The organism is Spirosoma fluviale (assembly GCF_900230225.1).
Taxonomy (GTDB): Bacteria; Bacteroidota; Bacteroidia; order Cytophagales; family Spirosomataceae; genus Spirosoma; species Spirosoma fluviale.
Map to the genome: position 1 here is coordinate 403,699 of NZ_OCNH01000003.1, position 57,671 is coordinate 461,369.

Genomic DNA, 57,671 nt, shown 5'->3' on the forward strand with positions numbered 1-57,671 from the left:
AAAGTACATTCTATCAGGATAGAACAAAAACAATACAGTCAAATATATTTTGGGGCCAATTTACCTCAAAAATAACCGGGGATGTAGAGCTTCTTCTACACTTTTTTGGCTAATAGCTTGGTTATAAAGGATGTGTATCCTATCTTTGTTTTCAAGGAATTGCACTTTTTTGGGGCGGTTGGTATGTGAGAGTTGCACAAACATACCCCCCGCCTATTTTTTTCACGTAACTAGGAGCTGTATGAGTTTGATCATGTCCATTATGTTGTTCTTTAGCAACATAAACCCGGCGGAGGCTCTTCCGAGCCTCATACAGAAAGGCAAAGCGTCTTTTTATTCCAAGAAGTTCAATGGTCGCAGGACCGCCTACGGGGAGCGCGTGAGCGCAGAATCACTCGAAGGTGCCCACCGTAACTTACCCTTAAACACGTTGGTTGAAGTCACAAATCTGGATAACCAACGCTCTGTAATTGTACGAATCAATGATCGGGGCCCGTTTGCAAAAGGTCGTGTCATTGATTTAACCCTGGCAGCTGCTCATGCTCTTGGCATGGTTTCGAAGGGAATTGCTAATGTATCGCTTCGGGTTGTTGGTAAAGGATATGCCGTAGCGATGACGCCCTCACCCTTTACAACCCCAATTGAGTTTCAGCCCCTGCTGGAGCCTGTAATGTAAGCAGGTAACAACTGTTTTTGCGAACCGTTCGATATTTCCCCTTGCAATTCCTGCTGGAGATGTCGAACGGTTCGCTTTTTGCATTAAATTCAAAGAGCGAAAGAATAGATTTTTTTTGCGCCAGCTCTTCACTCTTTCGCTCTTTAGAGTTCATGAAACAACCCCTTAATCTTAGTCAGGTACGTTCGTTTGGAAACGTCGAATTTCTGGCCCGTCAACTGGTCGAAGGATTTATTACAGGGCTGCATAAATCGCCCTTCCATGGGTTCTCGGTCGAGTTTGCAGAACACCGGCTATACAATACCGGCGAAACAACCCGACACATCGACTGGAAGGTGTTTGGCAAGACAGAAAAATTATTTGTCAAACGCTATGAAGAAGAAACAAACCTCCGTTGCCACCTGCTGATCGATACCTCGTCGTCGATGTATTACCCGGAAGCGAACTATGGCAAGATGACCTTTAGCGTTATGGCCGCTGCCTGTCTGGCGTATATGCTGCAACGCCAGAAAGACGCCGTTAGCCTGACAACCTTTGCCGATCAGATCGACCTGCAAACGCCTACAAAATCGACACCGTCGCACGTTCATAAGTTGTTTACTCAACTGGACCTGCTCATGCAACAGCCTAAACCACTACGAAAAACATCGGCGGCTGATGTTATTCATCTGGTGGCGGAAAAGATCAATAAACGGTCGCTGGTGGTGATTTTTAGCGATATGTTCGATAACAGCGAAAAGGCCGATGCGCTGTTTTCAGCCTTGCAGCACCTACGCCATAATTTACACGAAGTTTTGCTGTTTCACGTAACGGACAAAAAGACGGAAGAGGATTTTGCGTTCGATGAGCGCCCCTATGAATTTATCGATCTGGAAACCGGCGAGAAGGTGAAACTTCAACCTGGTCAGGTACGAGAGACCTATCAGCAGGCAGTAAAAACGTATTTTCAGGAATTGAAGATGCGTTGCGGTCAATACAAAATCGACTTCATTGAAGCTGACATTGCCCAAGGCTTTGACCAGATTCTACAGGCTTACCTGGTGAAACGGACGAAGATGAGATAGGCTTTTTTAGTAATAGGAGCGAGGAGTTGCTGACGCGAGAATACTGCTTGCGTCAGCAACTCCTCACTCCTCGCTCCTCACTCCTAATACTTACTTCTTCACACTTGCTTTCGCGGGAGCGGGATTGGGTTTATTGGCTACCTGCGTAGCCTGTTGCCGTTTGTTGAACAGGATAAAATCTTCGATTTGCTCGGTAGGGAGTTTGCGGCCAATGATTTTCTTGTTCTTGTCAAGTATGTAGACGGTAGGTGTCGTCCAGACATCGTACTGCCGCCGGAAGTCGGTGCGGTACGTGTAGTCGTATCCGTTTATAGCATTGCCGAGCTTGAATTCCTTAACAAACTTCTTCCATTCTTCGGGGCTTTGGTCGATGGCGATGGCTACAACTTCAATGCCTTTCCCTTTGTAGTCGTCCACCAGTTTTTTCAATTTCGGCGCACTCTCCCGGCAGTGACCGCAGGTTGGCGAATAGAAAAAGACAACTGTGTAATCTGATTTCAGATTCTGGAAGGCAATGGGCCGACGCAAGGTATCACTAATAACGGGAGCGATGAATGGTTTGCCCACCAGATTAGGCTTCATGGTAGCCACCCTTTCGCCAATGCTTTTCAGGGTCGATGAATCGGAGACCGTCATAACGCCCGTTTTGTAATACTTTTCGAACATGTGTACAAACAGCCCGTCCGTCCCCATCACTTTAGGCTGCTCATACTGGCTCGTGATGTAGTAAATTGTGTAGTATTTAACCTCGGTGCTTTTGCCCGCGATTGCCTTATTAACGACCAGATCGGCTTCTTTAATAAGGGAATCCGGCACCTGAACGGTTAGTTCTTTGATATACCGTTCCACTTTCTGCTGCAACAGGGGAGACCGCACAAAACGCTCGTCGGAGAAGTCGAAATCATCCCAGAAGTGCGCCTTGAAGTAATTGAAAACCCAAACAGAATCCGGACGTCCATTGGCGGCTTTGGGCGCGGGGGGGACGTCGGGCTCGGCCGATGCTTTGAACAGCTTGGCGGCAAACGAAGCTGAGTTTTCTTTCAGGAACTGGCTGCGGTAGTCGGTGGCCTGTTTTTGCAAATCGCTCAGTTGCTTGTTCACCATGGCTGCTGAAACGGCATCGTTACGCATCTTTTTCTGGATGCTCAGCGCCTGCGCTTCGTCCGACAATTTGCTAAGCTGTTGCTGGTAGGCGTAGAACAGCTCGTTTTCTTTGGAGCCCGATATCTTCATGTTGGCGATGATATTGGTGGTATCGGTCTCGAACGAAAACTGCTGATCGTCCGTAACCAGCAGTTGCAGATACCCTTTTCGGGGCATAACGACAATAAACAAGCCTTCGGGAAGTTTCTTCGTACCTTCAAAAACCATGTTTCCGGCACCGTCTACACGGGCGGTATCTTTGGGTATATATTGCGTAGAACCAAAGAAATGAGCCAGTACGCAGGTTGTATCTTTTAGCCCTTTAACATGACCTATAATTTTGAAACCAGTGTCAAGTGGTTTAGTCGTTGACTGAGCCCAGATGACGGGGAGTAAGCACAAGCTAAACAGCGTAGTTAAAAGGAGTTTTTTCATACAGGGTGGTATGTATCTTCGCAGCAGAATAGGATCAAATTTACGGTATTTTACTGGTACGTTCGTTCTATCAAAACGCTTGCCACGTCATAAATAGTCTATGTTTTATTTCTTTTCCAAAACCGCTACCTACCTGCTAACGCCCGCCGGGTGGCTCGTGACAGCGTTAATTTTCGCCTTTTTCGTCAAACGGGCGCGATTGCGTCGTCAGTTCATCGGGCTTGCGTTGGGCATTTTCTGGCTGTTCGGAAATTCATTTCTTGTCAATGAACTCGCCTTGTGGTGGGAGTATCCGATCAAGTCCGACATAGCAGCGCCTAAAGACTCCGTAAAACGGGTAGCCATTGTCCTGACGGGAGGTATCATAAACGGAGATCGTGAAGCGCCGGGCACGCCATTGAATCGAACGCATCTGGCCCGGTTTCTCTTAGGACGTGAAGCCGACCGGATAGGGCAGGCGTTGTATTTGTATAAGACGGGGGCCGTTCAGAAGGTGTTAATTAGTGGCGGACTGGGTAGCTGGCCCTTTCAACCGATTAGCCTGAACGACGAAGGGCATTTGGCCGGGGAGTTGCTGATAATTGCCGGCGTACGACCGGAGGATATTGTACTGGAAGGTAAATCTCGAAATACGCATGAAAACGCACAGTTTTCGGCACCTATTCTTCGGAAGCGGTTTGACAAGACTCATTACGAGTACGTCCTGATCACATCGGCCTGGCATATGAAACGGGCCATCGCCTGCTTTCAGAAAGAAGGGATTCAAACAACTCCGTTTCCGAGTAACTTTTTGGGAAACCGGCGGTTATTTGGCCCCTCCGAATGGCTTCTTCCTGACGAAGAAGCTTTTTTTGAATCGTATTACCTGATTCGTGAATTTGTTGGCTACGTTACTTACAAACTTGTTGGTTATGCGTAGTTTTTTGAGAAGATTACAGGATTAACAGGTGTTTCCTAAATGCCTGAATTTTCTCAATCCTGTAATCTTTTCAAAAAAACTATACGGATAAAATCTTTACCATTCGTAGCAAGTCTTCGCTGATGGGCTTAGGCAGGCGGATGGTGTCGCGGAACGGGGTGTAGACCAACTCATTATTTATAATTCCCGCCATTACGTTCTGCTCGCCATTCATTAAGCCTTCCAGGGCACCCAGGCCCAGGCGGCTGGCCAGAATCCGGTCGTAAGCCGTTGGGACACCCCCACGCTGAATGTGCCCCAGCGTTGTTACCCGCATATCGATGTTGGATTGCACCTGAAGACGAATTTTTTCGGCGATCTCAGCCGCATTTCCCGCTTCTTCACCTTCGGCAATAACAACGATGGAGGATGATTTCTGACGGCTCCAGCCCGATTTCAGGGTTTCGACAACTTCCGAAATTGGCGTGAGTACCTCGGGTACCATGACCATTTCGGCACCCCCGGCAATACCCGACTGAATAGCGATGTACCCGGAGTCGCGGCCCATTACTTCAATGAAGAAAATACGGTCGTGGGAGTCGGCCGTATCGCGAATTTTATCAATGGCTTCCAGAGCCGTGTTCACGGCCGTATCGAAGCCAATCGTGTGGTCAGTTCCGTATAGGTCGTTATCGATCGTGCCGGGTGCGCCAACGGTTGGAATACCGTACTCATCGAAGAAAAGCGTAGCACCGGTAAATGTACCGTTACCGCCAATGGCAACAAGTCCTTCAATATCGAATTTCTGGAGTTGTTCGTAGGCTTTCGCACGCCCTTCCGGCGTCATAAACTCTTTGCTGCGGGCCGATTTCAGGATGGTGCCTCCACGCTGTACGATGTTGCTCACCGAGTGGGAAGACATCTGAAAGATATCGCCATTTATCATTCCGCTGTACCCCCGGCGGATACCGAACACTTCAATACCGTGATAGACCGCCCCCCGTACTACAGCCCGGATACAGGCGTTCATACCCGGTGCGTCGCCACCCGAGGTAAAAACAGCTACTCGTTTCATAGGTTAAATCAATTTTTTAGGAGAATTTCACAAAAAGGCTACGCGGGTGACAGAATAAATCCTGCAAATTTATCCGCATTTACCAATCAAAAGGCATATAACTGGGAATTATCCCATTGTTTTCACACAAATTTCACAAAAAGGACAGATTGATAGTTAAAAGAAGCTCATTTGTTAATGTAGCCGGTCTTATCCTATAGACCTTATCCGCATTATCCTTTAACTAAACAGGCCCTATCAGACACTTTTTTTGAACTGACTGGCCCGCCATATAATCCGGCCGTGGTTGATTACCGTCTGTACCCATCCGAAATAGGTCACGAGCACTTTGAAACGGTCGATGAGCGACCGGCGGTGCTGCTGTACCGATAAGCCACCCACCAGATACCGGCACAAAATAAAGGGCACGAGTTGAATTCCGGAGGCTGCTTTCAGGCATCGAATCTCCCAATCCAGATCGGCACTAAGGTTATCTATGGGGTAGGCGGGAGCAATAGCCCGTCGGGCCACGAACGCCTGGTGGCATACTTTCATGCCGAGGGCCATATCGCGCCAGGTGAGGGTGTGGGGTAAGGTGTGCGGGGTAATCTGGCTTCGTAGACCCACCGGGCTGCCGTCATCCTGAACGAACAGGGCATCACTGTAATAAACATCTGCCTGCGTGGCTTTAATGGCTTCGAGCAATTTGGGCAATGTTTCCGAATCATACAGCTCATCCCCGGCATTCATAAACCACACATACTCTCCCGTGGCTCGTTGCTGCCCTTTGTTCATGGCATCGTAAAGGCCACCGTCGGGTTCGGAGACCCAGGTAGTAATGTGGTTTTCGTAACGCTTGATAATGTCCAGCGTACCATCTTTTGAGGCACCATCAATCACAATGTACTCAAAATCCGTAGCCTGCTGCGCCACGATACTTTCAATCGTGCGCTCCAGAAACCGCTCGGCATTGTAGGTGATGGTGATGATGGAGAGGGTTGGCATTGGTGAGAAGTTAGGAGCGAGGAGTGAGGAGCGAGGAGTGAGGAGTTGCTGACGCGAGAATACTGCTTGCGTCAGCAACTCCTCACTCCTCACTCCTCGCTCCTAACTCCAATAACTGACTATATAATTCCACATGCTGTCCCGCCACTACGTCTTCCGAAAAACGGGCTTCGGCCGATTGACGGGCGTTTTGCCGTAAGGTGTTGGCGTCAGGATGCGTCAGGATGAACGCCAGTCCATCCGCCAGTTGCTGGGCGGAACCGACGTCGGCGAGGTATCCGTTCGTTTGGTGGTCAATCATTTCCGGGATTCCTCCCGTTCGGAAGCCTACTGCCGGCGTTCCGCAGGCCATGGCTTCGACCACGGTGTTGGGCAGGTTATCTTCCAGCGAAGGAACAACCAGCGCATCGGCGGCATTGTAAGCGGCTACAATGTCTTCTTCGGTTGTCAGCAAGCCCAGGTGCCGCACCGGGTAGGGGAGTTCATTCAGCAAATACGAACGTCCTTTTCCAAATACCAGGATTTCGGGGGTCAGGGCAGGGTGTTGCTTGTGCAGGAGCGTCAGGGCTTCGGCAAAATAGCGGAACCCTTTGCGGGTATCGGTGATGTTGGCGCTCCCAAACAATAGACGGGGCTTGCCTGTGTCGAGTAAGTCAAGTTGATGAGCGGCCTCGCTCCGGTCGATAGGTCGGTACAGGGTTTGGTCGACGGTGTTGGGAATGACGGTAAACGGAAAGTTGCCCAATAAAGTACTGCTCCGCCCTTCATCGGCCAGCCAGCGGCTTGGCGAGACAAAGTGAATATTCGAGTTTGCAAACAACCGCATTTTCTTCTCAAAAACCTGGTATGATAGATCCTGTGCTTCCGGCTTTTTGAGGTAGGGGCAATGGTGGCAGTGGGTTTGAAAATTAGGACAGCCGTGTGTGTAGTGACAGCCGCCCGTAAAAGCCCACTGGTCGTGCAGCGTCCAGACAATCGGTTTGCCCAGATCAATCAGCGCACGAAGTCCGTTAAGGGATAAAAAGCCGAAGTTGATCCAATGCAGATGGATAACGTCGGTCTGTTGAATAGCCGGGTGAAACGTTAATCCCGCACCAAACCGCGCGGGCGAAAACTGAAACCGGACTGAAGGGTCTCGCTCGTAAGGTAGAAACGCCAGCCGCTCGGCCACAAACCGGCCAAAAGCGGTTTGTTCGGCCAGAAAGTTATTCGCTAAAAAAGAAACGCCAGGGGCGGGTTTGTGCGTATCCAGCCGATTTGGTGTGCCAATCAGCATCGTGCTTTCTACCGATCCAACTGGTTGCGTTGCCAACGACGCCGGGTATTTCTGCAACGCGCGATGCAGCCGGGTTGCCGCCACCGCAGCCCCGCCAAACGACTGGTAGGTACTAAGCAGGGTAACTCTCACCGACCAAGCAGTTTATCGAATTTCTTGACAACCTCGGGCCAGAAGCCGATTTCAAGGATGCGTCCCCAAACCCGCCGACGCGAGTAGTTCTCCATCTCGTCGAAAATAGGGTCCGAAAAAAGGCTTTTGGCTTTTTGCGTCAGGATGAGCGCAAACCCATGCTGTTTTAGACTGGTGGCAAAAACCCAGCCCAGCAACAGGTTCCGCTGCGTGAGGGCAGCCTCGTCGGCGAAGCGGTTCAGGTAAGTCATTTCGCCCCAGGCCGCGCTGCTTTTCAGGGAAAAGAGCACGAATTTTTGCAGCAATGGCTGAGTCGTAAAACTATCAAGCAGAGCCGGTGTAATGCGGGGAGAGCCTTTCGGAATCAACTCGACCAGCCAGTGGCTGTTCTGTTCTTCCATAAAGCGCAGCACCTCATGGAGCTTGTCTTCGCCATCGTAAACGGATAAGATACCCGGCTCGAACTCGGCCGTTAGCACTCGTTTGGACCGGGCTTCGCCGAGGTTACGGAACAGCCGGAGGTCGGTGCCCTGCGAGTCGGTTTTGAACCAGTCTACCTGATTGATATTCAGGCTATCAAGCGTGGAGCGGAGACTGCGTGTTTTTAACTGAACTACTTTGGACAGTTCAAACTTGGGCGCAAAAGCGTATTCCTGAATCAGGTCGGGCCGGGGTGGTAGCAAACTTGAACAGTGGGGAGATGCGGTCAGGTAAAAGGCCGACGTGTCGGTGTCTTCCTCCGCCGACTGTGGCCCGGTAACGATATTATTGAAGGTATATAACTTCCTGAAATGCCTGGATTCGCTTTCAACGTACCCAAAGTCGCGGTCGTCAGCGTCGAAGGCGATGCAAACGGCGTATTTGGCGAATGCCTTCCAGCGGCCATGCAATTGCCCCGATGCCCCAATGTCGACCAACACAGGCGGCTCAGTCTGGAACTCAGGGCGGGAAAGTATTTTGTCAATCATTTTACTACTTAGTTGCGATACGCAAAGATATTCAATTGCAGGTCCATGCTGTCGCTGCCTTTGTAACGATGGTTGGCCAGGGGCGCGTGGCGGTATTGGCTGGTGTTGATGTAATACCGAAAGCCGCTGTCTTCCAGCACGTTCATGACCGAGGCCAGCGTTTGCGGATGGTCGAGGTAAGCGTGGAACTCAACGAACAGATTCTGAACGTGAGCCAGCGCGTCGTGGCAGTCGGTTAGAACGTCCGTTTCGGCCCCTTCGATGTCCATCTTGAGCATATCGACGCGGGTTTCGCGCAGGAGGAAATCCCGCAAGCGGATTGACGGCACCAGCTTACGGTCTGTCTGCGAGAAAATAGACGCCGAGTCGGCCTGGTCGCTGCCGAACCAGATGCCTTCGTCATTGGTCCAAACGGCTTTGGTAATCACCTCAACGCCCGAAATCTGGTTTTGCCGGAGGTTGTCCTGCAAGGTGGCACTGATTTGCTCGTCGGCTTCAAAGGCAATGATCCGGGCGTTGGGGTACGTCTGCCGGAAATACGCGACGCTCGTGCCAATGTTGGTACCGCAGTCGAAAATGACCGGACTGGTGCTGGTCGTATTGAACCGATAAAATTCATCGACGAATATCTCCCGAAACTGCCAGACGAACGACAGCGCATCCGGCACCCGAAATCGGTACTTGCCAAAGGAAACATGAACCGTCTGGTTGCGCGGCTTACCGCCGTACCGTAACGCCAGCCCCAGCAACCGGCGACCTTCTGCCGAACGGAGAAGCCGGGCTGTTTCGGTGAATAAGAATCTAAAAACCCACATGAGGTATAAAGGTTTGCCACAGAGATGCACCAAGCTACACAGAGATACACAAAGAAAAACTCAGTGTATCTCCGTGCCTCTTGGTGCATCTCTGTGGCATAATTTTCATTTGTTTATAAAACGCTTCTTCAATCCGTCTACCATCTGGTTAATGTCAGGCGATAATTTCAACGCTACGACGGCTCCCCCAAACAACCCGGTAATCAGGGCCGACCGCCAGGCTGTATCCAGTATAAAACGCCACTTGGGAGCATCAACATCGGGATACGGAAGTTGGACCGATAACCACCAGACAGTTAGTCCCAGCATAATGACCACCAGATTTCGCCAGGTAAACGGCTGCATCTTGAACGCAAACCCAACGAACAGCGTCCGGGCGAGGTTAAAGAGCAGGGTCACGAATGCCGCACCGATCGCGGCACCGTTGATACCAAAACGGGGTATCAGGTATAGATTGGCATAAACGGTAATAAAAATGAGCACCACAAAAAAGACCGAGTCGTAGGTATAATAGCGCGATGTGGTTAGGATGGTGCCGTTGATGCCCGTTGCCATGTCGAACAATTTGCCCAGGCCAAGCCACAGAATCACGTAATATCCCGCCGAATAGCTTGGCGGTAGAAACTGAAAGACATTAGGCAGGTTGGCGGCCACACCCACGAAGACCAGGCAACCCGCAATTAATTGATTGAGGCAACTTTTTCGGTAAATACTGGCAATATTCTCCAGGTCATTTACCTTCCATGACTCGGCAATGAGCGTACCGGACACTTTGTAAAGGGCCGTTGCCGGAATGGCGATGACGGCGGCAAAATACGAAGCTGTCCCGTAAATGCCCGTATCGCCCAAGCCCTGCTTGCTGTTGATCATCATCTTGTCGATGGTAATGACAACCTGCGACGACAGAGCCGAAGTAAAGGTCAGGCTGGCGTAACGGATCATATTTCGTCGTAAATCCGGGTTGACGGATACAAAGTTTCGGCTGAAGAATAAAGCTTCATCGCGGGCCACACTAATAATCATGAACACCAGCGGCAGCAGGAACGCCAGTAACCAGACGCCCAGAAATTGCGGAAACGTAACCCAGCCGAGCCAGTACAACCCACCGGCCAGTGTGACCAGCAACCGTTGAACGAACTGTTGCAGCAGCGTTCCGGTAACGGGGTCGTAGAGCAGGCGGGAATAGTTATCGAAAACGGTAAAATAAACCGTACAAAAGGTCAGCGGAATGAGCAGGTAATAGTATTCGACAAACAACGCTGATTGTTCCTGATACAGATTGACAATCCAGGGCCGCGCCAGCCACAACGCCAGCACGCACAGGCAGAAGCCCACAAAGGTAGACAGACTGGCAATGAGCAGAAAGCCGTTATGCTGCCGTGCTGCGTCACGAAAATAAGGAAAGAACCGCCCACCGGCGCCATTTATGCCCACGTTCGAGGCCTGCGCCAGGACCAGTGACAGCGAAATCAGCAAGGTTAGCAAGCCAACCTGTTGCTCACTGAACAAATTCGGGAACCAGATCCCCTGCGTTAGAAAACCGACAACCACACCCGCATAGGCGTATATTGAACTCTGGATGGTTTGCCGTTTTATGATACCCACGTAGTGAATTTTGAATGAGCGAATGAGTGAATGAGCGAATAAAGAACGACCAGCCGGTATTCAATAATTTGCTCATTCACTCATTCAAAACTAATTTATTAAGTCCCACGCCAGCGCTGTACCGGCTTGTATGTTGGTGGTGGCTGTTTTGCCGAGGATGTCGTCGTAATAGCGGGTGTGCAGGCCGTTGGCCGGGCGGATGCTCCGGACGTTTTCGGGGGTGAAGGATTCGCCCGCGCTCATGTCGCGTACCACATAGAGGGAGCGCTTGAATTGCAGGCTTTTTTCTTCTTTGGGAGTTAGTGTGTAGCTCACTTGCCCCAGGGCTAGTTTGGCGCGCTCGGTTTCGATCACGAGGTTTTTCAATTCCTCCGGCTCCAACGAAAAAGCCGAATCGACACCGCCATCGGCCCGGCGCAGGGTCACGTGTTTTTCCAGCACTACGGCCCCCAGAGCGACAGCCGCAACGGCCGCGCCAATGCCCATGGTATGATCAGACAGGCCAACGGGCACATCGAACAACTGGCTCATGTGCGGGATGGTAAGCAGATTGGTGCTTTCGGGCGTGGCCGGGTAGGTGCTGGTACACTTGAGTAGAACAAGCTCCTGACAGCCATTGGCCCGCAACACCTTCACCGACTCGTCGAGGTCGGCAACGGATGCGACCCCGGTGCTCATGATGACGGGTTTACCCGTTTGTGCTACTTTTTTGAGCAGAATATGGTCGGTATTCTCAAAGGACGCAATCTTATACAGCGGCACATCCAGCGATTCCAGAAAGTCGACGGCCGTGGTGTCGAACGGGGAGCTGAATGCGATCATGCCGCGTTTTTTGGCGTGGTCGAAAATCGGTTTGTGCCATTCCCAGGGTGTATAGGCATCCTGATAGAGCTTATACAGATTCTTATCGGCCCAGAGTGATTTCGCATCCCGAATGTAAAACTCCTCGGAGGCTCCGTTGAACGTGATGGTATCCGGCGTATAGGTCTGGAGTTTAAGGGCGTGGGCACCGGCATCGGCAACGGCGTCCACGATTTCCAGTGCCCGTTCCAGCGACTGGTTATGGTTGCCCGACATCTCGGCAATAACAAAGGGACGATGTGCCGATCCGATGGTAAACTGGGCAACCTGAATGGGTTGAATCATTGGTAAATTGACGTTTGCGCTGGATAGCTGGCTGGTTCGTGCATCAGTAGGCCAGCCACTTTTTGTAACGCCAGTAGCTGGCTTACAAATTCCAGCCTGGTTTCAGCACCTCAAAATTACCACTTTTTGGGAAGAATTGTCTATCAAAGGCTAAGTACCAGGCGTCCGCCGAGTCCGTAGGTTATCTGGGCGGCTCCGTTGATGTACACCCTTAGTGCGTTTGCCTGAAAAGCCGGGGGCACCGTAACAACATGGCGCACCTGAACGGCATCGGTGGCTGTGGGTATACAGCCACAGGACCAAACGGTCGGGTCATTCCAGTTTCCGTTTCGGAGGGAGACGAAAGGTTGGGCCGTAATGGGATTCAGCGTGAAGTCGGTTTGGCAGGTTGTTGCCTGATACAACACACGCACCTCAGCATCCGATAGTATTCCCCGATAAACTCGTACATCATCAATGGCTCCATGAAACGGTTGAATGAGAGTACCTCTCGTTGGTCTTATGCCGATGCATGCCTGTAAGGGACACGTATAACTCAGCGGAGCTGTGGGGGTTATTTTTACCGTTTGAGCACGTTCGCCATTGATATAAAAAATCAGAGCACTGTCAGCCTGTATGGCCGTGAGGTGAGTCCAGGTGCCAATACTGACCGACTGTGTTGTAATAACCGATCCCGTTGTGTTGTAGGAAAAGAAATTCCAGACATTTCCTCCATAAACCGGCTGATTGGTTAATGTCAGGCACTGGTTCGGTTCACTAAACGAGAAAATGGTGAACGCATCGGCTTGGGCAGGGAACGAGGCCAGTTTCACCCAGGCCGACAGGGTGTAGGTTGGGTTCGTAAAAGGAGCTGCGGGTAAGTCGATGTAAGAATTTCGGTCGAAAAAATAAGCGCTGTTCGGTTTGTTAAAACGATCTGTGGTTAGGGTTGCGCCATTAACGGTACCGTGATTTGGACCAAAACCGTCCTTCGCATCACCCGAAAATGGATAACACGCTATTAGTTGACTGGTGGTCTGACCAAAACTATAGCTGGCAAAAAAAAGAATCAAGGCAACAACGCAGAGTGTACGGCAGATCATTGCAATCGGATAGTAATGGGGATGTATATATTTTTTGCGGCAAGTCGGCGAATCAGGCGATTAATTCAGTTCATAAACCCGTTTAGCTTCCGCATCAGACAGGGCACGATTGTAGACGCGTACCTCATCAATGGCTCCTCTGAACGAGAAGGTTCCGTCGAAACGCTGACCGATCAGCGTACGTACAGTACCCTCGTAGAAGGGTTTACCGGTTAAGGTCTGTGACGAACTCAGGGCACCATTTACATAGATATTCAGCTGATTTTTGCTACGGCTGGCCAGGATATGATACCACTGGTTCGTGTTCGTTGGCAAACTCCCGGAGTAGGCGAAATTGAAATTGGCCCGGTCTTCGGTATACGACCACATCCCCCATCCTAACACGGTTGTATTGGCCAGTACCATGGCATGGTCGCCCCGATAGTTGCCCGTATCCATAATCGTGAGCACATCGTAGGATTGCGGAACAAACGCCAGTTTAACCCAGGCAGCATAGGTGAATTCGTCCGTAGAAAATTTGTTTGGCGGCAATTCAATATAGCTACTGCCGTTAAACGCATAGGCTGATTCTGTCGTACCGAAGCGGTCAATTGTAGGTGTGGCACCTACAACCTGAGCCGTATTATTATTGCCGCTTAAATCTTTGACCCCTTTCGTAAAGTCTTATTAAGCGACCAGGCCAGCAACCGGCTCAGGCTCTGCCGGTTTTTTACAAGCTGTAAACCCAAGACAAAGACTCGTTAAAAGGAAAGTCAGGGAAAGTTGCTTCATTCCTATGAAAATACGTTGTTTTTATGTGAATGTACTGAATGAATCTGATTGTTTAAGAGTGAAATGGGTAACTACGTAGCGTTAGTTACCGTATATTTTGGTCCGCATAATAGCTCGGTAGGTGTCCCACTCCTGCTTTAAAAGTGCCAGCCCAACGACATCCTGCCAGGCACCGTCTTTTTTTACGTGCTGCCGGTAATAAGCCTCCCGGCGGAAGCCAAACTTCTCGTGCATCGAAATCACCTTGTCGTTAAAGGTCATGACTTCGCATCGAAGCTTGTTAAGCTTAAGCTCGTTAAAGACGTATTCGAGCACGTTGAATTCAATTTTGGCCCCTAAACCACCGCCCCGGATACTGGTATCGCCCAGGTAAAACGCCCAATAGCAACTGCTGAGCGTTTGGCTGATACCCGTCAGTGAGGCTAGTCCTATCTTTTTGTCGTTGTACTCGATCACCCAGTACCGGGACGACGAGTCCTGCTGAATACGGCTGAACCAGGCCTGTTGCTGCTCGGCCGTAATGGGTTCGCTGGTGTACATATATTGGGCTACTTCGGGGGAGTTGCGCCAAAGTCGTACCAGTTCAATATCGTTTTCTGTCAACGGAGTTAGCGTGATATCCATAGGTTGATTAATTAAGCTGGCAGTAATGTTCGGAAAAAAGCAGCGATTCGCTCGCCTGATCGACCATCAAAAAATTGATACTGTCTGGCCAGACTGTTATTGACCGTCGAAACGGGCAATGACATAGTCGACCAAAGTTCAGAGTTGGTGAAGGCTTTCTCCAGTACTCCCAGCGCAATGTGATTATCCTTATAAAATGTTCGGAGAATGGCCTGGTTATCGGCCGTGAGTATACCGACAAACGGTTTGCCCACGGTGGCGACTTCGTACGAAATGGTACTGCACGACACCACGGCCACATCGCAGGACTGAATGACCGTCACAATCTGCTCGGGGGATAGATTCCGCCGTATCTGCACCCGCTCTTCTGCATACCTGGCGAAGCTATCGCCGTGCGGATTGGCGGCACCCAATACGATTACGATCTGCTGCACCAGCGGTTCGCTCAGCAGCGCTTCGACAACCCGGTGACTTATGTTATCGGGATCGGCCCCGCCCAGATTGACCAGAACCCGCCGGGGTTGAAACGTGGTCAATGCCTCTTCAGACCGATGAATGCCCGCTTCCAGAAACGGTTTTCGGAGCAGCGCGTAAGCTGTACCGGTCAGGAATTGGGTGTAGCTTTCCGACTGATAAGCCGCTGCCTGTATAGTGCCGCCATGATTGATAACCACATCGGCGTATTGATGCCAGGCTACCAGATCATCAACGACAATCAGTTTCCGGCAATGCCGTTTTATGGTTTTTTGATAATCAGCGCCAAAAGAATAGCCATCGAGCAGCACGAATTCATCCCCCGTCAGGTGGGCGCGGAGGTTACGGGCATCGGCTGCGGAATCCGCTGTTTCGGGTAAGCTGATGAGGTCGAAAGCCGCTTGTGCCAGTATGTGCCGAACTGCATCCGACGGCTGTTGAATGGCGAACGACAGGCTGAATAAATCGCCTGTCATTTCGGCAATGGCAAGGCAGCGCATGATGTGGCCCAGACCAATTTTAGCGCCCCCATCAGCCCGAAAAATCAGCTTCGGTGCGTTGGCATTACTCATTCGGTAGTAAATTATTGAGCAGACGATATTTGAATTCGGCCACTTTCCAGTCCGATTCGGTATCAATGTCGTGCGCGTGCATTTCGTCGATTTCAATCCCCCCGGCCGTCAGACCGGGTAGTTGCCGATGCGTCCGCAGCCGGTCTACATTGAACCAGTAAAACTGTCCGGCATCGTGATACATTGGTTCCAGATCCTGCGAACGCAGCAGAAAGGCATCCGGCTGCGCCCAGCTTAACAGCCCGTCATTGAGCTTGAAGGCCCGCTGAATCGGAAATGAAAACGCCTGGATGGGATACACAATATCGACTTTCTTATCGAGCAGTACCCGATGCGATGCCGTCAGTAAATCGGCCGTAACGAAGGGGGCGGTGGGGTATAGGCAGCAAAGCGACTCAAACGTTTGGCCAATGAGTTCGTATTCATCGAGTACCTCCAGCAGCACCTCAATCGTCGACGCATAATCACCCGATGTTTCGGGCTTTCGCAGAAACGGGACGGATGCACCCTGTTGCCGGGCAATGTCCGCAATTTCGGCATCGTCGGTCGACACCATTACTTCATCGAACAGGCCCGATTGTATGGCTGCGTCGATAACATAGGCGATGATGGGTTTACCCAGAAAGGGGCGAATATTTTTGCGGGGAATCCGTTTGCTGCCGCCCCTTGCGGTAATGATGGCTACGTTGCTCATATGAGGCTCACACAGGCTCCGGCTGTGTGACTGTGTAAACGGACAAACGCACAGCCGGAGCCTGTGCGGGCCTGATTAACGACAAAACTCAAGAACAGAGGCAATGACATACGCCTGTTCTTCATCCGTCAGGGTTGGGAACATGGGCAGACTCAGGCAACGGGCGTAGTAGCGTTCCGCATTGGGAAAATCGCCCGGTTTCCAGCCGAACTGCCGGTAGTAAGGCATCAGATGCACCGGTATGTAATGCACCTGCGCCATAATGTTACGAGTTCGCAGAAAGTCGTACAGCCCTTTGCGGTCGTCCACCTGAACGACGTACAGATGATAGGCATGACTGACGTTGTCGGGTGGAACGATGGTGACGGCGGGCGTTCCGGCAAAGGCGTCGTCGTATCGTTTCGCAATCGCCTGCCGACGCGCCAGCATGGCTTCGGCACGGGCCAACTGGCTATTGCCGAGGGCTGCCTGCATGTCGGTCAGGCGGTAATTGTAGCCCAACTCCTGCAACTCCATGTACCAGCCGCCCCGTTCGGGCTCGCCGGGATACGGCTCCGTAAATTCACCCGGTTTATTGGTGATGCCGTGCGTCCGGAGCCGCATCAGGTGTTTATACAGTGCTTCGTCGTTGGTGGTAATCATGCCGCCCTCACCAGCCGCAATGTGCTTAACGGGGTGAAAACTGAAAATGGCAAGATCGGCCAGCGAACCGTCGCCACAGCGATGGTCCACGCCCTGGCTATCGGTAAATGAACCGCCCGGCGAGTGGCAGCTATCTTCCAGAATCCACAGCCCATGCGCATCGGCCAGTTCGCGAAAAGCGGCTAAATCGACCGGGTACCCCGCAAAATCGACTGGAACGATACCCGAAAAATAGCCTTTCGGATGTTGTTCAACGAGTGTCCGTACGGCGTTTATATCCAGCAGTGCCGTTTCGGGATCGATATCGGCAAAATGGACTTCGCCCCCGCAATAGCGAACGCAGTTGGCCGAAGCCGAGAACGTGATGGGTGTGGTAATGACGCGGGTTCCTTCGGTCACGCCGAGGGCCATGCAGCACAGGTGCAGTGCGGCTGTTCCATTGGCCACCGCCACGGCGTACTGACAACCGATATAACTAGCAAAAGCCGTTTCAAACGCACTGATGTGCGGCCCCTGCGTCAAAAACGGGCCGCGTAGCACCTCAGCAACGGCTGCAATATCTTCGTCGGTAATATGCTGCCGACCGTAGGGGATGGGTTGATTCATGTCTAGGCCGAAAAGTTAGGATCAACATGCTCGCGAATCTGCTCACGCAGTTGGTCGACGTTGAGCCATTCGGTGTTGCTGCCGGAGTTGTATTTGAAGCCCATCTCTACCGGACGCCCGTTGAAGGCTTTCATATAATCCTCAATGCTCCAGGTGGGCGTTGAAGGCGTAATGACGTAGTATTTTTCCGTTTCGACCGTATTGAGCGAGTCGGTTTCGGTGATCATTTCCTCGTGGAGCTTCTCGCCCGGACGAATCCCGACCAGTTTCTGTTCGCAGTTGGGACCAATGGCCGTGGCGACGTCGGTGATGCGGTAGGAGGGGATTTTTGGAACAAAAATCTCCCCGCCCCAGGCATGTTCGAGCGCATGAAATACCATTTCGACCCCTTCTTCGAGTGAGATGTTAAAGCGGGTCATGTCCGCGTGGGTGATGGGCAATACCCCTTCTTTACGCTTGTCCAGAAAAAACGGTACGACCGATCCCCGAGACCCGATCACGTTGCCATACCGTACCACCGAGAACTGCAAGTTGCGGCTGCCTTTCATGTTATTGGCGGCTACAAACAGTTTATCGGAACACAGTTTGGTGGCTCCGTAGAGATTGATCGGTGCGGCTGCTTTGTCGGTCGAAAGAGCCACAACGCGCTGTACGCCGTTGTCCATGGCGGCATTGATCACATTTTCGGCTCCGAATACGTTGGTTTTAATGCACTCCATCGGGTTGTACTCAGCCGCCGGAACCTGCTTCATGGCGGCTGCATGCACAATGATGTCGATACCTTCGCAGGCCCGCTTTAGTCGATCGCCGTCGCGCACATCGCCAATGAAAAACCGGATGGATTTGTATTTGGACTGTGGATAGTATTGCGACATCTCGAACTGTTTCAGTTCATCCCGCGAATACACGACCAGGCGTTTAATATTGGGGTGGCGTTGGTACACCATCTCGACAAACTTCTTGCCGAAAGAGCCCGTACCGCCCGTAATCAAAATGGATTTGTTCGTTAAATCAAGCATCGTTTTACGTACTCAGTTGACCGCTGTGGGTCAGTTAAAAAAGCTGTCTATTTTGTGTTTTCGCGTTCTCGGATGGTTTTGAGCAATGCCGCCAGTTCGGTGGTTAGCTGCGGGTTGCTCTCCGCCAGGTTCTTTGTTTCGCTAAGATCGGTTTGCAGATTATACAACTGCGGTTGTGATGCATACCCTGTCTCGATGTTGGTGTCACGATTGAGGACCGGGCCACCAGAAGGCTCAATGTACTTCCAGTTGCCGCGTATCAGCGAAAGGGTACCATTGATGGCATGTTCTATAACGTATTCGCGACTCTTTTTAGTTGTCCCCAGCAGCGTAGTCAGGCTATTAAAACTGTCGGGCGCTTCGCCCTTCGCCAACGACTGACCCACCAGGGCGGCAAAAGAGGCTGCGAGATCAACCTGGCTAAACAGAGCGTCGGAGGTGCCGGGTTTCACGTTGACCGGCCAGCGGACGATAAACGGCACCCGTGTTCCGGCATCGAACGCACTGTATTTACCACCGCGCAATGGTCCGGCGGGTTTGTGGCCGTTTAGTTTTTCAACCGCCTGATCTTTGTAGCCGTCATCGACAACCGGGCCGTTATCACTGCTGATAATCACCATCGTGTTGTCTTTTAAACCCAGCCGATCCAGTGTTTTCATTACTTCGCCTACGCACCAGTCTAGTTGCAAAATGGCGTCACCACGCGGCCCCATGCCACTTTTACCCGCAAAACGGGAGTGCGGCATACGCGGAACGTGAATATCGTGGGTGGAGAAATAAACAAAGAACGGATTGCCTTTACTGGATTCGATAAACTGATTTACCTTGCCGGTCAGCACATCGGCCATCTCCTCATCGACCCACCGCGCTGCTTTTCCTCCGCTCATGTAGCCGATCCGGCTAACCCCATTGATGATCGTTTGGTCATGGCCGTGCGAGAACAGCATTTTGAGTAACTCAGGATGCTCTTTGCCGGTCGGATCGGTACCAATGGGCTCTTTGTAACTTACCTGAATCGGGTCGGCAGGGTTGAGATTGACGATGCGGTGATTCTCGACGTACACGCAGGGCACCCGGTCGCCGGTGGCGGGCAGGAGAAAGGAATAGCTGAAGCCAATTTCCAAAGGGCCGGGCTTTATGTCGCCGTTCCAGTCGGGGCCACCTTTGGGGCCAAGGCCCAAATGCCATTTGCCCACGACACCGGTTTTATAGCCTGCTTTTTGCAGGATTCCGGGTAGTGTGATGCGATCGGTCGGAATCAGCAGAGCCGCATCGCCGGGAGCAATACCGGTGCCTGTTTTCCGCCAGGCGTAGGCCCCCGTCAGGAGGGTATAACGCGATGGGGTACAGGTGGAGGAGGAGGCATGAGCGTTCGTAAAGCGCAAGCCTTCTTTGGCTACCCGGTCGATGTTTGGCGTGCGGACTTTCGTAGCTCCCTGGCAGCTAATGTCGCCGTAGCCCAGATCATCGGCGTAGATCAGGACAATATTGGGCTTCTGCTGCGCTACCACGGCCGATTGGCCAAATAGGGACAGGCTAATGAGGAAAAAGTAAATGGCTGGTTTCATGATGGGTTTAGGAATTACTCGTTCGTGACCGACTCGCTGGTGACTTGTCGCTCAAAGGCGTCAATGTAACTTTTGGCACTGGCATTTATAACCTGAACGCCCCGGTAATCGGCGTAGTCACGCAACACTTCATACCCGCGAAAGGCCTTGTGTAATGACAGAAACTGAGCGGCCATCGAAAACGTGCGCTTCCGCTCGGCGTCCAGATACACAGGCTGGTGCGTAACGTCTTTTGGCTTGTCGTAAAAATGTATTTGCTTGATCAGCAGTTGATTCTGATCGTTGAGCCGGATTTGTTCATGCCAGGACGTATCCGCTCCAAACAGGTAAATGGTTTTAAATTTCCGGTTGATCATCAGTGCCAGAGCAGCGATGATAACGGTTTGGGCCTGTGGCATACCGAAGCCTTTGGCATAAAGCCAGTAGGTTAACCGTTTAAAGCCACGAACAACCGTGTAGTTGAAATAAACGACGGTAATTAGCGGGTTGCCCTGTTCAATTTTACCGAGCAGATACGTGCCTTTGGCGAAATGCGGCACGAACAGCGTCATGGGCCAGTCGACCTTTTCCAGAAAGATCGAGAGCGTTTTTCGAATATCGTCGCGGTCGGCGGTTTGTTCGGTGAAAACGAAATAGTTGGGGTCTAAAATGACGTAGTCTTGTGGGCGCAGCTGGGTAAAAACCTCGGCATGAGCGAAGTTGTTGACGCAGACAATCTCCGTTTGCCGGATGAAATCGAGTTGGGTCGTCAGGGACTCCGTCAGTGAGGGGCCGTTTCCCAGCACCGAACAAACTGGTAGCTTTGGATCGGGCAGACGGGTAGCGTGCCGAATACGGATAGCGACCTTGGCCAGCGACACCAGGGATGCGACGAGGTCGCTCAAAAATTGACTTACCGAATTAAACGCAGCTTCGACCATGCAAGCGGCACAGTGGGCGTGCCTTTTTTCTGCAAAACAACGAAAAAAACAGCAGACCGGCAGATGTTTAACTGTATTACCGAATGAAGAGAGTTTTTAACGGGCCATCCTGCAATTCAGTGAAATCATCCCGGTCAATGCTTCGTTCAAGCGTATATTTTGGTGACTCCTGCGCACCCAGATTACGTTTAAAGCGTAGTAGACCAGGCTTGGGCTGGCGTCTGGCATCGAGTGACACCCCTAAATCGAGCAGTTGGACTTCCTGTTGCTGGCAGTAGCTACAAAGCCCATCAATGAGAAAGATCATTGGGCTAAAGTTGTGGCAGGCCGGATCGGAAGCGGGCAGGAACGTATACAGTATATCGTATCTGACGCGTACCGTTATCACGACGGCTGCCAGAGAAGGGCCATTAGTTACGGTAAAAACGCTGAATTGCTTCGGAAATTCCTGAAGTAAATTTATCAATTGGTCTGGCTCAAGGGTAAGCGGGTAGCCCAACTGCTGCCGGGTGTTTTGAATGAACCTAACGACTTCGGGCACATTTGGGGCTTGCCGATGGGCGAATACAAAACCGGCCTCCCGGCATTTGCGTAGCCGCCGACGCGCGGCCGGAATCAGGTTGTTCTCTAAGGGTTTGTTATTAACTGGCAGAAAAGAACTGACGTTTGATTCGACAACGACAAACTCGTGCTCGGCCAGCACAGACAGCAGGCGGTCGGTTTGTTGGGGGGCGTAACAACGTGGATAGTTAACGAGCCGAATGCGGTTGCAACCTAGTTTGTGAGCCGTTTCCAGCAGGACAGAGACAAAGGCGTTCAGCACACTGGTTGGTAAGGTTTCGCTCAGTTCAATAGACCCGAACGGAGCCGCAATTGGACTAAGAGCATCGCTCGCATTGAGGAAAAAAGCGCAGCGGGCTTCGGCTTCCTGCGTGAATCGGTTTACCGCTGAGATCAGGTAAAAAGGGCCGTTGTTCTGCTGTCGAAGGTGTGCGTATTCGTTGAAAAAAAAGCCCGGCTGGCAAAAGGAGGCAATATCGGGTTGCTGAGGATTAATTTGTACCAGAAACGTGTAATCGGTCGGGCCGGTGGAGATCATGTCCGTACTGACGACCAGCCTGTAAGTAAAGTAACGGATTGCCCGGAGAGATTGGGCTTTCTCTCTTCTGTGTAGACACTATAGTTGTCAGTCTGTCTAGGGTGTTGATGGTGATGTCAGGTGCTCACACCTGACAAGCGAGGTTTCTCAAAACCTCGTTAAGCAAGTAGCCTATGCGTTAGGTTTTAAGAAACCTAACGTGTCAGTTTTGAGAAACTGACACCACCTGACACCACCTTCCGACACGACTGGATACCCTAAAAAAACCCAGTCAGCTGCTGCCGACCGGGGATTTTATGAATGGGCTTCTTTCCGGGGAAACTTATTTCCGTTTACACACCTGAGCGTAAACTTGTTGAATAATACCATCTTTCAGACCTAAATCCGGGACGACAATTTTGTCGGCTCCCGCCCACTTCATGACTGATATATAGATGTCGGCGGCTGGTACGATTACGTCGGCGCGGTCGGCATTCAGGCGAAGTTTGTTAATCCGGTCCTCCTGGCTAAACCCAGCTATATAATTGCGGATACGTTCAATTTCGGCTCGGCTTGTTTCGCTTTCCGAGACTTTGGAAGCCAGGTTAAAGAGCTTGCTGATGTTGCCCCCGGTACCAACGGCCGTGACTTCCTGCGATGAATCAATATTTTCCTCTACCCAGTCCTCAATCTTCCGCCAGGCACCCTTGGTTTCTTTCCCTTCAAGCAACCGAACCGAGCCAATTTTAAATGATTTGGAGTTAATCTTCTGGCGGTTGACGTACACGTTTAATTCTGTGCTGCCTCCACCCACATCGATGTGCAGGTACTGCCGGTCGTCCAGCGCATGAACAACCACATCGTTGATAAGCTCGGCTTCCCTACGGCCGTCGATGATATGAATTTTTATGCCGGTAGCGGCTTCAATGCGTTTGGCTACTTCAGGTCCGTTGGAAGACTCCCGCATGGCCGAGGTGGCACAGGCCATATAGTCTTCTACCTCGTGCAGCTCCATCAGCAGTTTATAGGCCTGCATTAATTTGGTGGTACGGGCTTCACTTTCAGGCGTCAAAGCGCCAAAATTGAACACGTCGTGGCCTAGCCGTAGTGGAAAACGTACGTATTCAACCCGCTTGAAGCTAACCAGGTCGTCGTTGTGTAAGACTGTCGAAATTTGCAGACGGGCTGCGTTAGAACCGATATCAATAGCTGCCAGTTTCACTAGTTGAAGTGCTTTGTAAGTGGGCCAAAGGTAAATTTTTTACGGGTATGTAAGACGTTTCACTATTTATTTCCAGTGCATGGGTTGAGTTACTGGATTGTTATATTTGTGAAAGATGCGCTTTTATTCCGTTGCCTCATTAATAATTGACACAATGAGTGTATACTACTAACCAAATGTTAAGGTTTACACAATAAAAAGGAACAAGAGCGTATTTAAGGATAGAAAACAATACAATAGTTACTCTAATAAGAGAGAGGAGCCCTGAAGGGCGTTCATTATGTTACACACCAAAACCTGGATTAAAGGAAGTATACTATCTCTGATAAGTTTCGTTTTTAGTTGGTTAGTGCTAGAGGGGGTTTGTAATCTTCTGCTGCGTTGGAAACAGAGTATTACGTACAATTCCAACGTTCTGCCAACTGCCACAACAACGCAGAATAAGCTTACGCTAATAAAGTACGATAGTTTAGGTATAATCAGGCCTGCACCCGGCCAGTATGAGGTCGTTTATTCTGTCGATCAATCGAAAAGCGGTAAACAGAAGCTGCCTTTAGTGTCCAAAACGGCATCTGTTACGTATCACATTGACAGTTTGGATCGACGCGTTACGCCTTTCGACAGTCGGCGGGCCGTTGGCAAATATGCCCTGTTTCTGGGGTGTTCGTTCACCTATGGCGAATCCGTGGCCGATACGAGTACCCTTCCGTATTTTTTCGGCAAAGAAACGGGTTATCGACCTTATAATTACGGCGTTTCGGGCTACTCGCCAGCTCATATGCTCGCGCTGATGCAGGCGGTCAATATGCGCAGTGAGGTAGTCGAAAAGGATGGTGTTGCGTTCTACACGTATATTGAAGATCATCTGGCTCGGGTAGCCCCAAGTACAAAATGGATTTATAATTCAAACGGGTATTGGCCTAATTTCGATCCGGGTACAATGACCATAAAAGGCACCTATGCTGAACGGCATCCGGTCTATTATAGCCTGATTCAGGGTATGTACAAAAGCAACATCGTCAACCTTTTCAACATCAATTTTCCCCGGCGATACAGCGACGATCAGTATCTGCGATTTGTGCGTATAGTCAAGGAAACAGAAGAACGCTACAAACAACAGTTTGGAAACGATAACTTTTATGTGGTTGTGTTTCCTGCTTATCCAATGGCCCCTGAGCTGCGTCAGTATTTTAATCAGTTCCACATAAAAGTGATTGATTACTCAAACCTCTGTTCGTGGAAAACGGCCTATGATGGCATGCACCCAGATGAACAATCCTACCGTCAGGTGGCAGAAAAGTTAGCTAAAAAATTCCCGGAGTAAATCATTCATGATTTATATGTACAAATAAGGCTTCTAATTATAGTATAATCCCTATTTAGGGTCTTAGATCAGACTTTATAGTCTAATAATAGGTTAAACAAGCATTAGAATTAAGCCGTTGGGTAAGAAGCGTCAACTACTATGTTATGACTCGTAAAAATAACGTTACTTTTGGCGCAATCTGAAGTACTATAGTTCATGACCATATTAGGCATATCTGCTTTTTATCACGACTCAGCGGCAGCATTAATTGAAGATGGGAAAATTGTTGCCGCAGCACAAGAAGAGCGGTTTACACGTAAAAAACACGATCCCGGTTTTCCGGCTGAGGCAATAAAATATTGCCTTCAATACAGCGGGGCAGATCTCAATAAACTCGACGCTATTGTCTTCTATGACAAACCTCTCCTTAAGTTTGAGCGGTTGCTCGAAACGTACTACGCATTTGCTCCGCAGGGATTACGGTCGTTTTTGATGTCGATTCCGGTGTGGCTCAAAGAGAAGCTGTTTCTGAAACGGCTGATTCGGGAAGAGCTGGAAAAACTGGGCTACAAATCAGCCAGTAAGGTTAAGCTGCTTTTCCCTGAACACCATCTTTCGCACGGTGCCAGTGCTTTTTACCCATCTCCTTTCGAACGAGCGGCCATTCTGACCATCGACGGGGTAGGCGAATGGGCTACGGCTTCCATTGGTCTGGGCGAGGGAAAAAACATTTCTATTCTGAAAGAAATGCGGTTTCCGCACTCGCTCGGTCTGTTGTATTCGGCATTCACCTATTTTCTGGGATTTCGCGTTAATTCGGGGGAGTACAAACTCATGGGCCTTGCCCCCTATGGCGACCCCAGCTCGCCGGATGTGGCCCGCTACATGACCACCATCAAAGAGACGCTGGCCGACCTTCGACCCGACGGGTCGATCTGGCTCAATCAGGAATACTTTGACTACGCTACGGGCCTGAAAATGGTGAACGAAGGCAAATGGGCCGAACTATTCGGGTTTCCCAAGCGTCAGCCGGAAGACGAATTGCTGCCTCATCATTGTAATCTGGGGCTGGCTATTCAATACCTGACCGAAGAGGTGGTGCTGAACATGGCCAAAGAAGCAAAACGGCTCACCAATGCCGATGCGCTGGTACTGGCGGGCGGTGTGGCCCTGAACTGCGTATCGAACGGAAAGCTTCAGGCAGCGGGCCTTTTCAAGGACATATTCATTCAGCCAGCCGCCGGCGATGCCGGTGGGGCTCTGGGCGCAGCTCTGGCCGCTTACCATATCTACTTTGGCAAAGAGCGGGTGGTAACCACCGAGCGCGATGCCATGCGGGGCTCTTATCTGGGGCCAACGTTCTCGGATCTGGATGTGGAGCTGATGGCGAAAAAATACAAAGCCGTAGCCACCCATTATACCGATTTTACCGAACTGAGCCGGGATGCCGCCAAACTACTGGCCGAAGGCAACGTGCTGGGCTGGGTGCAGGGCCAGATGGAGTTTGGACCACGGGCGCTGGGCGGACGCAGCATTCTGGGTGACCCCCGCAATGCCGAAATGCAGAAGAAACTAAACCTGAAAATCAAATACCGCGAATCGTTCCGGCCGTTTGCTCCCTCGGTACTCGCCGAAGACTGTGCGGAGTATTTTGATTACGATGGTATTTCGCCGTATATGCTGCTCGTTCATCCGGTAGCGCAGAAACGACGCACACCCGTACCGGCCGATTATGCCAGCTTCCCGCTCCGGGAGAAATTGTATTACCAGCGATCTGACTTGCCGTCCATTACCCACATCGACTATTCGGCTCGTATTCAAACGGTTCATAAAGATACCAACCCGCGTTACTATCAATTGATTGATGCGTTCAAGCAGCTAACGGGCTATGGGGTTATCGTCAATACCAGCTTCAATGTGCGTGGCGAGCCCATCGTTTGTACGCCGGATGATGCGTATCGGTGCTTCATGCGTACCGAAATGGACTTTTTGGCCGTCGGTAACTACCTGTTCGACAAACGGAAACAACCCGAATGGCAGGAGAAAGACAACTGGAAGGAAGAATTTGTTTTAGATTAACGAACGAACTGTCTTAAATGCAATCAAAGCTCTTTTCCAGTGTTGTTCGCCTGCTTCTACTTGGATTTTTAACGTTTGTTGTTCTATATGGCGACCATTTTGGGGTTAGTTTCGACTATCCACACAAGGGCCTATTCGATAACATATACGTCCGGCTCGCTAAATGCTGCCTTTTTCTGTTACTTATCATTGAACTCCTGAGGGTATGTTATTATGGGGTCGTCAAAAATCCGACTACGCCAAAATTGCTTGGTAACATAGTGACGCTGCTGGTGCCCAGTATCGTGGCGCTGATCTTTGTCGAAATGGCGTTTATGTTTATTTCCCAGAGTCAGGAAGGAGGAATAACCCTGGCGTCTAAGATCTGGTTTGAACGCTACTGGCCACCCATGACGGGCGATTACCGCGATACCCCTAAGACAGATACACTGGGTAAAAAGAAAGTTTTTATCGTAGGTGATTCCTTTACCGCCGGGCATGGCCTGAAATCGGCCGACGAACGGTTTGGTAATATCCTTGCTGAAAAACTCGGCACCAGCCAGTATGTGGCGTATAATCTGGGTATTTCCGGCTCCGACACGCGGGATGAATACGCCCGTCTGGTGAAGTTTGGTAAGAAGCCCGACATCCTGATTTTACAGTATTTTCCGAATGATATTGAGAAAGTCGCGGCCGATCATGGGGTGATACCCGTCGGTTTTCGGCCCTATTCCGATCTGCCCCGGCCCGTGCAGTCGCTGTTTATCAAGTCATATCTGTTGAATTACCTGTACTGGCAGTTTCCCCACGGCAATTTTACTCCGTTCGATGTGTACGCCCGCAAAGCCTACGGAACACCAGCCATTATCAACGATCATTTGAGCGACCTGAACCAGTTTATTACGTACGCCAAAGACAATAATGCCCGGCTGTATGTTGTGATGTTTCCGTTCTCGCACAACATTGAGCAAACGGCGGAGTATGTTAAACCAGTGGTTGACTTTTTTCGATCGAATAACGTGCCTATGCTGGATGCCGGAAAACTCATGCTCGACCTCCCTATGGCCGATCGGGTGGTGGGACGTAACGACGGACATGCCAGCCCAATTGTGAACCAGCGGGTGGGTGAGGCTTTGTTCAACCTGATCCAGTCTAATCAGCGTGCTCAACTAACTTTTACTGATAATTAAACTCAAACAAAACGTATGGAATTCTTACAGGACATTTTTCGATTTATGAAGCAGCGCAAGAAGTGGTGGCTGGCCCCCATGATCGTTTTACTGCTTCTCATTGGTGTTCTGATCGTCATTGGCGGTGGATCGGCCGTTGCTCCGTTTATCTATACTCTGTTCTAACGTATGGATGTTACCGAAAAAGTGAAGGCCCAACTGGTTATTGTAACCGGACTTGTTGTACTCTATTTTATCTTTAAATCGCCCTGGTGGCTTTACGCGGCTGCGGCAGTGGGCGTGCTGAGCCTGGCCGTTCCGGCAGTAGGCGATCTCATCGTGAAGGCCTGGTTTAAACTGGCCGAGGTGCTGGGGAATATCAATGGTAAGATCATTCTATCCGTCTTATTCTTTGTGTTTCTCTTTCCGATTGCTTTGCTCTATCGAATGAGCGCCAAAAACCCGTTGGCCATCAAACGCACGGACGAGAAGTCGTTTTATAACGAACGCAACCACTTGTACACAAAAGAGGATTTAGAACAGATGTGGTAATGATAGTACCACATGAACTCATTTTGGGTGTTCCGCTTGTCGGGGCACCCATTTTTTGCTTAATTTTGTCACTACTTATCCAGAAAGACGGAGGGAACGGACCCGATGATGTCTTGGCAACCAACCTACCCAGGGGAATGGTGCCAATTTCCTCCCGCCGTTGGCGGGATAGATAAGGTAGCCTTGTGCTTTCTGCCTTTCTGCGAATAAGCCGTTTTGCTTTTTGGACTTTTTTTAGTGCGCCGGTTGTTGATTCCCAACAAGTACGCGTTGCAACACTGCCTTTGAAAACGATATACGAACTTCTTCACGAACGCATCCTCGTCCTCGATGGGGCGATGGGTACGATGATTCAACGGTACAACCTGACCGATGACGACTACCGGGGTGAGCGATTCCGCGATTGGCCGCACGACCTGAAAGGCAATAACGATCTGCTATCGCTGACCAAGCCGGAAATAATTCAGGCCATTCACAAACAGTACCTGGAAGCAGGTGCTGATATCATCGAAACCAACACCTTCAGCGGCACGTCCATCGCCATGGCCGATTACCGGATGGAGGACCTGGCTTATGAGTTGAACTACGAATCGGCCCGAATTGCTAAGGAAGTAGCCGATGAAATTACCCGCCAGAATCCCGACAAACCGCGCTTTGTGGCCGGTGCCATGGGACCAACAAACCGTACCGCTTCCCTTTCACCGGATGTCAATAACCCCGCCTATCGCGCCGTTACATTCGACGAACTGGTGAATGCCTATTATGAGCAGGTGAGTGGGTTGGTCGACGGTGGGGCAGACCTGCTGCTGGTCGAAACCATTTTCGATACGCTCAATGCGAAGGCGGCTATGTTCGCCATCGATAAGTATTTTTCGGAGCATGGGGCACAGGGCACAGGGCAGGGGGAATCTGTAGCTAGTACTTCACCCCATGCCCAACACCCTATGCCCTTACCCATCATGATCTCCGGCACCATTACGGATGCCAGCGGTCGGACGTTGTCGGGGCAGACGACGGAAGCGTTTTTGTATTCCGTTTCGCACCTGCCGCTGTTAAGTGTGGGGCTCAACTGTGCGCTGGGTGCCCAGTTGATGCGTCCGTATATCCAGACACTCGCCAAAGAAGCGCCTTTTTTCACGTCGGCATATCCGAATGCGGGATTGCCCAATGAGTTTGGTGAATACGATGAAACGCCGGATATGATGGCCCTCCAGATCGAGGACTTCGTTAAAAGTAATTTTGTCAATATCGTTGGCGGTTGCTGCGGCTCTACGCCCGATCACATTCGGGCCATTGCCGATGTGGCCGCCAAATATCCACCCCGGCAGTTGCCCGCGCCGGAGCCTTACCAGAAGCTAAGTGGTCTGGAACCGCTGAAAATAACGGAGCAAACCAACTTCCTCAACGTTGGCGAACGCACCAACGTAACGGGTTCCAAGAAGTTTGCCCGCCTGATTAAAGACGGTAATTTCGACGAAGCCCTGAGCATTGCCCGTGGGCAGGTAGAAGGGGGCGCGCAGGTGATTGATATCAACATGGACGAAGGCATGCTGGATTCGGTGGAGGCCATGAAAACCTTCCTGAACCTGATTGCTGCCGAACCCGATATTGCCCGCGTACCCATCATGGTCGACTCCTCCAAATGGGAAGTTATCGAAGCCGGGTTGAAATGCGTGCAGGGAAAAGCCATTGTGAACTCCATTTCGCTTAAAGAAGGGGAGGAGGCATTCATTGAACGGGCCAACTTGGTAAAACGCTATGGGGCCGCTGCGGTTGTGATGGCGTTCGATGAAAGCGGCCAGGCCGATTCCTACGAACGGCGTATCCAGATTTGTGAACGCGCTTACCGGATTCTGGTCGATAAAGTTCACTTTGCCCCGCAGGATATCATCTTCGATCCCAACATTTTGACCGTTGCTACGGGTATAGAAGAACACAATAATTACGCCGTTGATTTCATCAATGCTACGCGCTGGATCAAGCAAAACCTGCCGCTGGCCAAAGTGAGCGGTGGCGTATCCAATATCTCATTCAGTTTCCGGGGTAACGATGTCGTGCGCGAAGCCATGCACTCGGCGTTTTTATACCACGCCATCCGCGCCGGTCTGGACATGGGTATCGTGAATGCCGGGCAGTTGGAGGTATACGACAGCATCCCAAAAGATTTGCTGGAACGTTGCGAAGATGTACTGCTCAACCGTCGGGACGACGCCACCGAACGCCTGGTCGAATTTGCCGAAACCGTAAAAGCGAAGGGCAAAGCCATTGTTCAGGACGAAAGCTGGCGGCTCGAACCCGTTCGCGAACGACTCAAACACGCGCTTATCAAAGGGATTACCGATTACATTGACCAGGATGTGGAAGAAATTCGGCAACAGGTGGAACGCCCGTTGCACGTGATCGAAGGGCCGTTGATGGACGGCATGAATGTGGTCGGCGACTTATTCGGAGCCGGTAAAATGTTCCTGCCCCAGGTCGTGAAGTCGGCCCGTGTTATGAAAAAAGCGGTGGCTTATCTGACGCCGTTTATCGAAGCGGAAAAGTCGGGAACCGGCTCATCGAATGCCGGTAAAATCCTGCTGGCTACGGTGAAAGGCGATGTTCACGACATTGGTAAAAATATCGTTGGTGTCGTGCTGGGCTGTAATAATTACGAGATCATTGACCTTGGTGTCATGGTGCCGACCCAGAAAATTCTGGATGCTGCCCGTGAGCACAACGTTGATATCATTGGCCTGAGTGGTCTAATCACACCATCGCTGGACGAAATGGTTGGCGTGGCCAAAGAGATGGAGCGGCAGGGTTTCAAACTCCCATTGCTCATCGGCGGAGCCACCACCTCCCGGATTCACACCGCCGTTAAAATTGATCCGCACTACTCCGGGCCCGTTGTTCACGTGCTGGATGCCAGTCGGAGCGTACCCGTAGCCGGTCGGCTCGTGAGCGAAACGGATGGTACAAAGGAGAAAATCTTCACGGATATAAAAGCGGAATACGTCAAACTGCGGGAAGATCATGCCAAACGGCAGAAAGAGAAAGCCAGCCTGACAATTACCCAGGCTCGTGACAACCGGACAAAAATTGACTGGAACACGTTTGTGCCAACTAAACCGACGTTCCTCGGTAATCGGTATTTCGACGATTATTCAATTGCCGAACTGGTTGATTATATCGACTGGACGCCCTTTTTCCAAACGTGGCAGTTGCACGGTAAGTACCCCGCTATTTTCGAGGATGCCGTGGTGGGTAAGGAAGCCAAACAACTGTTCGAGGACGCCAATAAGCTTTTGCAGGAAATCGTTGACAAGAAACTGCTCAAAGCTAAAGCCGTAGTGGGCTTCTACCCCGCCAACTCGGCCGACGACGATGTGCTGCTCCACGATTTTGAAGAGCACGTACGCGAAACCGCCTGCGAACGCCACGGCTCTCACCAGCATATTGAGTATAGAATCAGCAAGGCCCAGTCGCAAGCGGCCGTTAGTCCGGCGGGCGAGTTGATTTACGATACCAAAACGGTGCTGCACTTCCTGCGTCAGCAGAACCAGAAAGCCCCCGGTTTACCCAACTTCTGTTTGTCGGACTTCATTGCTCCGCTGGAGAGTGGCCGGGAAGATTACATTGGTGGCTTTGCCGTAACGGCGGGCATCGGTATCGAAACCCTGCTGGAGAAATACGAGCGCGACCATGATGATTACAACAGCATCATGGTGAAAGCCCTCGCCGACCGTCTGGCCGAAGCCTTTGCCGAGCGGATGCACGAGCGCGTTCGGAAAGAGTTCTGGCCGTATGCCGTCAACGAAAATCTGTCGAACGAGCAACTGGTTAAAGAAGCCTATCAGGGAATCCGGCCCGCGCCGGGCTATCCGGCCTGCCCCGATCATACCGAAAAAGGTACGTTGTTCAACCTGCTGGACGCCAATAAAATCGACATCGAACTAACGGAAAGTTATGCCATGTACCCGGCCTCGTCGGTGAGTGGATTCTACTTCTCGCACCCTGAGTCGAAATACTTCGCACTTGGCAAGATCAATAAAGACCAGATTTTAGACTACGCCCAACGGAAAGACATGCCGGTTGAGGAAATCGAGAAATGGTTGAGCCCGGTGCTGAGCTATGATGCGTAGCATACGAGCCATTCGAAAACCTATAAGCTTTGACACAGGAATGCCCGACCGTTTGGCCGGGCATTCCTGTGTTGACTAAAACAAAGAGTTTAATTAGGGCATCAAGACCGTGTCGATTACATGAATCACACCGTTCGACTGGTTTACGTCAGCGATGGTGACCGTTGAGGTGCCTCCTTTGGCGTCCATGAGAACAACATTTTTGCCTTTCATCATGGCGGTCAACGTACCACCCGAAACAGTGTTTAGTGTGGCTTTTCCACCACCGTCTTTGATTGCTTTCACCACATCGGCTGCACCCATTTTACCTGCTACTACGTGGTAGGTCAGGATTTTGGTTAGTGTCTCTTTGTTTTCTGGCTTTACCAGCGTTTCAACGGTTCCTTTAGGCAGTTTGTCGAAAGCTTTGTTCGTTGGGGCAAAGACTGTGAAAGGACCAGCACCCGACAATGTCTCAACCAGACCAGCAGCTTTAACTGCGGCTACGAGTGTGGTGTGGTCTTTGGAATTTACGGCATTCTCAATGATGTTTTTGGAAGGATACATCGGAGCACCGCCAACGGTTACCGTTTTTTCCTGCGCAAATGAAACTTGGCTAATAGCCGATAAAGCAACAATTGAGAAAATTAATTTAAGCGTTTTCATGTCGTTATTTTTTTGATTGGTTGAAATGTGCATTGAATGTTTTTACTCTGTTTGTCGACAACATGAAGACTTACGGACAACCGATTAGGTTTGGATTTAAATTATTTAAAATTATTTTCAATGTACTGTTATACAGAGATTTAGCTATTTTATACTAGTAATTTATGCTAGACTTGTTTGAGTAAAAATACTATAAGTGATTAACAAAAATGTTTCAGAAAAAATGTGAATTTTTAGCGTCTGATGACTTTTAAGATTTAGTCCGTTCACAATCTCTACAAAAAAATGGGGAGTACAGGCGGGAGTTTCCCCGCCTGTACTCCCCATTTTTTTGAGAACCCAATTGACCGAATTATTTCTAGCTGTTCAACACTTTCAGCCATCGCCCGTAGGCATCGCGGTATCCTTCCTGCGCCCGCATGTCGGGCTCAATGGTTTTGGTCACGTGCAACCCGGCGAAGGCTTCCTGTGCGTTTTTGTAAAAGCCCAGCCCTAAGCCAGCGCCACGAGCTGCACCCTGCGCCCCGTCGGTATTGTAAAGCTCGATGGTTGCACCGGTCAGGTTGGCCAGCGTGTCACGGAAGAGGGGACTCAGGAACATGTTGGCCTCACCGGCACGAATCGTTTGTAGTCCCACACCCACGCTTTCCATGACCTGAATGCCGTAGTAAAGCGCAAAAACAATGCCCTCCTGAGCCGCCCGAATCATATGGGGCAACCCATGCCGATTGAGCTGAAGCCCATGAAAGGAGGCTCCTAAATCAGCGTTTTCGAGCATCCGTTCAGCACCGTTACCAAACGGCAGGCAAATCAATCCATCGGCACCCACCGGCGCTTCGTGAGCGAGCACGTTCATGTCGGGGTAACTCACCGACCGTTGCAGCATCTGATTCCGCAACCAGCTGTTCAGAATACCAGTGCCGTTTACGCAGAGCAGAACCCCGTAACGAGGAGCTTCGACCGTGTGGCTTACGTGCAGGAACGTATTTACCCGCGACTGGGGGTCGTAGCTGGCCTGATCGCTCACGCCATATACCACACCCGAGGTGCCCGCCGTAGCGGCAATCTGACCCGGCTCCAGTACGTTCAGCGACAGCGCGTTGTTGGGCTGGTCGCCAGCGCGGTAAGTAACGGGTGTTCCGGCTACAAGGCCCAGTTCGGTCGCTGCCGAGGCCGTGATCTCTCCCTGTGGGGCAAACGTTGGCTTGATGGTGGGAATCAGCGACGCATCAAAACCAAAGTAATCGAGCAGAAACTGAGCGGGTTCATTGTTCTGGAAATCCCAGAAAGCGCCTTCCGACAAACCCGATGCCGTCGTGACAATGTCGCCGGTCATGCGGGCCGCCAGGTAATCGCCGGGGAGCATGAACTTGTCGACCTGCGCGTATACGTCCGGTTCGTTGGCTTTTACCCAGGCGAGTTTAGCGGCTGTGAAGTTGCCTGGCGAATTGAGCAGATGATGCAGTGTTCGGTCGTGTCCCAGCGCATCAAACGCCTTATTGCCATAAGGAACAGCGCGGCTGTCACACCAGATAATGGATGGGCGCAGGACGTTAAAGTCCTTATCAACAACAACCAGGCCGTGCATCTGGTACGAAATACCGATTGCCTTTACGTCCGCAGGTTGAATAGTAGCCTTCTGCATAACGGCCTTGCTGGCCAAACAGGCGTTTTTCCACCAGTTTTCAGGCTGTTGTTCGGCGAAACCCGCCTGGGGCGACTCTATAATCATTTCCGTTTCCGGAAAAAAGGCCGAGGCCACAGCTTTGCCGCTATCGGCATCAACTAAACACGCTTTGACCGACGAACTGCCGAGGTCGAATCCAAGTAAATACATGCAAATACCAGAGTTAGGAAATCTAATGCGAAAGTACAACAGGATGGCGACAAATGAGTAGTGTGGACGGTCACCGTCAATGCTCATTAAGAACACGAAAACATCGACCCTGATCCGGGAGTTAGTAGCTGATAATCATTGCTTTTCTCTTCTGTTAATTAGCATACACTAACCAGACTGTATGACTCATAAACGTTTACTTTTCTTTTGTTTCGCTCTTATTTCTCTTTGTTCGCCTGTTTCGTCTGCACGAGCCCAGACGGATGCCGACCCAATCTTCACGAAAAAACAGGTATTCCGGTCACTTTCCGACCGCTGGGAACTTGACTCCACCACCCGGAAAGGCACCTTTCTGGTTACGGCCTATAAACCTTTATACATAACCGCCGGGCGCTGGTCCACTGATCCTAACGGGCAGCCGGTCAGTGAAAACCCCGCTTATAATTACCCATTCAACATACCGCTGGGGCGCTACGAAGCCCGCTTTCAACTAAGCCTGAAAGTAAAAGTATTGCAGGGAATTTTTGGCCGTACCGGCGACTTATGGGTGGGCTACACCCAGAAATCACACTGGCAGATTTACAACACGACGTTTTCCAGACCCTTTCGCGAAACCAACTACGAGCCGGAACTGATCCTGAACTTCGCTACGAACTTCTCGTTTCTTGGGATGAAGACCCGGATGCTTGGAATAGCTTTTAATCATCAGTCCAACGGGCGGGCTGTGCCACTTTCCCGAAGCTGGAACCGCATTATTGCGCAGGCTGGTTTTGAACGCGGCAAATGGGTGGTGCTGTTCCGGCCCTGGCTTCGACTCCCGGATATGGAAGATGAAAACCCCGCTATTACAGACAATATTGGTCGGGCCGATGCTACAGTCATTTACCGAACGGGTCGTCATTTGTTTTCGGCCGTGGGTAGTCATTCATTGCGGGGAGGGGCGAAAAACCGAGGACAAGTTCAATTCGACTGGACATTCCCCGTAACGGGCAACCTCCGGGGCGACCTCCAGATTCTGCACGGCTATGGCGAAACATTGATCGACTACAACCACAAACAAACGACCATCGGGTTGGCGGTATCCTTGGTTGACTGGTTGTAAAGTGAGCTTTCTGTGTACCACCGACCGGGACGGTCGGTGGTACACAGAAAGCTCCGTTTTTGCTGAACAAAAAAAGTTTAATGGGATTGGATAACCGCAGAAAACGTCCGGAAAAAGTAACTTGCAGTACTATTTCCAAGCGCTTCTTTTTATGACCTGGTTTCGTATTCTGTTCTTCGTTGTCGTATCATCGGCAGCTGTGTTTGCCCAAACACCTACTCCCGACTGGACTAATCAGTACTGGCCTGCCCGCTGGATTCTGCACCCAACCGCTCCTGCCCGCCAGTATGGCATCTATCACGTTCGCAAGGCTATTGAACTGACGCAGAAGCCCGCCCGTTTTGTGGTGCATGTCTCGGCCGACAACCGCTACCGGCTGTTTGTGAACGGGAAATCGGTGGCGATGGGCCCCGCACGCAGTGATACGCAGAACTGGAATTATGAAACCCTCGATCTGGCACCTTACTTACAGGCGGGCCATAATGTACTGGCCGCGCAGGTCTGGTACATGGGCGAGGGAGCACCCTTCGCGCAGATGAGCTACCAGCTTGGCTTTCTGATGCAGGGTGATGGCGAAACCGAGAAAGTGGTGAATACCGATGCCAGTTGGAAAATCTATCAGAATCCCGCTTACTCGCCCATTAAAAACGACATTCCCAAGCTCAAGACCTACATCGTGGCCGGTGATGGCGACCGGGTCGATGCGGCCAAATATCCATGGGGCTGGGAGCAGCCCAACTTCGACGATAAAGCCTGGGTGGCCGCTAAACCCCTTAGTTTCGCTACCAAACCCCGTGGCTTCGGCACGGACGGCAACTGGCAACTGGTGCCCCGTACCATTCCCATGATGGAGGAGGGAATCGTCCGGATGGCTACCGTTCGGCGAAGCGAAAAAGCGAAAATGGACAACGCTTTTCTGCAAGGGAAAGCCCCAACGACCGTTGCGGCCAATACGAAAGCCGTGTTTCTGCTCGATCAGGGCCATTTGACCAACGCTTATCCCGAACTAACTGTGAGCCAGGGCAAAGGGGCCACTATCACACTCGTTTATGCCGAAGCGCTGGTGAATGCGAAAAATCAGAAAGGCAATCGGAATGAAGTCGAAGGACGGACGATGCTGGGGTTTGAAGATCAGTTTGTGGCTGATGGCAGCAGCAAACGGACCTTCCGCCCACTCTGGTTTCGCACCTACCGGTACCTGCAACTGACTGTCGAAACCAAAGACGAGCCGCTGGTTCTGGATGATCTGCTGGGGCAGTTTACCGGTTATCCGTTTCAGGAAAAAGCCCGGTTTGCCGCCAGCGATACCACCCTGAAAGCCATCTGGAACGTGGGTTGGCGAACGGCCCGGCTCTGTGCGGGCGAAACCTATTACGATTGCCCGTATTACGAGCAACTACAATACACCGGCGATACCCGCATTCAGTCCCTGATTTCGCTCTACGTTGCCGGCGATGACCGCCTAATGCGCAAAGCGATTCAGGATTACGACCATAGCCGGTTCAACGACGGCCTGACCCAAAGCCGCTACCCCTCCGCCGATTTTCAGGTTATTCCCACGTTTTCGCTCTTCTGGGTGTGTATGGTTCATGACTACTGGATGCACCGGCAGGACGACGCCTTTATCAAATCCATGCTGCCCGGTATCCTGAGTGTGCTGGAATGGCATGAAAAACGAATGGCTAAAACAGGCCTGAACGGGCCGCTGGAGTGGTGGAACTTCGTCGACTGGTCGGCCTGGAAAAATGCGAAAGATGAAACGAGTGGCGGTGTTCCGGCCGGAGCCCGAAAAGGCGGATCCAGCATTCTGTCGTTGCAACAGGCGTATACTTATTTTCGAGCCGGTGATTTGCTGGCGCATTACGGCCAGAACGAACGGGCCGAACATTACCGGGAACTGGGTCGGCGGTTGAACAAAGCGGTTTTCACCCAATGCTGGGATGCCGGACGCGGAGAGATGGCCGACCAGCCTATCCGGCAGGTAGGTACGCCCGATAAGACCTCCTTCAGCCAACACGCTAATATTCTGGCGGTGCTGACCGATGCTGTTCCGGCGTCTCAGCAAGCGGCTTTGTTGCAGAAAACCATGACCGATACAACGCTGACCCAAGCCACTTTCTACTTCAAATTCTATCTGTTCGAAGCCCTGAAAAAAACGGGCCTCGGCGATCAGTTTGTAGCGCAGCTAAAACCCTGGCGCGATATGCTGGCAATGGGCCTGACCACCTTCGCCGAAAACCCTGAACCCACCCGATCCGACTGCCACGCCTGGAGCGCATCACCCCTTTACGAATTCCTGTCTACCACCTGCGGTATTCGCTCTGCCGAACCAGGGTTTAAGTCCGTGCGCATCGAGCCGTTTCTGGGCGAGTTGATAACGGTAGACGGCAAAATGCCGCACCCATCGGGCGAGATTGCCGTGCAGTTCCAGAAAGCACCAACGGGCGGTTTAACTGGCACCGTTACACTACCCGCCAACCTGACCGGTACACTACGCTGGAAAGGCAAGTCAATACCCTTAAAGTCTGGTAAGCAGACAGTGAGTTTATAGTACCGACCGTCTGCGTAGTACCGACGGTTCGACGCATCGACGGTCGGTACTACACTGCACTACAACCCTACATAGTAATCATACCCTCGTTCGGCCCAGAAGTCGGGTGGGCGCTGGTCGGCGAAGAACATCCGGCCAATGCGCTTGAGATTTTTGACGCCGTACTTGACCGGGATGATCAGCCGGAGGGGAGCGCCGTGTGCCGCATTGATCGGTTGGCCGTTCAATTCGTAAGCCAGCAGCGTTTGCGGATGCATAGCACTTTCGATGTCGATGCCCACATAATATCCCTTGTCGGGCGTTTCCATCCCGACGTACTTAAACAGATCGTTGGTGTTATCCGGTGTCGGTGAGTTGCCGCTTTTACTGCCCAGTTTGTAGTGTTCCAGAAAATCAGACAGGCGGGCACCACCCCAGTGCTGCACCTGGCTCCAGCCTTCAATGCACTTGAACTCATACACGATTTCGTGCTTTGGCAGTGCTTTTATATCGTCGATGGCCAGCATCAGCGGTTCGGCATTTGGGCGGTCGATCTGTAGTTTCCAGTCTTCGGGAACGGGCGTTCGAATACCATCGTACCCATTCACACGGGCCTTCTTCTCGGCTGCTTCGACCGGGAATGTCCGCACCAGATTGGTGTTGCTGAAGTACGTCCGGGCTACCTGCTCATTGGCATCGAGCACCTGCCGAAACGGCTTTTTTATCCCCCGCAATTTGGGGCTATGGGTAATCCATTCGTATACGCCAACGGGCACAGCGGCCGCCAGCGCAAACAAGCCGAAGGATTGCAGGACTTTCCGGCGAACAGCCGATTCAGGAACGTCGCTTTCCGGGAGTTTGGGTTCTGTTGACTGGCTCATGCTAAAGTGGGAGTAGTAGGCGTTGGGGTAGGATCTACGGGTTCGCTGATGGGTTCGGGGGTTACGGATGGCCGTTTGGGGTCGTTCCGCTTGACGACTTCAAATCCCGTTATCATCGACTGGAAGTTGTTCCAGCCCGCGCGGATCACCTGACCAATGTGGACGAAGAAAAACAGCACATAGCCGACGGTTAAAACAAAGTGTTCCAGTCGGGCGGCTTTGTAGCCTCCGAGCAAACCCGTCAGCCAAGCGAACTGAGTAGGCTTGTAGATGGCAAAACCCGTTAGTATAGAACCCACACCCATCAGCATAATGGAGAAATAAGCGATTTTCTGCGCGCCATTGTATTTAACGAACGGGGGCTGCGTCTTGCGAAGTCCCAGATCATAAAGCGTTACGGCAATGGCTTCGCGAAACGAATTGCGATTGGGTACCAGATGTCGCCATTCGCCGGAGACGAATGTGTAGACCACATAGGCCAGCCCGTTCAGCATAAACAGCCACATAAATACCCAGTGCCAGGCCATGCCTTCGGCCAGTCGTCGCGGAACCTTCAGGAATTTGTAAAATCCATCCGGAAAGAAGGAAACGAGGGTATAGTCACCAACCGTAATTTTGTAGGGATCATACGCCCAGTAGATCAATAACCCGCTCCAGATCATGACGAACAGGACCGGGAAGTTGATCCAGTGAAACCAGCGAATAGCCAGCGGGTGCTTATGAACGATTCGTTTCATAGTATAGGAGTAGGCGGTTGATGATGTAAAGTACTGTAGATTTAGGACGTGAATACGTCAGTTACCCGACAATTTACCAATTTTTTGCGTATAGATCGACCCCTTATGACCATCAAACCCATTGATATTGGCCCGTTCAAACTCGACGGAGGAGCCATGTTTGGCGTTGTGCCAAAAACTATCTGGCAAAAACAAAGCCCTGCCGATGATCGCAACCTTTGCAACTGGGCCTTACGCTGCCTGCTCGTCGAAAACGGCAACCGGCTCATGCTCGTCGATACCGGAACGGGCGATAAACAGGACGCTAAATTTTTTGGATTTTATGACCTGCCCAACGGCAAAACCCTGACCGGTGCCGTTGAGCAGGCCGGTTACTCCCTAAACGACGTAACAGACGTGTTATTGACTCACCTGCATTTCGACCACGCGGGCGGGGCCGTCCGGTACGCCGATGCGGGGCGTACAAAGCTCGAAGCGACCTTTCCACAAGCCGCCTACTGGAGTCATAGCGGGCAGTGGGATTGGGCTACGAATCCCAACCCCCGCGAACGGGCCACCTATCTGCGTGAGAACTTTATCCCCTTACAGGCCAATGGACAGCTTCGCTTCACGGATAAAGAAGACCTGCAATTACCCGGCGTTGACCTGCTGTACATGGACGGCCACACCGAAAAAATGACGTTACCGCTGTTTCAACTCACGGGGAGCACCGGCTGGCCACGTACTGTCGTATTTTGCGCGGATCTGATTCCATCGGTTGCCCACGTACCCGTTCCGTATGTGATGGGCTACGACGTTCGGCCGTTGCTGACGATGGATGAAAAGACGCAGTTTCTCAATCGGGCTGTCGATGAAGACTGGCTGCTGGTTTTTGACCACGACCCCGTTTATGAAGCCGCTACGGTCGAACGCACTGAAAAAGGAATTCGTGTAAAGGAAAAAGGGCCTGTGGCCGAGTTACTGTAGCGCGGGTTCCCACGGCAACGGTCGGCCGTCCATGCTACAGCACAGCAACAGCACAAACCAAACTTGTATACGTACCGTTATCAAACCGAACATTGTTCATCTAGTAGTTGACTTATGAGAGTAGGGTTAGTATTGTCTGGAGGAGGAGCACGGGGTATTGCCCATCTGGGTATCATCAAAGCCCTTCAGGAAATGGGGATACAGTTCGACCAGCTTGCCGGTACCAGCGCCGGGGCGATTGCCGGTGCGCTGCTGGCTCAGGGATACACACCCGACGAAAGCCTGAAAATCATTGAATCTTCCTCCTTTATGCGTCATTTGCGGCCCGCCTGGAACCGTATGGGGCTGCTGCGGCTGGATAACGTGGTGGAGCTTTATAAGAAATACATTCCTCACGACTCGTTCGAGGGGCTGAAAATTCCACTGCATGTGGTCGCCGTTGATCTCAACGCGGGTGAGCAGGTCGTTTTTGAGACGGGTGAACTGATCCGGCCTGTTCTGGCCTCGTGTTGTTTGCCGGGTATTTTTGAGCCCATGCTTATTCATAAGCGGCAGTTTGTGGATGGGGGCGTACTCAATAACTTACCCGTTGATGTGATCGAGAATAAAGTTGACTTTCTGATCGGCTCGCACTGCAACGTGCTGGGACCCCGTAAACCGATCACCTCGATGCGCGGGGTCATTGAGCGTAGTCTGGTGCTGGCTGTTCAGAGCAAAACTCGGGATCGGTTTGCAAAGTGCAACGTCCTGATCGAACCTCCGCAACTGGCTCAGTACACAACAACTGACATTAGCAAAGCCAGAGAATTATTTCGAATTGGGTATCAATATACCCGTTCTATGGCCATTGAGATTGGTAAAGCTTTAGATAAGCCCACATTGGAAACGTCGTAGAGTATAGTACAGAGAGATTAAAAATGCCAAACTACCCAGTTTGGCATTTTTTGTTTGAAGTGTTTGAGGAAAAAATATAAAGTTCTGATGATTGATCTGCAGGCACTCCTAATAATTGGGGTTTACAAATCAGTCTAGGTGCTATTGTCAAGGGCTACTATTCTATTTGTTTAAGTATAAATACGACATTTTAACATCGTTTTAACACTGTAATAGGTGCTTGATCAGGCTAATGATCAAAATAATATTTTGTACACGAAATAGTTAATGTTCTTAATGATAGGCCATGACTCTCTGAGGGAAAATTTTGATAACTGTGATGCTTAGTATACTTTTGTTGAAAGTACTCATTTCTTAACTTACTAAACAGCTGTATTTATGAGGAAAATTTTACTAATGAGCTTACTCCTGGTATGCTCATTTTGGCTTCCGGCATGGGCTCAGGAGCGAACAATTACAGGTAAGGTTACGGCCGCTGAAGATGGCACTCCTTTACCTGGTGTATCCGTTGTATTGAAAGGTTTAGCCAGAGGTACGAATACCGATGCAAATGGCTCGTATTCATTAAATGCCCCCGCAAAAGGCGGAACACTCGTATTCAGCTTTGTTGGATCGGCTACGCAGGAAATAGAAATTGGTAACCGTTCCGTTATTGACGTTAAACTGGCTAACGACGCCAAGCAACTGGGCGAAGTTGTTGTAACGGCTTTGGGCCAGCAACGAGATAAGAAGGCTCTGGCCTATGCTGTCTCCAACGTAAAGGGAGATGTGCTCCAGCAACGCTCCGAGCCAGACCCACTGCGGGCACTGTCGGGTAAAGTGCCGGGGGTGAATATTACGGCCGGTAACGGAGCCCCGGGTGCGGGTACCCGCATTACCATCCGGGGTAACAACTCCTTTACAGGCAATAACCAGCCCCTGTTCGTTGTGGATGGTATCCCCTTCGATAACTCAGTAAACACGCCCCAAAATGGTAGCCAGGGGTACAATCAGAACACAGTGACCACAAACCGGGCTTATGACATCGATCCCAACAACATCGAAGCCATGACCGTGTTGAAAGGTGCTGCCGCATCGGCTCTGTACGGCTCACGGGCGGCCAACGGTGTAATCGTTATTACGACCAAATCGGGCAGCAAGTCGGCACGGAAAGGTCTTGAGATCAACTTCAACTCGTCGTACTCCGTCGAAAACGTATCGACGGTGCCGGATTATCAGGATACGTATACGCAGGGCTCTAACCAGACCTACAACGGTGGCTTTATTGGAAACTGGGGAACCGTTTTTCCATCTGAAGTTGACCGCATCAACGCAGGTTTGGGTTTTGAGCGCTATTCGAAAGTAGTTGATCCGGATTATCCAGCGGGAACCATTCCGCATCCACTGGTCGACGCAACGGTTCCTTACGGTGCTGCCCGTTTCCAAACGGCTTTCCCGGAATTGTTACAGGCAAATGGCCGGGGTATTGCTGTGCCACTTCAGCCTTACGATATCATTGGCGGTTTTTTTAAGACCGGTAAAGTAATGGAAAATGGTATCCAGATCAATTCGACCGGCGATAAAACGTCGCTGAACGCATCGGTCTCGAGAACCAAAAACGAGGGAATCATTCCGAACTCGTTTACCGACCGTACCACCCTGAGTTTTGGTGGTAACGCTACCCTTAGCAACACGATCAACGTAGCCGGTAGTGTAGCCTATACAAACACCAACCAGCAAAGCCCACAGTCGGGCGCCGGTTACTACGCTGACTATGGCGGGCTAGCATCTGCCGGTTCGATCTACAGCCGTTTATTCTATCTGCCCCGTAACTACGACCTGAACGGCTATCCGTTTGAAAACCCTGTAGACGGCTCGAACGTATTCTACCGGGCACTGGATAACCCACTCTGGACCGCGAAGTACAACCTCTATAACTCTGCTGTAAACCGGATTTACGGAAATATGACGTTGAGTTATGACATTACGCCCTGGCTGAACTTTACGGCTCGCGGTGGAATCAACACTTATTCCGAAACGCGTAAAAACGTGCTCCGCCCAGGTGGTTCCTTTGCTCCCCTCGGCTCGGTATCCCGGCAGGATTTGACGAAGACAGAAGTTGATTTCACCTTCCTGGCCACCGCACAGCACGATTTCTCGGAAAAAATAAATGCCAAACTGCTGGTTGGTTTCAACCCGAACCAGCGGACCTACACCGAATCGGCCATCGCTGGCGCACCCGTTATTGATCCGAACATTCTGACGATTGGGGGAACACTAAACCAGAATGCGGCCGATTATCGGAACCAGCGCCGGTTATACGGAATTTTCAGTGAGTTGACAGTAGGGTATGGCAACTTCCTGTTCCTGACGGCTTCGGTTCGAAATGACCAATCATCGACGCTGCCAGCCAGCAACAACAGCTACTACTACCCGGCTGTATCCGGTTCGTTTGTCTTCACCGATGTGCTGAACCTGCCAAAGAACATTATCAATTTGGGTAAACTACGGGCCAACTACGCCAAAGTGGGTAAGGATGCCGATCCCTATCAGGTATTTACGGCCTATAACCTCGGTCGTACGTTCTACAATGGTACCGCCATCTCAACGGCCACGCTGCCCAGCCAGCTTAACAACCTCAATCTGAAACCTGAGTTTACATCAGAGGTTGAGTTGGGGACTGAGTTGCAATTCTTCAACAATCGGATTGGTATTGACGCGGCTTACTTTGATCGTGTATCGACCGACCTGATCGTTACCCGGGAGTTACCCCGCACATCAGGCTTTGCGAATGAGATTACCAACGCCGGTAAAATCTCTAACAAAGGTTGGGAAGTGGGCCTGACGCTCGTTCCGCTACGGATGGCCAATGGTCTGACCTGGACGTCCTACTTTGCATACACTAGTATCAAGTCGAAAGTTGAAGATGCCGGTCCGGGTGGCGAAATCTTCATTGGTGGTACCGGCCTTACGTCGCTGGGAACCATTTTCCGCAATGGCCTGCCCTATGGACAGATCATCGGATCGAAGAATGCCCGGGATGAAAGCGGTAATCTGCTGATCAACCCGTCGACCGGACTTCCAATTCGGGCGGCTCAGTCAAGCATCATTGGCGACCCGAATACGAAATTCCAGGTAGGCTGGACCAACACGGTAAACTTCAAAAATTTCTCGCTGAGCGTACTGCTCGACTACAAAGCTGGTGGCAGTCTGTTCTCCAGCACGGCAGCGTCGTTGCTGTTGCGTGGCCAGCTCAAGAATTCTGAAGATCGTGAAGGTATGCGGGTAATTCCGGGTGTGCTGGGCGATCCGGCTACCTACAAGCCACTTGTAGGTGACAATGGTCAGCCGATAAAAAACACCATCGCCATGACTGCCTTCCAGTATCACTTTACGGATGGCTATGGTGCTTATGGTGCCGATGAAGTAAACATCTACGATGCCACGGTTGTGCGCCTGCGGGAAATTTCTTTGGGCTATAGCGTACCCAAAGATTTCCTGAAGCGGTACGCAAAAGTACTTGGCAGCCTGCGTCTGTCGGTATCGGGTCGTAACCTGTGGTTCTATGCACCCAACATGCTGAAAGGGCTGAACTTCGACCCTGAAGTACTGTCAAACTTCGCCGATTCGAACATCCAGGGCTTTGACCTGGGCGCTTCGCCATCGACACGTCGTTTCGGTATCAACCTCAATGCTTCATTCTAACTACGATCAGGAAGATCTGCCTGACAGATCTTCCTCATTAAAAATTCTAACTAAGCAGTTACGATGATCAAAAATAAAAACATTGTCAGGACACTGGCACTGGCTGGATTTATAAGCATAGTCAGCTCGTGTAATTATACCGATCTGGATATCAATACAGATCCGAACAAACCAGCAAGCGGTTCTTTGGGTCTTCTGTTACCTGTAGCGGAAAATGCGGCCCGTGATGCATTCACGAGTATCAATAGCAGTGCTATGGGCTTTGCCGGGCTCTGGAATTCCAACGATTCCTATAACCTGAGCAATACAAGTTTCCAGGGAACCTGGAATGATGCTTACCGAAACATGCAGAGCATAGAAGAAATGCTGCGGGCTACGGAAGATGGTAAGAATCCTCGCTACCGGGGAATCGCCCTGGTGCTCAAGGCATATTCGATGGGCAACTATGTAGATATGTTTGGCGATATGCCGTATACAGAAGCCTGGAAAGGAAATACGGCTCAACCAAATACATCGCCTGTATTCGATAAGGATGCTGCCATTTACGAGGATCTGCTCAAACTGTGCGATCAGGCTATTGTCGAACTGGCTAAAGCTCAGCCTGTTGCCGTTATCAATGACTACATGGGTGGAGGTAACGCCACTACCTGGACTCGGATTGCCAGAACGGTGAAGCTGCGCCTGTTGCTTACCTCGCGCAAAGGCCGTACCAATGGCAATGCTGAATTGAAGGCGGCTTTCGATGCGGGCGGGTTTATCTCAACCCCTGCTCAGAACTGGTCTTACCTGTATTCCAAGCAGATTTCGCCGGAGCGCAACACGCACCCCTGGTTTATTACCTATACCGGTACATCGGACCCAACCTACATCAACCACCAGTTGATGGGCGAAATGATGCTGAACAAAGATCCGCGTCTGCCTTTTTACTTCTACCGGCAAACGTCACGGATTCTTGACCAGAATAACCCAACCGACCGGGGTACTACGCCTTTTGGCGGATCGTATCTGCCGCTTCGGGCTTCGTTCCTGGACGAATACAAAAAAGCATTCGGTATTACCGGTGCTATACCGGCTACTGATCTGGCTTACATTGCCGGTTTCTTCGGACGTGACCGCGCCGATGTATCGGGTGCGGCTGCCGATGGACCACTACGTACGGCTCCCGGTACCTATCCAGCGGGTGGTGTTTATTCGGACCGGACTGTGGCCGCTGTAGCCCTCACGGGTCAGGCAGCACTCAACTTCGGTGGTGACGGTATGTGGCCGCTGATCCACAGCTGGAACACGAAGTATTATCAGGTCGAAGCGATTCTGGACGGAACCGGTGTAACAGGCGACCCCAAGGCTCTTTTTGAAGCAGCCATGCGTGAGCAAATTGCCGTGGTTGTAGCCCAGGGCCTTAAATCAGATCCTACCCGGGCAAAAGCACCTGCGCAGACTGAAATCGACGCCTATGTGAAAGCATGGCTGGACCTGTACGATGCGGCTACGTCCAATCAGTCTAGACTGAACGTAGTAGCCAAGCAAATCTGGTTCTGTTCATGGGGACAAGGCATGGATATGTGGAACCTGCAACGCCGGACCGGGTACCCTATTCAAAGTCAGTTCAAACAGTTCTCGATCGGTATACAAGCTCCGATTTCAAAGCCACCACGCCAGTATGCGCTTCGGTTGCCCTATCCGCAGTCTGAAGGTGCCCTGAATCCGAATGCAACTAAGTACGTTGCCGATGTGATTTTTGACCGGGATCCGATTTTCTGGGACAAAGTAAAAGTTAAGTGGGAGTACTAGGAAAATCATAGCTGCAGACTGCGCACTTCTAAACGTGTGCAGTCTGTGGGTAAACCAGATAATGACAGAGATGAAACAACTCTTTTTATATTCATTAACGGCAGCAGTTATGTTGCTGGTGGGTTGCCAGGACGAGTCACTCAACCCAAACAAGCCATGGGAGCCAGCGGTGCACGCCCTGGGGGTTTTTGACGGAGTAGCCGAAACCGGTAAAGCCAACTTTGCTACCAATGCAAAAAACTTTCCGCTCACGGGACAGGATGCCGCAAAGATTGACTTCAAAATCCGGTGGGTGTCGCTCGATAACAAATTGGCAGTTAGTAAAATAGTTGTCAAGGTAGACATGGTTGAGTCGTATACCGATCCCGACGGTAACCCAAAGACGGTATCGCTGGGCAACGGAGGGAAGGTGGTGAAAACGATTGAAGCACCGGCGGCCAACCGCCAGTGGAATGCGTTTAGCCTTTCTCCTGCTGAAATCTACGCGCTTTACAAGGATGCCACGGTTAAATACGATAAGGTAAACGCGGTAAAGGTGTTTGAGAATCCGGCCCGTCCCCGGCCTGCTGGCGCTCGTCTACAAGGTGCACAGGTAGTAGGCGGTAAAACGGTTGCCAATGCCGATGCGTTTGTGGTGAGCTGGGAGTTAACGACAACGGATGGCCTGGTATTTAAAGTCTGGAACGAAGAGAGCATCTGCCTCGATCCAACGCCCGTATCGCAGGCTAACTCCAATTGCCGCCTGAACTTCACCGTTCGGTAATCGCGGTAACAATTCATTGACTAGCAGCAGCGGGGTAACCCGTTGCTGCTATTTTTGTATATTCGACTACCATGAAGAAAGGGCTACTTGAATTCGTATTGCTTTGGTTACTAACGGCTCCTGAGATGGTGGCCCAAATACCGACCTACACGACCGATATTCAGCCTATTCTTGCCCAACACTGCGCTCCCTGTCACCATCCCGGCGGGCTGGGACCGTTTAGCCTGCTGACCTACGAAGACGTAGTCAAACGGGGTAAGTTCGTCGCGAAAGTTACCCAGATTCGTTACATGCCGCCTTTCCCGGCCGATCGCGAGTTTCAACATTACGCTAACGAACGAGGCCTTTCAGAAACCGAAATCAGTACAATTCAGGCCTGGGTGCGGGGAGGAATGGTGCGGGGGGTACAGGGCATGGGGCAAAGGGCAGGGGGTAGAGGACAGGGGGTAGAAGGAAGCTCGACAGATAACGAACCCTCTGCCCTTACCCCTTTGCCCCCTGCCCGTACACCGGATCTTGTTTTGCGTATGAAACCCTATGGGATCAGGGGCGACGCACGGGAGGACTTTCGGTATTTCCACGTACCTATGGGGTTAACGCAGGACATCTGGGTCGAAGCCATCGAGTTTGTGCCCGGCAACCGAAAGCTGCTCCACCATAGCCGATTGATGATCGATTCTACGGGTACTATGGCCGGTATTGACGGCATTACGGAAGAAGACCCTCGCTTGCGCGACTTTCAGAAAACACCACTTGCCGACGAGTTCCTCTATGGATGGGTGCCGGGGAATGACCGGGTAACATTTCCAGACGGAGCTGCCAAGCGAATTCGGGCGGGTAGTGACCTGATTCTTAATATTCATTATTCACCGTCGGCAAAAGCCGATCAGGACCAGTCGGAAGTACGGCTGTATTTTGCCAGAAAACCGGTGGAGCGAGTCGTGAAAACGCTTACGCTCACGGAAAACAATGTGACAAATCAGCCGTTTCAACTGCCTGCCAATGCCAAACCAACGTTCTACATGAACTACGGCCCACTACCTGACACCGTCCGGCTGCTATCTGTTTTGCCGCATATGCATCGATTGGGCAAGTCGGTGCGGGCGTTTGCTATAACACCCGATGGCAATGTGATCAATCTGATAAAAATCGATGCCTGGGATTATAACTGGCAATTATCTTATTTCTTTAAGGAGCCGCTTGTGCTGCCCAAAGGGGCCACCATCATTGCTGAAGCTAGTTACGATAACACAGACCAGAATCCCCTCAATCCAAACCGCCCCGCCCGAACCGTGGGCTACGGCTGGAACTCGACGGATGAAATGATGAATCTGGTGTTCTACTACATAAAATAGGCAACTTTTTAATTTAATAAACAACCTACGGCCTCTGTTCGGGCAGTGACAACTACCTGATTGGCCAGCAACGCATTCAGCGCCTGCTGGAGGTAAGCATTCGTCACCTCAGGGCGGGGCTTACCCAATGAAATATACCAATCGTCAATAGCACCCTGGTATCGTACGGTACCATTTGCCTGCATAACCACTACTTCGGGTGTGGTACGGACCCGAAACTGCCGGGCCAGCCGGGCTCCAACATCTGGCCGACCCGCAAAGGGAAGACCATACTCAGAACGGAATTGCCTGATCCGTTGGGGTGAATCGCCAGCCAGCGGAAACATCGCTATAAATCGAACCCCCGATGGATTGAACCGCTGGTACAATTTGTCCAGTGTCCGAATATACTGCTGGCTAATGGGGCACTCAGTGCTAAGAAAGGTGTAAACTGTTAGTCGTGGTGGAACGGGCTTTGACTGGGTAAACAGCAGAAGTACCAAGCCTAACCCGGTCAGGCCTTTAAAATAGACAGTGATCTTTTTGAATGATTTCCGTTCAACTATTCTAGGTTGAGGAGTCTGGTTATTCCAATAACTGCGAAATGACTTTACAGACCTCGTGAAGTAGTTTAAACTGCCCATAGCTGGTTTCATTATCTACAATTTCAAGGCAATATACACTAACAAATGAGTTAGTTGTGACTTCGACATGAGCGTTGTTGCTCACTTGGTTAGTGCTATCTGTTTGATAAATCCTCTCTGTATTTAACAGACCTCCTACTTTGGCTAAAAGTACAATTCCAAGAATATAGTTATGCACATATAAGTAAGACGTGTGGTTAAAAGGAGATTAAAATTTTGTACTATACCGTGAGGTCAGGTAATTAAGGATTTCGTTTTTCAGGCAAAATTTAGTACTATAAAAGGTAATCGTTATAATTTTTACTTATGTTAGTGTTCTATGTGGTTATTACTCATATACACAATGTTTTGATTTTAGGTAAATGTCGGCAATTGGTGCAACCGTAATAGGCTTAAATTTTGGCCGCAAACAAAATAAAATTTTACAAAAGCTACTATTAGGCATAGTATAAATTAAATTTGATCATCTGTTGATAATTTTTTATTGAATTTTTTTGATATTAGTTTTGTGGTTGGGTATCATTATTTAACCTAACAAGCAACAACTAAATGAGTAGAATTCTAATATTGAGTTTCCTGTTGGTAAGCTCGATCTGGTCTACAGCGTGGGCTCAGGAACGGAGAGTAGTCGGCAAGGTTACGTCGGCAGAGGATGGATCCGCTTTACCCGGTGTTTCTGTGGTAATAAAAGGATCAACGAAAGGTACGACCACAGATGCCAGTGGTATTTATGACCTTACAGTGCCCGGAGGAAAAGGGATAATTCTGGTATATAGCTTTGTGGGAGTGACAACACAGGAAGTTAAGCTCGGCAGTGAATCGCAGGTGAATGTGAGCCTGGTGTCCGATTCTCGTCAGCTATCAGAAGTAGTGGTAACCGGTGTTGGTATAGCTACCTCAAAAACCAAGCTGGGTATTGCCGTTGAGTCCGTATCGGCAAAAGACCTTCCGGCTGCGCCAACGGCTTCGATTGACCAGGCACTGGTTGGTAAAATTGCCGGTGCGCAGATTGTGAGCGCCAATGGTACACCCGGTTCGAAAGCAAACATTCTGTTGCGGGGTATCAATACGATTAACCGGGGTACATCGCCAATCGTGTTGATGGATGGTGTGCAGGTTGGTTCTACAGACATTAACAGCCTCGATCTTTCTACCATTGAACGGGTTGAAGTCATCCAGGGTGCGGCTGCCGGTACGCTCTACGGGGCACAGGGTGCGAATGGCGTTATCCAACTGTTCAGCAAACGGGGTAAGGATGGTCCGGCCCAGATTAGTTTCTCAAACAGCTATGCCAGCAACTCGTATATTAACAAGGGTGGGGTTGCGCAAGCCGATAAGCACGCATTTGTAACGGATGCCAGCAACAATGTAATTGGTGTGTCGGGTAAGTCCCTCGCCTTCGATCAGGCAACCAGCACCTGGAGCGAAAACGTTCAGTACAATGCTTTGGACGTGAACAGCCAGGCCAGCAAGCCTTACGATCAGAACCTGAAGTTCTACGATTATTACAAGATGTTTTTCCGGCCTTCAGAAACGATCAACAATTCGTTGAACATCTCAGGCGGAAGCGGTAAGGCCGATTACAGCATCACCGCTTCGAACAGCTACCAGTCGACCATCCTGAAAAACAATGGTGCCTTTAACCGGAGCAACCTGGTCAGCAACATTGGGATGACTCTGGCCAAGAATTTAACCCTACGCAGCGTATCTCAGTTGGTGTATACCAAAAATACGATCAATACCAACGACCGGGCCGTTTGGTACGATATTAACAACACCCGTCCATTCAATAATTACGATTATACTGATCCCGATGGAAACTATGCCGCTTATTTTGGTAGTGCTTCAGGCGTAAACGGGTATAATCCAAACTATCGTCTACAATACCGTAACCACGTTGACAACAAGGTAGACGTTATTCAGAGCGTTGAACTGGACTATAAACCCATCAAATACCTGGACTTGAACGCCCGGTATGGCTTGAACTATACGCAGGAAGGTGAACGGTATACGTACGGTAATCAGACGTTGAACCGGAACATCGTTGCCAATGGAGCCGGTTATGCTACCACGCTGAACGCCAGCGATGCCAAAGGGGAGATTTCGACCTACGATTACAAAACGGTATTCCAGAATTTCCTGGCCAGCGCGTTCATCAAAACTGATTTTCAGGAAGATTTCAAGTTGAACATTCCCATCCGGACCTCAACCCAAATTTCGTTCGACTATCGGAAAAACAATTACAAGGAATTTGATACCTACGCGCTTGGCGTACCTACCTACAATCCATATACAGCCGCTCAAGCCAGTACCTACCGGGTATCGCTTGACAACAGTACGCCGTTCGTAACGTACGGGTACCTGATCAATCAGCACATCGAATACGGCGAACTGCTGGGCGTTACCGCCGGTTTCCGTTCGGATTATTCGTCGGCATTCGGCCGGGGGTCAACGCCGTTCACCTTCCCACACGCTGATGGGTATGTCCGTCCATCGTCGCTTACGTTCTGGCAGAACAGCGCCCTGGGAACGTATGTGCCTGAATTCAAATTGCGGGCAGCTTACGGTCAGGCGGGTATTCAACCCCGCCCATTCGACCGGTACGTAACGCTGGGTACACGCACATTTGGAGCTAACAATGTGTTTTATAACACCGTAACCCAAAGTAATCCGGATTTGGGTGTGGAGGTTTCGAAAGAGCTTGAACTCGGAACGGACTTCACGGTTAAAGGCAGTAACGGCGATTGGCTCCGTAAGCTCAACTTCTCGTTCAGCTACTGGGATCGCTCTACCGACAACGCTATCTATAACGTAAACTCGGCTCCGTCTACAGGTATCGGTACAGTTAAAGATAATGCGTTCTCACTGTCGTCGAAAGGAACGCAGTTTTCCTTAAATGCAACGGTTTACCGGGGTCGCAGCTTTACCTGGAATTTTACAACGAACTTCGGACACCAGAGCTCGCAGATCGACGCGGTAAAAGGAAATCAGCAGATTGTTGTAACGTCCAGCGCCGGTAGCACCAACTACGTGCTGAAGGCCGGTCAGAAAATTGGTCAGCTGTTTGGCTTCCTGGCTATTCACAGCCTTGATCAGGTGTTGCCCGATGGCAACCCTGCCATTGCTGAAAGTGCTAAAGGAAACTACGAAGTGGCCAGCAACGGCTATGTGGTTAATAAAACGACCAAGCAGCCCCTGTTTAGCTCGGCTCAGTACAGCTTTGGCGACCCGAACCCTACGTTTGTATCGTCGTTCATCAATGATATTTCGTTCCGCGACATCGTAACGCTGAACTTCCAGTTCGACTGGACGCAGGGCAGCCACATTTACAACCAGACGAAAGAATGGATGTACCGCGATGGTATCCACAAGGATTACACCAACCCCATCACGATCAACGGTCAGACGGGTGCCTGGACGGCCTTCTACCGGGGTGTTTATCAGGCGGGTGCCAACAACGGAACGAAGGATTATTTCTACGAAGATGCCTCGTTTGTACGGCTTCGGAACATTGCACTGGGTGTCGAATTGACGAAGCTCATTAAGTTGCCGATGCGCCGGTTGCAGGTTGTCTTCAGCGGTCGTAACGTGCTTACGTTCACGAAGTACACGGGCTTCGACCCTGAGGTAAGCTCCGGGCAGACAACGGGTAACGAAAGTTCGGCATGGGATCGGGGTACGGACCATAACACGACGCCAAACAACCGTTCGTATCAGGTTTCTCTCAATTTTGGCTTCTAATTTTTTATCAGCACGAACAACTTCATGAAACGATATATAAAAACAACAGTCCTGTCTCTGGCACTGGTTAGCCTGCTTGGCGCCTGCAAGGAGCAACTGGATGTCAAAAATCCTAACCAGCCTACTCCCGCCAGTGCCTCGACCGAAACGGGCGTTATTGCCCTGGCGCAGGGAAGTGTGTACATCAACGGATTCAGAGACGGCATCAAATACAGCGACGGTATTCCAGGGTATTTCTGGACCGGTGCCGTTGGATTCCACGAACTGATGGGCGATGTAGTGGGTGAAGAAGCGGCTAACGTATATGGCAACCAGATCGGTATGCCCGATGTCGTAATCCTCGACGACGGTACCAGGGTGGCCAACCCCAGTTCCATCAATACCCAGATCGCGTTGTTGCGGACCGTGAACACAAACGCCAACGCCGGTGCAAACCCATTGTTTTACGAATGGGGGTACATGTACAACCTGAACAACGCCATGAACAACGTGATTGACATTGTCAATTCAACTACGTTTTCGGGTACGTCGGCAGCTGCGAAAAAGAACACCGTTCTGGCCTGGGCGTACTGGTGGAAAGGATATGCCTATTCGCGTATTGGGTCCATTTATTACGCTGGACTGATCAATGATAAAACGGGTGCCACGAATGCCAACTATGTGACCAAGGAAAAAATTATTGACGAAGCCAACAAAAACCTTGACCAGGCTGCTACGTTACTGACCGCCCTGGGAACTGATGCTGCCTATACGGCAACGATCACCGCGCTGGTTCCGCAGTTCAACCAGGTGGGAAAAGGTGTTCCGCCAACAACGGATATGTGGAAACGGAGCATCAACACGCTCAAAGCCCGTAACATCCTGGTAAATACGACAGCGGCTGCCATGACGGCCGCCCAGTGGGGTCAGATTCTGACGTTGACCAACGATGGCGTAAAATCAACCGATAACGTCTTTACCGGCCGATCGACCGACAACGCCGATTTCATTTCCAGCGTCAATGGCAGCATGGCCGCCAAATCGACGGGTACGCCGGGCACGGTTACCTACAAAATCAGCGAGCGCCTGATTCAGGATTTCCCGGTCGGCGACAAGCGGTTAACCAATAACTTTACCCAACTGGCTGCTCCGGCCTTGTTCAACTCCGACCGGGGTAACTCGTTCAACACACGCTGGCAGTTGGTGAGTGGTGGTAAAGGGCAGGCTGGTGTCGTTGTCCTGAGCAACCTTGCCGTTGGCGCTTATGAACTGTATCTGGCGGGTACCTACGAAGAAAACGAACTGATGAAAGCCGAAGCGAAACTCTACACGGGCGATATTGCCGGTGCATCGGCTTCGATTGATGCGGTTCGTTCGTTTCAGGGAGCCGGTCTGGCTCCGTTGAGCGGACTAACACTCGCAGCGGCCAAAGAAGAACTTCGCAAAGAGCGTCGGGTAGCCCTGGTTTTCCGTGGATTATCGTTCTACGATGCCCGCCGTTGGGAAGTGATTTCGAAAGGCCGTACCGGTGCCGTTGTCGTTGACAAGGCCGGTAAAGTGAATACCAACGCAACCATTACCTATAACTTCCTCGATTACTGGGATGTACCCGATAACGAGTTAGTCTATAACCCGGCGGCTGCGGGCAGTGCACCGATAAAAAATCCGAAGTAGTTAACTTCCTTCCGTCATAGCGAGAGGCTCCCCGGTTCACCGGGGAGCCTCTCGTCGTATAGGGATGGCGCGCCATTTAAAAAATATTGTCACACCGTATATATAATGCATCAAGTCAAGCGTTTTTCACGTACCGAGGAGTAAATGATTTGCTGAAAGGCAATTAACGCAACACGATATTTTTCCTCGCCACACGATTAGCCTGTTTGTTAAAAGGCGTCTGTTCTTACTGGTTTAAAACTATTGAGTTCATGGAATAAAAATGTATTTTCATGTAAAAAATAGTAGCTTGCCAGTGGTTTCTGCTATCATTTTCGGTGTAAATAAGTAGTTCACTCCCAAAAACTTTTGCCTAGCGTATAACCTATACATGAGAAAATTTTGTGGTACTATTTTGGGACTGGCTATGCTGGTTCTGCTGCCGGGTTATCTGTTCGCTCAGCAGCTGCGTATAACGGGTAGGGTAACATCACAGCAGGATGGACTGCCAATACCGGGAGTGAACATTGCCGTTCGGGGTACAACCAATGGGGTTAGCACCGATGCCAATGGTAATTATACGATCACGGTTCCGGGCAGTTCGGCCGTGCTTGTGTTTACCTCCATCGGATTGGTGCAGCAGGAAATAACGGTGGGCAACCGCACCGTCATCAACGTGCCCATGAAAGAAGCCGTTAATGAACTAAGCCAGGTGGTCGTTACGGGCTACAATACAACCCAGCGAAAAGACATTACCGGCTCTATCGCATCTGTCTCGCCCGATAAATTCAAAGATATTCCCGTTGCCAGTTTCGACCAGGCCCTGCAAGGGCAGGCGGCCGGTGTGCAGGTGACGCAGTCGTCGGGTACACCGGGTGGCGGACTCACCGTGCGGGTACGGGGAAATACCTCCATTTCGGCTAGTAACCGCCCGCTGTTTATTGTCGATGGTGTGCCCGTATCAGACGGGGGCTTATCGGGTCGGGAGTTTGGCGGACAGTCCGATAACGCCCTGTCTCTCTTTAACCCAAACGACATTGAGTCCATTCAGGTATTGAAAGATGCCTCGGCAAAAGCCATTTATGGCTCAAGGGCGGCCAACGGTGTGGTACTGATCACGACTAAGCGCGGAAAAGCCCAGAAAACAAGCTTTACCGCCGATGTCCAGCGGGGTTTAACGGATGTGGTAAAGCGGCCAGATCTACTTAATTCTGTCGAACTGCTCGAATTACAGCGCGAAGCCGTTACCAATGCCGGGCTGGACCCCGACAAACTGGGGCTGATCAAAGGCGTTACGGACGGGCAGAATACTGACTGGATAGATGCCGTACTACGGAGAGGAGTCTATCAGCAATACCAATTGTCGACCCAGGGTGGCAACGACCGTACGCAGTTTTACCTCAGCGGCAGTTACCGCGACGAACAGGGGGTGCAGTTGAACAACCAGTTTACACGCTATACCGGTCAGTTAAAACTGGATCATAAGGCAACCGATAAATTATCGTTCGGAACAAACGTAACCCTGTCGAGAGCGTTGAATAAACGGGTTAAGGGCGACAATTTTCTGGATGGCGTGTACTCGGGCGCGATAAAAAGTTTGCCGTATTATTCGCCTTATAATGAGCAGGGGCGGCTTTATGGCCCCGCCGACACCGAATATGCAGGGTTTCCGAACTTCAACCCGGTAGCCCAGGCTGTATTGCCGCGATTCAACGCCTACACGGTCAAAATACTGGCGGGCCTGTATGCCGAATACGAGATCCTTCAGAATCTTCGCTTCCGTTCAAAAGTA

General features: G+C 50.9%; 43 protein-coding genes, 1 pseudogene and 1 riboswitch (1 of these 45 running past the window's edge). Of the genes and pseudogenes, 20 read left to right on the top strand and 24 right to left on the bottom strand.

The features are described 5' to 3' along the window. The first annotated feature begins 241 nt into the window (after nt 1–241). Together CRO74_RS17945 and CRO74_RS17950 are read left to right on the top strand one after the other, a co-directional pair. Nucleotides 242–676 (top strand): septal ring lytic transglycosylase RlpA family protein, encoded by a 435-nt coding sequence (locus CRO74_RS17945; RefSeq protein WP_097127585.1) that lies wholly within the window; start codon nt 242–244, stop codon nt 674–676. Nucleotides 677–828: 152 nt separating this feature from the next. Beyond that, entirely contained in the window at nt 829–1,740 is a 912-nt protein-coding gene (locus CRO74_RS17950) for a DUF58 domain-containing protein (RefSeq protein WP_097127586.1), read from the top strand. 90 nt (nt 1,741–1,830) lie between these two features. Here the strand turns inward: CRO74_RS17950 and CRO74_RS17955 are convergent, their stop codons facing one another. After that, nucleotides 1,831–3,318 (bottom strand): TlpA family protein disulfide reductase, encoded by a 1,488-nt coding sequence (locus CRO74_RS17955; protein WP_097127588.1) that lies wholly within the window; start codon nt 3,316–3,318, stop codon nt 1,831–1,833. 100 nt (nt 3,319–3,418) lie between these two features. On the opposite strand from CRO74_RS17955, the gene CRO74_RS17960 reads away from it, so the two are divergent. After that, nucleotides 3,419–4,237 carry a YdcF family protein gene (locus CRO74_RS17960; protein ID WP_097127590.1) on the top strand — a complete coding sequence of 273 codons (819 nt, stop codon included), beginning with the start codon at nt 3,419–3,421 and terminating at the stop codon, nt 4,235–4,237. 79 nt (nt 4,238–4,316) lie between these two features. Here the strand turns inward: CRO74_RS17960 and pfkA are convergent, their stop codons facing one another. From pfkA to CRO74_RS18050, 18 genes and pseudogenes are all read right to left on the bottom strand, one after another. Continuing rightward, nucleotides 4,317–5,291, bottom strand: a complete 975-nt coding sequence (pfkA, locus tag CRO74_RS17965; RefSeq protein ID WP_097127591.1) for a 6-phosphofructokinase — start codon at nt 5,289–5,291, stop codon at nt 4,317–4,319. A 237-nt stretch (nt 5,292–5,528) separates the two neighbouring features. Further along, nucleotides 5,529–6,275, bottom strand: a complete 747-nt coding sequence (locus CRO74_RS17970; RefSeq protein WP_097127593.1) for a glycosyltransferase family 2 protein — start codon at nt 6,273–6,275, stop codon at nt 5,529–5,531. A gap of 82 nt (nt 6,276–6,357) precedes the next feature. After that, nucleotides 6,358–7,683: a glycosyltransferase family 4 protein gene (locus CRO74_RS17975; protein WP_097127595.1), complete on the bottom strand. Its 1,326-nt coding sequence runs from the start codon at nt 7,681–7,683 to the stop codon at nt 6,358–6,360. After that, entirely contained in the window at nt 7,680–8,651 is a 972-nt protein-coding gene (locus CRO74_RS17980) for a hypothetical protein (RefSeq protein ID WP_097127596.1), read from the bottom strand. Before CRO74_RS17980 ends, CRO74_RS17975 begins: the two co-directional genes overlap by 4 nt. Before the next feature lie 8 nt (nt 8,652–8,659). Continuing rightward, complete coding sequence (locus CRO74_RS17985) at nt 8,660–9,466, bottom strand: FkbM family methyltransferase (RefSeq protein WP_097127598.1); 807 nt, start codon at nt 9,464–9,466, stop codon at nt 8,660–8,662. 105 nt (nt 9,467–9,571) lie between these two features. Beyond that, on the bottom strand, nt 9,572–11,071 hold the full coding sequence (locus tag CRO74_RS17990) for a lipopolysaccharide biosynthesis protein (RefSeq protein WP_097127600.1): 1,500 nt from the start codon (nt 11,069–11,071) through the stop codon (nt 9,572–9,574). 90 nt (nt 11,072–11,161) lie between these two features. Continuing rightward, nucleotides 11,162–12,217 carry a pseudaminic acid synthase gene (gene pseI / locus CRO74_RS17995; RefSeq protein WP_097127602.1) on the bottom strand — a complete coding sequence of 352 codons (1,056 nt, stop codon included), beginning with the start codon at nt 12,215–12,217 and terminating at the stop codon, nt 11,162–11,164. A 143-nt stretch (nt 12,218–12,360) separates the two neighbouring features. Next, the gene (locus CRO74_RS18000; protein ID WP_097127604.1) at nt 12,361–13,299 is read right to left on the bottom strand and encodes a LamG domain-containing protein; all 939 of its coding nucleotides are present in this window, start codon (nt 13,297–13,299) and stop codon (nt 12,361–12,363) included. A 60-nt stretch (nt 13,300–13,359) separates the two neighbouring features. After that, a pseudogene (locus CRO74_RS18005) lies at nt 13,360–13,935 on the bottom strand (LamG domain-containing protein); the annotation flags it as partial. 216 nt (nt 13,936–14,151) lie between these two features. After that, complete coding sequence (pseH, locus tag CRO74_RS18010; protein ID WP_097127607.1) at nt 14,152–14,694, bottom strand: UDP-4-amino-4,6-dideoxy-N-acetyl-beta-L-altrosamine N-acetyltransferase; 543 nt, start codon at nt 14,692–14,694, stop codon at nt 14,152–14,154. An 11-nt stretch (nt 14,695–14,705) separates the two neighbouring features. Continuing rightward, on the bottom strand, nt 14,706–15,740 hold the full coding sequence (pseG, locus tag CRO74_RS18015; RefSeq protein WP_097127609.1) for a UDP-2,4-diacetamido-2,4,6-trideoxy-beta-L-altropyranose hydrolase: 1,035 nt from the start codon (nt 15,738–15,740) through the stop codon (nt 14,706–14,708). Then, nucleotides 15,733–16,434: a pseudaminic acid cytidylyltransferase gene (pseF, locus tag CRO74_RS18020; RefSeq protein WP_097127610.1), complete on the bottom strand. Its 702-nt coding sequence runs from the start codon at nt 16,432–16,434 to the stop codon at nt 15,733–15,735. The genes pseG and pseF overlap by 8 nt, the downstream gene beginning before the upstream one ends. A 75-nt stretch (nt 16,435–16,509) precedes the next feature. After that, on the bottom strand, nt 16,510–17,682 hold the full coding sequence (gene pseC / locus CRO74_RS18025) for a UDP-4-amino-4,6-dideoxy-N-acetyl-beta-L-altrosamine transaminase (RefSeq protein WP_097127612.1): 1,173 nt from the start codon (nt 17,680–17,682) through the stop codon (nt 16,510–16,512). 2 nt (nt 17,683–17,684) lie between these two features. After that, nucleotides 17,685–18,701 (bottom strand): UDP-N-acetylglucosamine 4,6-dehydratase (inverting), encoded by a 1,017-nt coding sequence (gene pseB / locus CRO74_RS18030; RefSeq protein ID WP_097127613.1) that lies wholly within the window; start codon nt 18,699–18,701, stop codon nt 17,685–17,687. A gap of 47 nt (nt 18,702–18,748) precedes the next feature. Further along, nucleotides 18,749–20,269 carry a sulfatase family protein gene (locus tag CRO74_RS18035; RefSeq protein WP_097127615.1) on the bottom strand — a complete coding sequence of 507 codons (1,521 nt, stop codon included), beginning with the start codon at nt 20,267–20,269 and terminating at the stop codon, nt 18,749–18,751. Between the two features lie 14 nt (nt 20,270–20,283). Then, nucleotides 20,284–21,189 (bottom strand): hypothetical protein, encoded by a 906-nt coding sequence (locus tag CRO74_RS18040; RefSeq protein WP_097127617.1) that lies wholly within the window; start codon nt 21,187–21,189, stop codon nt 20,284–20,286. 76 nt (nt 21,190–21,265) lie between these two features. Then, the gene (locus CRO74_RS18045; RefSeq protein ID WP_097127618.1) at nt 21,266–22,288 is read right to left on the bottom strand and encodes a GNAT family N-acetyltransferase; all 1,023 of its coding nucleotides are present in this window, start codon (nt 22,286–22,288) and stop codon (nt 21,266–21,268) included. A gap of 322 nt (nt 22,289–22,610) precedes the next feature. Continuing rightward, nucleotides 22,611–23,489: a Ppx/GppA phosphatase family protein gene (locus tag CRO74_RS18050; RefSeq protein ID WP_097127620.1), complete on the bottom strand. Its 879-nt coding sequence runs from the start codon at nt 23,487–23,489 to the stop codon at nt 22,611–22,613. A 595-nt stretch (nt 23,490–24,084) separates the two neighbouring features. On the opposite strand from CRO74_RS18050, the gene CRO74_RS18055 reads away from it, so the two are divergent. From CRO74_RS18055 to metH, 6 genes are all read left to right on the top strand, one after another. Further along, entirely contained in the window at nt 24,085–24,813 is a 729-nt protein-coding gene (locus CRO74_RS18055) for a hypothetical protein (protein WP_144035944.1), read from the top strand. A 198-nt stretch (nt 24,814–25,011) separates the two neighbouring features. Continuing rightward, the gene (locus CRO74_RS18060) at nt 25,012–26,874 is read left to right on the top strand and encodes a carbamoyltransferase family protein (RefSeq protein WP_097127623.1); all 1,863 of its coding nucleotides are present in this window, start codon (nt 25,012–25,014) and stop codon (nt 26,872–26,874) included. 17 nt (nt 26,875–26,891) lie between these two features. Next, nucleotides 26,892–28,043: an SGNH/GDSL hydrolase family protein gene (locus CRO74_RS18065; protein WP_097127625.1), complete on the top strand. Its 1,152-nt coding sequence runs from the start codon at nt 26,892–26,894 to the stop codon at nt 28,041–28,043. A gap of 15 nt (nt 28,044–28,058) precedes the next feature. Next, a complete protein-coding gene (locus tag CRO74_RS31655) occupies nt 28,059–28,208 on the top strand; it encodes a DUF5989 family protein (protein ID WP_179830237.1) in 150 nt (49 codons plus the stop codon). Between the two features lie 3 nt (nt 28,209–28,211). After that, nucleotides 28,212–28,574: an SxtJ family membrane protein gene (locus tag CRO74_RS18070; RefSeq protein WP_097127627.1), complete on the top strand. Its 363-nt coding sequence runs from the start codon at nt 28,212–28,214 to the stop codon at nt 28,572–28,574. A 72-nt stretch (nt 28,575–28,646) separates the two neighbouring features. Next, nucleotides 28,647–28,753: riboswitch (SAM riboswitch) on the top strand. Between the two features lie 105 nt (nt 28,754–28,858). Continuing rightward, nucleotides 28,859–32,698, top strand: a complete 3,840-nt coding sequence (metH, locus tag CRO74_RS18075; protein WP_097127629.1) for a methionine synthase — start codon at nt 28,859–28,861, stop codon at nt 32,696–32,698. A gap of 93 nt (nt 32,699–32,791) precedes the next feature. Here metH and CRO74_RS18080 read toward each other — a convergent pair whose 3' ends face one another. Beyond that, entirely contained in the window at nt 32,792–33,343 is a 552-nt protein-coding gene (locus CRO74_RS18080; RefSeq protein ID WP_097128660.1) for a fasciclin domain-containing protein, read from the bottom strand. A 358-nt stretch (nt 33,344–33,701) separates the two neighbouring features. Beyond that, nucleotides 33,702–35,180 carry a xylulokinase gene (locus tag CRO74_RS18085; protein WP_097127630.1) on the bottom strand — a complete coding sequence of 493 codons (1,479 nt, stop codon included), beginning with the start codon at nt 35,178–35,180 and terminating at the stop codon, nt 33,702–33,704. A 181-nt stretch (nt 35,181–35,361) separates the two neighbouring features. Here CRO74_RS18085 and CRO74_RS18090 point away from each other — a divergent pair, with 181 nt between their 5' ends. Next, nucleotides 35,362–36,282, top strand: coding sequence for a phospholipase A (locus CRO74_RS18090; RefSeq protein WP_097127632.1), 921 nt, complete (start codon nt 35,362–35,364; stop codon nt 36,280–36,282). Between the two features lie 151 nt (nt 36,283–36,433). Next, nucleotides 36,434–38,833 (top strand): family 78 glycoside hydrolase catalytic domain, encoded by a 2,400-nt coding sequence (locus CRO74_RS18095; protein ID WP_097127634.1) that lies wholly within the window; start codon nt 36,434–36,436, stop codon nt 38,831–38,833. 59 nt (nt 38,834–38,892) lie between these two features. Here the strand turns inward: CRO74_RS18095 and CRO74_RS18100 are convergent, their stop codons facing one another. Both CRO74_RS18100 and CRO74_RS18105 read right to left on the bottom strand, forming a co-directional pair. Continuing rightward, nucleotides 38,893–39,693 (bottom strand): molybdopterin-dependent oxidoreductase, encoded by an 801-nt coding sequence (locus tag CRO74_RS18100; protein ID WP_097127635.1) that lies wholly within the window; start codon nt 39,691–39,693, stop codon nt 38,893–38,895. Continuing rightward, the gene (locus CRO74_RS18105) at nt 39,690–40,430 is read right to left on the bottom strand and encodes a cytochrome b/b6 domain-containing protein (RefSeq protein WP_097127637.1); all 741 of its coding nucleotides are present in this window, start codon (nt 40,428–40,430) and stop codon (nt 39,690–39,692) included. Before CRO74_RS18105 ends, CRO74_RS18100 begins: the two co-directional genes overlap by 4 nt. Before the next feature lie 105 nt (nt 40,431–40,535). Here CRO74_RS18105 and CRO74_RS18110 point away from each other — a divergent pair, with 105 nt between their 5' ends. The 6 genes from CRO74_RS18110 (at nt 40,536) to CRO74_RS18135 (ending at nt 49,883) form a co-directional block, all read left to right on the top strand. Next, nucleotides 40,536–41,396, top strand: coding sequence for an MBL fold metallo-hydrolase (locus CRO74_RS18110; RefSeq protein WP_097127638.1), 861 nt, complete (start codon nt 40,536–40,538; stop codon nt 41,394–41,396). Nucleotides 41,397–41,510: 114 nt separating this feature from the next. Then, nucleotides 41,511–42,290 (top strand): patatin-like phospholipase family protein, encoded by a 780-nt coding sequence (locus CRO74_RS18115; protein ID WP_097127639.1) that lies wholly within the window; start codon nt 41,511–41,513, stop codon nt 42,288–42,290. Between the two features lie 378 nt (nt 42,291–42,668). Continuing rightward, a complete protein-coding gene (locus tag CRO74_RS18120) occupies nt 42,669–45,974 on the top strand; it encodes a SusC/RagA family TonB-linked outer membrane protein (protein ID WP_097127641.1) in 3,306 nt (1,101 codons plus the stop codon). Nucleotides 45,975–46,037: 63 nt separating this feature from the next. Continuing rightward, nucleotides 46,038–47,765 carry a SusD/RagB family nutrient-binding outer membrane lipoprotein gene (locus CRO74_RS18125; RefSeq protein ID WP_097127642.1) on the top strand — a complete coding sequence of 576 codons (1,728 nt, stop codon included), beginning with the start codon at nt 46,038–46,040 and terminating at the stop codon, nt 47,763–47,765. Between the two features lie 70 nt (nt 47,766–47,835). Next, entirely contained in the window at nt 47,836–48,528 is a 693-nt protein-coding gene (locus CRO74_RS18130) for a hypothetical protein (RefSeq protein WP_097127644.1), read from the top strand. 71 nt (nt 48,529–48,599) lie between these two features. After that, nucleotides 48,600–49,883 carry a c-type cytochrome gene (locus CRO74_RS18135; RefSeq protein WP_097127645.1) on the top strand — a complete coding sequence of 428 codons (1,284 nt, stop codon included), beginning with the start codon at nt 48,600–48,602 and terminating at the stop codon, nt 49,881–49,883. An 8-nt stretch (nt 49,884–49,891) separates the two neighbouring features. Here CRO74_RS18135 and CRO74_RS18140 read toward each other — a convergent pair whose 3' ends face one another. Then, nucleotides 49,892–50,518 (bottom strand): redoxin domain-containing protein, encoded by a 627-nt coding sequence (locus tag CRO74_RS18140; protein WP_097127647.1) that lies wholly within the window; start codon nt 50,516–50,518, stop codon nt 49,892–49,894. A 537-nt stretch (nt 50,519–51,055) separates the two neighbouring features. Between CRO74_RS18140 and CRO74_RS18145 the strand changes: the two genes are divergently transcribed. The 3 genes from CRO74_RS18145 to CRO74_RS18155 form a co-directional block, all read left to right on the top strand. Continuing rightward, a complete protein-coding gene (locus CRO74_RS18145; RefSeq protein ID WP_097127648.1) occupies nt 51,056–54,247 on the top strand; it encodes a SusC/RagA family TonB-linked outer membrane protein in 3,192 nt (1,063 codons plus the stop codon). Nucleotides 54,248–54,271: 24 nt separating this feature from the next. Continuing rightward, nucleotides 54,272–55,900: a RagB/SusD family nutrient uptake outer membrane protein gene (locus tag CRO74_RS18150; protein ID WP_097127650.1), complete on the top strand. Its 1,629-nt coding sequence runs from the start codon at nt 54,272–54,274 to the stop codon at nt 55,898–55,900. Between the two features lie 370 nt (nt 55,901–56,270). Further along, nucleotides 56,271–57,671, top strand: the start of a protein-coding gene (locus CRO74_RS18155; RefSeq protein ID WP_097127652.1) for a SusC/RagA family TonB-linked outer membrane protein. The gene runs 1,632 nt beyond the window's last position; 1,401 of the gene's 3,033 nt are visible here — the first part of the coding sequence; the start codon lies at nt 56,271–56,273; its stop codon lies off the right edge, out of view.

Excerpts from the sequence above, each read along its gene's own strand:
- CRO74_RS18035 (WP_097127615.1), bottom strand. The coding sequence starts at position 20,269 with ATGAAACCAGCCATTTACTTTTTCCTCATTAGCCTGTCCCTATTTGGC.
- CRO74_RS18150 (WP_097127650.1), top strand. The coding sequence starts at position 54,272 with ATGAAACGATATATAAAAACAACAGTCCTGTCTCTGGCACTGGTTAGC.
- CRO74_RS18045 (WP_097127618.1), bottom strand. The coding sequence starts at position 22,288 with ATGATCTCCACCGGCCCGACCGATTACACGTTTCTGGTACAAATTAAT.
- CRO74_RS18145 (WP_097127648.1), top strand. The coding sequence starts at position 51,056 with ATGAGTAGAATTCTAATATTGAGTTTCCTGTTGGTAAGCTCGATCTGG.
- CRO74_RS18135 (WP_097127645.1), top strand. The coding sequence starts at position 48,600 with ATGAAGAAAGGGCTACTTGAATTCGTATTGCTTTGGTTACTAACGGCT.
- CRO74_RS18125 (WP_097127642.1), top strand. The coding sequence starts at position 46,038 with ATGATCAAAAATAAAAACATTGTCAGGACACTGGCACTGGCTGGATTT.
- CRO74_RS18130 (WP_097127644.1), top strand. The coding sequence starts at position 47,836 with ATGAAACAACTCTTTTTATATTCATTAACGGCAGCAGTTATGTTGCTG.
- CRO74_RS31655 (WP_179830237.1), top strand. The coding sequence starts at position 28,059 with ATGGAATTCTTACAGGACATTTTTCGATTTATGAAGCAGCGCAAGAAG.
- CRO74_RS18120 (WP_097127641.1), top strand. The coding sequence starts at position 42,669 with ATGAGGAAAATTTTACTAATGAGCTTACTCCTGGTATGCTCATTTTGG.
- CRO74_RS17960 (WP_097127590.1), top strand. The coding sequence starts at position 3,419 with ATGTTTTATTTCTTTTCCAAAACCGCTACCTACCTGCTAACGCCCGCC.
- CRO74_RS18090 (WP_097127632.1), top strand. The coding sequence starts at position 35,362 with ATGACTCATAAACGTTTACTTTTCTTTTGTTTCGCTCTTATTTCTCTT.
- CRO74_RS17970 (WP_097127593.1), bottom strand. The coding sequence starts at position 6,275 with ATGCCAACCCTCTCCATCATCACCATCACCTACAATGCCGAGCGGTTT.
- pseC (WP_097127612.1), bottom strand. The coding sequence starts at position 17,682 with ATGAATCAACCCATCCCCTACGGTCGGCAGCATATTACCGACGAAGAT.
- pseF (WP_097127610.1), bottom strand. The coding sequence starts at position 16,434 with ATGAGCAACGTAGCCATCATTACCGCAAGGGGCGGCAGCAAACGGATT.
- CRO74_RS17950 (WP_097127586.1), top strand. The coding sequence starts at position 829 with ATGAAACAACCCCTTAATCTTAGTCAGGTACGTTCGTTTGGAAACGTC.
- CRO74_RS17980 (WP_097127596.1), bottom strand. The coding sequence starts at position 8,651 with ATGATTGACAAAATACTTTCCCGCCCTGAGTTCCAGACTGAGCCGCCT.
- CRO74_RS18070 (WP_097127627.1), top strand. The coding sequence starts at position 28,212 with ATGGATGTTACCGAAAAAGTGAAGGCCCAACTGGTTATTGTAACCGGA.
- CRO74_RS18080 (WP_097128660.1), bottom strand. The coding sequence starts at position 33,343 with ATGAAAACGCTTAAATTAATTTTCTCAATTGTTGCTTTATCGGCTATT.
- pseG (WP_097127609.1), bottom strand. The coding sequence starts at position 15,740 with ATGAGTAATGCCAACGCACCGAAGCTGATTTTTCGGGCTGATGGGGGC.
- pseH (WP_097127607.1), bottom strand. The coding sequence starts at position 14,694 with ATGGATATCACGCTAACTCCGTTGACAGAAAACGATATTGAACTGGTA.
- CRO74_RS18040 (WP_097127617.1), bottom strand. The coding sequence starts at position 21,189 with ATGGTCGAAGCTGCGTTTAATTCGGTAAGTCAATTTTTGAGCGACCTC.
- CRO74_RS18095 (WP_097127634.1), top strand. The coding sequence starts at position 36,434 with ATGACCTGGTTTCGTATTCTGTTCTTCGTTGTCGTATCATCGGCAGCT.
- pfkA (WP_097127591.1), bottom strand. The coding sequence starts at position 5,291 with ATGAAACGAGTAGCTGTTTTTACCTCGGGTGGCGACGCACCGGGTATG.
- pseI (WP_097127602.1), bottom strand. The coding sequence starts at position 12,217 with ATGATTCAACCCATTCAGGTTGCCCAGTTTACCATCGGATCGGCACAT.
- CRO74_RS18115 (WP_097127639.1), top strand. The coding sequence starts at position 41,511 with ATGAGAGTAGGGTTAGTATTGTCTGGAGGAGGAGCACGGGGTATTGCC.
- CRO74_RS18060 (WP_097127623.1), top strand. The coding sequence starts at position 25,012 with ATGACCATATTAGGCATATCTGCTTTTTATCACGACTCAGCGGCAGCA.
- CRO74_RS17985 (WP_097127598.1), bottom strand. The coding sequence starts at position 9,466 with ATGTGGGTTTTTAGATTCTTATTCACCGAAACAGCCCGGCTTCTCCGT.
- CRO74_RS18110 (WP_097127638.1), top strand. The coding sequence starts at position 40,536 with ATGACCATCAAACCCATTGATATTGGCCCGTTCAAACTCGACGGAGGA.
- CRO74_RS18000 (WP_097127604.1), bottom strand. The coding sequence starts at position 13,299 with ATGATCTGCCGTACACTCTGCGTTGTTGCCTTGATTCTTTTTTTTGCC.
- CRO74_RS17955 (WP_097127588.1), bottom strand. The coding sequence starts at position 3,318 with ATGAAAAAACTCCTTTTAACTACGCTGTTTAGCTTGTGCTTACTCCCC.
- CRO74_RS18140 (WP_097127647.1), bottom strand. The coding sequence starts at position 50,518 with ATGAAACCAGCTATGGGCAGTTTAAACTACTTCACGAGGTCTGTAAAG.
- CRO74_RS18100 (WP_097127635.1), bottom strand. The coding sequence starts at position 39,693 with ATGAGCCAGTCAACAGAACCCAAACTCCCGGAAAGCGACGTTCCTGAA.
- CRO74_RS18085 (WP_097127630.1), bottom strand. The coding sequence starts at position 35,180 with ATGTATTTACTTGGATTCGACCTCGGCAGTTCGTCGGTCAAAGCGTGT.
- CRO74_RS17945 (WP_097127585.1), top strand. The coding sequence starts at position 242 with ATGAGTTTGATCATGTCCATTATGTTGTTCTTTAGCAACATAAACCCG.
- CRO74_RS18065 (WP_097127625.1), top strand. The coding sequence starts at position 26,892 with ATGCAATCAAAGCTCTTTTCCAGTGTTGTTCGCCTGCTTCTACTTGGA.
- CRO74_RS18105 (WP_097127637.1), bottom strand. The coding sequence starts at position 40,430 with ATGAAACGAATCGTTCATAAGCACCCGCTGGCTATTCGCTGGTTTCAC.
- pseB (WP_097127613.1), bottom strand. The coding sequence starts at position 18,701 with ATGCTTGATTTAACGAACAAATCCATTTTGATTACGGGCGGTACGGGC.